This window comes from Geomonas sp. Red276 (assembly GCF_054784495.1).
Genome location: NZ_BLXW01000009.1, coordinates 1 through 57,671, shown reverse-complemented (window position 1 = coordinate 57,671; position 57,671 = coordinate 1). Strand labels below are relative to the sequence as shown.

Below are 57,671 nucleotides of genomic sequence, written 5' to 3'. Positions count from 1 at the left end.
TTCTCACGCCCGCCGACTTCGGCCTCAAGCCCGCCCCCTCCAGGGCTCCCCAACCCCCGCTGAATGCTGACAACCCCTTCCTGGCGGTCTTCGGGAAGTTTCCCACCGTGCTTCAGGCGGAGGAGTATCTGATCGCCGAGGCTATGAAGCTCACCAACGGCAACCAGACCATGGCGGCGGAACTGCTCGGTCTCACCCGTCCCACCCTGAACAAAAGGCTCAAGCAGGAAAAGCAGTAACTGCGCCGGCGGCTAGATGCAGTAGTCGACGGCCTGGGTGGGAGTGGGGAGGGGAGCTTCTCTACGCTGGATCCGGGGGACGGCCATGAGGACCATCTGCTCCAGGGCCGCATCGTAGAAAGCCCGACGGCAGTCGAGCGTGGAGATTGGCTTGTCGTTGAGCAAGTTGAGGAAACGGCAGCCACCGAAACAAATGGGGAGATAAGGACAGTCTAGGCACTCATCGTTTTGCCAGTTTCCGATCCCATGCGATTGCTTGTAGTCGGAGATGCCCTCCGCGATGTTCCCCACGCTGAATCCGTCGTACCCCATGAAAGCTGGGCACTTGTAGAGGGTCCCGTCATAGTTGACGACGATGTTGTGGTCAAACTCCACCACGCAGGCGGATGCCTTCAGTTTGGGGACCGGGAATCCGCGGGAGATGGTTTCCTGGCGCAGGAGGGGGAGCGCTTCCACCAGCCACGGTTCGCTTGAGGACGCGCATTCCGAGCCGTGCTCGGTGCAGCCCGCCTTGGCGGTGACCGGGGTGAACAGGACCCGGTGGAGCTTCTCGGGCCGTAGCCCGGCTTCCACGAGGTAATCGAGCAGGCGGGGAAACTCCCGGTAGTTGTCCTCCCGGCAGTTGCCACCCAGCATGACCTGGATGATGTCGTACACCTCCAGGAGATTCCCTACGATACAGTCGAAGCTCCCCGCTCCTGAGCTGAATGGCCGCTGCCGGTCATGGATCTCCCGCGGACCGTCCAGGGTGAACTTCGCGCCGCGCAGCCCGTAGGGGATGAGCCTCAGCGCGGTCTCCCGGTTGAGGAGCGTTCCGTTGGTGACCAAGTCGAAGGTGTAGGTGACTCCATGGGCCTGGGCGGCTTCCATCAGCGGCTGCGAGATCGCGCAGATAAGATCCTCCGACAGCAGGGCCTCGCCGCCGTAAAAGGTGAGCGTGACGTTCATCCCCTTCTCGAGCTGGTTTCTCTTGAGTGTTTCCACCAACTGAGCCGCCGTTTCTTTCGACATGTACTGCTCGTGGCGAAATCCCCCCTCATAGCAGTAGACGCAATCGAGGTTGCAGTCCAGGTTGAGCACCACCACCCCCCTGAAGTTTCGCAGGTTGCTGTTGGCACGGTCGATGACGGAACGGACCAGTTCCCGCTCGACGCTCGGGTGGTCGACCAGCATGCCGAGCTTTCTCAGGGTCTCCCCTTCGGGGCCCAACGTCGACCCGCTCAGCACGGCGCTGAGGGTGGTGCCGGAAACGAGGGCGGTGGAACTGCGAAGGGTGGAGAAGAGGAGAAAATAGCCGGCTTTGTCTTTGGAGGGATAGATTTTGAGATAACGGGATAGATGCATGTCGGGAAACCTTCGGTAACTCTTTCTCGCTGTTTAAAGGGAACCGTTCTCGGGCAGGGAACAGGTAGATGCCCCGGGGAGACCGGGGCATCTTGGGATCGTGCTTGTTAGATGAAAAGGAAAGAGCACAAGCAACAGGCAATACTTTCCTCGAGTTCCGGGTCCTGCCCGGCCTCGATTACGACGAGGGGTTCTTCAAACTGGCCCATGGGTATCACCTCCGTTTTTTTTTGATTGAAAGCTAGACTCGACGTCCAACATATGTTAGATTAGCACAGTCTTATGAGTTGGGCAATAAAAATTTAAAAATATTTATTATATTTTTCCAGTGAGGGGGGTGTTTTGACGAGGAGGCGAGGGCACATACTGGGCGTTTTCAGGTGGACGTGGCCATACTCCTTGGCCCTGCTCTGCCTGCTGCTTCTGGTCTCCGCCGCCGATGCGGAGGAGGACGAGCTGCGCTCCCTCGAACTGTACAACGGCTCCCAGAGCGAAACCGTCTCCGTTGGCCGATCGCCCCGTCCCGCCTCCCAGACCGCAGAAAACATCACCGTCGTCACCGCAAAGGACATAGAGGCCCTCAACGCCCACACGCTAGTAGATGTGCTCAATCTGGTGGCCGGGGTCCAGATCGACTACAGCCGCACCCCCGGTTCGGCCACCTTCGTGGAACTGCAGGGGTCAAACTTCAACCATATCCTGGTCCTCATCGACAACGTTCCCATCAACAATTTGGCCGACAACTTCCCCGACATCTCCATCCCGGTCCAGATGATCGAACGGGTGGAGGTCGTCAAGGGGGCAGCGTCCTCCTCCTGGGGCAACGCCCTGGGCGGGGTGATCAACGTGATCACCAAGTCTCCCCAACTGGACAGGGGGGTGGGGGGGACGGTTTCCGCTTCGGTCGGTAAGGCATCCACCGTCGACGGCCGCGGTGAACTCACCGGCACGACCGGCGGATTCGGCTACTACCTGACCGGCGGCAAGCTTCGCTCGGACGGTTTGCTCCCCAACAACATGGTCAGTCTCGACCATTTCTACGGCAAGCTCCGCTACGATCTCCCCGGCCAGGGTTCACTCAGCCTGACCTCAGCCTACAGCGATGTTAACCGCGGTGAACTGCAGGTCGCCGAGATGGACCTGAACCGGCAAAACGACCTGGATCAGCTGATCGCCACCTTTTCGGCCCAATATCCCTTCACCGACCGGATCAGCCTGGATGCCATGTACCGCACCAGGCGGATGAATTCCGACCTCCTGTACTACCGCCTCTCCACCGGAGACCTGCTGAGGGATGTCAGGGACGAGGAGGTCAGCAACGGCGGGGTTGTCAAATTGACCTACCTCGACAATCTCCAGCGCGTGGTGGTGGGGGTCGACTATGACCACCTTAAGGCCCACCTGAGCCAGCCGCAGACCCGGGCCGACTTCCTGGTCAGCAGAGACGATCGGGTAGGGGTCTATCTCAACGATACCTTCACCCTCGACCGCTTTGCCGTCACTCCCAGCGTCCGCTACGACCATAGCTTGATCAGCGGCGATCTCTTCAGCCCCAGCTTCGGCATCACCTATGCCTTGACCGAAAACACCGTGCTGCGTGGGTACACAGCCAAGGGCTACAGCATCACCTCCCTCAACCGGGCCAACTCGCTGGAAAAGGTCTGGACCTCCCAGGTCGGGATCGAATCGGCCGACATCAGCTACCTCTGGCTCAAGGGCACCCTCTTCCGCAACGAGACCTGGGACATCTCGGTCCAAAACCCCGACGGCAGCCAGAGCATGCAGCGGCAGCTCAAGCGAGGCGTCGAGGTCGAGGCGAGAACCCTTCCGGTCTTCTTTACCTCGCTCTCGGTCGGATATACCTATGTGGACGCCGAGGTAGACGACACCGGCGCCGCGGTGACTGGCATCGCCCGCCATACCCTGAATGTAGGCGCCAAGTACGAGGACAGCCACAACTTCCGGGCCGAGCTTACCGGTCATTACATAGACTGGGTCTCCGACGCCGAAAACCAGGCCAAGACCGAAATGATCTGGGACCTACACCTCGCCAAGAAGGTGATCTATACCGACCAGGTGGCGGTTGAATTCTACGGATCCCTGCGGAACATCTTCAATGGCGACCAGTACAGCCATTACTTCTACAAGAATCCCGGACGGTGGGGTGAGGTGGGGATCAGATGCCAGTTCTGAGAGCCGCCCTAATAGCGGTCTTGTTCCTGCTGCCTCTTCCGGCCCTGGCCTACGATATCCTCGTCCTGCAATCGTTGCACGAGAAGGGGTACGATGAAGCCGTTCGCGGCGCGCGCCGCGGTTCGAACGCCACCATGCGTACCCTCGTCCTCTCCGACTACGTCGAGACCGACATCACCCGTATCATCCGCGAGGAACATCCCCGCGTCATCATCGCCGTGGGGGAACGTGCGCTAGCGGTGGCCGAGAAGGCCCGCAACGTCCCGGTCCTGTACATGATGGCGCTCAATCCCAAGGTCCGCCAAGGGGTGACCGGGGTGGCCATGTTGCTCGATCCCTCCCGCTACCTGTCGGTCTTCAACTCGATGGGCGTTCAGAAGGTAGGGGTGATCTACGATCCCAACCGCTCGGGTGCCTACCTGCGCAGGGCCCATTTCGCGGCACGGCGGGCCGGCATCGAACTCATCACCCGCGAGGTGCGGGTCCCCAAGGAGACCCCGGCCGTGTTGGAATCCCTCAGGGGGAAGGTGGAGGCCCTATGGATGATCCCTGACGTCACGGCGGTATCCCCAGCTTCCACCGAGGCATACTTCCTATTTTCCCAATCCCAGGGGGTCCCGGTGGTCACCTTTGCCGACGTCTACCTCTCCATGGGGGGGGCCGTATCCCTCGGCATCGACCGCTACGACATCGGCAAGCAGGTGGGGGAGATGGCCCAAAGCCTCCTCTCCGGTACCCCCATCGACGAACTTCCGCCCCAGTCTCCCCGCAAGGCGCTCACCAGAACCAATGACGGCGTCCTGCGCAGGCTGAAGATCAGCGGCACGGGGGGCTAGTGAAAAAGTCCTCCCGCATCTCCTCCTACCTCAAGAGCTTCAGCTTCAGGCTCTACCTCATCTTTTCGGCGACCATCGCGCTTTTGACCGCGGCCTTTGCCTTGGTCTACGTCATCACCGAAAGCCACGGCTACCGGACCACGTTGGAACGGGAAGGGAAGCTGATGGCCACCATCCTGGCCCAAAATGCCCGCCTCCCGCTGTTCGCCGAGAACCGTGACGCCCTCTCGCTGATGGCGGCCGACACCGTCCGCCACTCCTCGGTCATCGAGGTGTCGATCAAGAGCGCCGAGGGGCAGCTTTTGACCGAGGCGAGGAGCCGGAAGGAGAAGGTGGGTGAGACCATCGACATGGAGGTGCCGATCACCTCTCCCGGCCAGATGCTCTCCCCAGAAGCGGCACTCCTGGGCCGTCCCCCCGGTGGAGAGAACCGGGTCATCGGCCAGGTCCACCTCCGGCTCGATACCTCCGGCGTCCGGGACCAGCTGAACAACCTGCTGATCGCTTCGCTCGCCATCGGCACCCTTTTCTGGATCATGGTCTCCTTGCTTTGCTACCAGATCCTCAAGCGGGCCACCGGCTCTTTCAAACTCCTCTTGGCCGGCATCGAGGAGATCGGCTCCGGCCACCTCTCCACTCGTGTCGATCTCCCCGGCGATGATGAACTGGCCCGTTCGGCGAACGCCATCAACGCCATGGCCGCCTCCCTCGAGCTCAGGGAACTGGAGAATCTCTCCCTTCAGGAAGAGCTACTCAAGGCGATGAAGCTCGAGGTGCAGGAGGAGAAGAAGCGGGTCATGGCCCGCCTGATCCAGACCAACAAGATGACCTCGCTGGGGCTTTTGCTTTCCTCCATGGCCCACGAGATCAATAATCCCAACGCTTCCATCCGCTTTTCCGGGCATATGATCTCCAAGATCTGGGCCGACGTAGTGCCGCTTCTTGACCGGGTGCGGGAGGAGGAGGGGGACTTCTACCTCGGGGGGGTCCCGTTTCAGACCGCGCGCACCGCGCTTTCCGAGAATGCCGCCAAGATCGTTGAGAACTCCGAGCGGATCGCCCGGGTCGTGCAGGGGCTTCGCGAGTACGGTGTCGGGGACGGTTCGCGGCTGCGCCCCAATCTCAACGTCAACGACGCGGTGACTGCCGCTCTTTCGGTGCTCGCCTGCCAGATGAAGCAGAACATCCAGCTCAAGACCTCGCTCGGCACCGACCTTCCCGTCATCGTCGGAAGCCAGCAGCAGATCGAGCAGGTGCTCATCAACCTCATCATGAACGCCATGCAGGCGCTTCCCAACGCCTGCGGCGAGGTGGCCGTGATGACTCGTTTCGACCAGAGATCCAACGAGGTGGTAGTGGAGGTTCAAGACAGCGGCACCGGCATCGGTGCCGAGACCATGGAGAGACTCTTTGAACCGTTCTTTTCAACCAAATTGGACAGGGGGGGGAGCGGCCTGGGGCTCTATATCTCCCAGTTTATCGTGGCCGAGCATGGGGGGAGGTTGCTGCTGGTCTCCGAGCCTGGCCAGGGGACCCTGGCCAGGGTTCTCATTCCCGCCAAAGGAGCGGATGCCTCACTGGGTGAGGTGGTCGCCGCCGAGGACCATCAGCATGTCGCCGATGCGGTCCATGAGGCTCGTTAAGGCCTCGCCTTCGTAGTTCCCGCCGCAGATTCTCCTCATCTGGGAAAGCAATCCCTCGAACTTGTCCTCGCTGCAGACGCCGCTCTCCGCTTCCTTCGGGATCGCCTCGTTGAGAAGAAGCCTCTTCATCTGGATCAGCTGTATCTCAACCCGAAGCTTCTTGATGGTCGGCATGTCGCTCTGCTTGAGAAGTTGGAGGCACTGGTTGATGATGCTGTATTGGTAGTCCATGGACACCCTCCATTACCGATGTAACCACATAACTCCTTGCTGGTTCCAATAACCGTGCCAAAGTGCACGGCCTGAAAACCCCCGTTATTAGCGGGAGGCAAGGAGGGGAGGGGCGGCGCGCGGTGTGAATTTTTTTACAACCCGGGGTGCATTTTTGGATAAAACGCTGGAAAAACAGCAACCTGAACACTATTGTAAAATTTTTCACAGTTCGTTTTTTTACAGTTGGAGCGAAGAGGAGAGGAGAGGCGCCCTCATCGAACCCTTGCGGGTCGATGAAGGCGCACTCCCCTAGCGGGAGGCGAGGCAGGAGCGGACCTTGCCGACGACCTGCGCCGGAGAGAACGGCTTGAGGATGTAGCCGTCGGCGCCGGCTTCCCGGACCAGTTCGCGCATCTCCTCGTCGCTTTTGGAGGATAGGAGCAGGATGGGGATGTCCCGGCTCAGCTCGTTGTCCTTGAGGATCTTGGCCTTCTTGTTGCCGTCCAGCATGGGCATCATGATGTCCATGATGATCAGGTCCGGTTTCTGACGGGAGAAAATGAAGCGGTTGGCCTCGATGCCGTTGGTGGCGGTTTCCACCCGGTAGCCGGCGTCCTCGAGAGCGTCCCTGGCCATGGCGAGGACCAGGTCGCTGTCATCGATGATGAGTATCGTTTGGTTCAAGTCTTTTATCTCCTTTATGATTTCAGCCGCCCCCGGTGGTGACCGGGCGGCAACCGGCTTCGGCTAGGCGAGCGCGAAGAGGCGCGAGATGGCCGACGGCATCCGGTCCAGGGGGAGTACCTGGTCGGCGGCCCTCAGTCCGATGGCGGCTTTGGGCATCCCGAACACCGCGCAGCTCCCCTCGTCCTGCACCAGGGTGGTTCCCCCCTGTTCCCTGATCCTGAGAAGCCCCTGGGCTCCGTCCTTTCCCATCCCGCTCAGAAGCAGGCTCACCACCTGGTTGCATTTCTGCTCGGCAAGCGAGTTGAAAAAGACGTCGATGGAAGGGCGGCAGCAATTTACCGGCTCCCCCTGCACGAGTTTGATCTTTCCGTCGCTGACCGTCATGTGGCAGCCGTCGGGGGCCACCAGCGCCAACCCCGGTAGGAAACGGTCGCCGTCTTCGGCGACCCTGACCGGCAGGGCGCATTCGCGGTCGAGCCAGGTGGCGAACCCCGCCGCGAAGCCGTGGGCTATGTGCTGGACCACGAAGACCGAGGCCGGGAAGTTGGCGGGGAGCTCTCTCAAAAGGGTCATCACCGCCCGCGGACCGCCGGTGGAGGCCCCGATGGCCAGGATCTTCGGGGGAACCGACGGCTGCTGCCGGGTCTCCTCCTGGCGCGGCGGGGAAGGCTTGCGGCGCGGGTGCCTGGTGACCTTGATCCCCCCCAGCACCTTCACCTTTTCGATGAGCCGCTGGGAGAAGACCCTGAGTGCACCCGGTGCCCCCAGGTCAGGCTTGAGCATCACGTCCAGGGCCCCGCGGCGGATGGCGTTGCCGGGCTGGTCCCCCTCGCATCCCTCCAGCGCCGCGGAGAGAACGAGCACGGGCGTGGGGGTGTTGGCCATGATCTTCTCGATCCCCTCCATCCCGTCCACCCCCGGCATCACGAGGTCCATGATGACCAGGTCCGGTTTGAGCCCGACGGTGCGCTCGGCAGCCTCCTTGCCGTTGCAGGCGTAGCCGATCACTGCGATCTCCTCCCCGCTTTCTTCCAGGATATCGGTCAGCACCTGGCGAACCAGGAGGGAGTCGTCTGCAATTAGTACTCGAATCATCATCCCGCCCGGTATCCATTAAGCCAGCAGGATTTCGACACCCACTGCTGCTTCATGATCTGTTACTGGTTGCTGGTTTTCGTGAGGTGCCGACTCTCGCTACCCGATCAGCATCTGCACGGTCTCAAGGAGCATCCCCTGGTCGAAGGAGCCCTTGACGATGTAGGCCTGGGCTCCCGCCTCCATGGCCTGGCGCTTGTCTTCGTCACGGGAGAGGGAGGAGACGATGATCACCGGGGTTTCCCGGTGGCGGTCGGTGGCTCTCAACTGGCGGGTGAGCTGGAATCCGTTGATGCCGGGCATCTCGACGTCCGAGATCACCAGGTCGAAATCCCGGACGGCCGCCTTCTCCAGGGCGTCTTCCCCGCAGACCGCGGTCTCCACGAGATAGCCGTTGGCGGTGAGAATGCTCTGCTCCATTGTACGCGTGGTGATCGAATCGTCAACCACCAGCACCCGCTGCTGTACCTTGACCTCCCAGCTCTTCTGCAGTCCGGGGCGGTTCTTTTCGGCCACCGCGCTGTAGAGATCGGGGACGTTGAGGATGAGGGCGGGGTTGCCGTCCCCCAGGATGGTCGCCCCGAACAGGAAGGTAACGTTTCTGAACTGCTTGCCGAGCCCCTTGACCACCACCTCCGAGTTCCCAAGGTGGGCGTCCACGGTGAAGGCTATCCGCTGGTCGCACAGTTTCAGCACCAGGGCGGTCATCCGCGCGCCGGGGAGGAGCTGCCGGCGGGGGAGCTCCAGTACGTCGGAGAGGCTGTAGACCGGGGTGGTGGTGCCGCGGACCTTGATGACCTCGGTTCCTCCCATGGTGGTGATCTCGTTTTCCCCGACCCTGAGGATCTCCTGCACGTAGTTGATGGGGATGGCGAAGGTCTCCCCGCCGCTGGCGACGATCAGGGCGTCGAGCACCGAGAGGGAGAGAGGGAGCTGAAGGGAGATCTCGGTGTGGCTCCCCACCTGGCTCGTCATGGTGAGGTTCCCCTTGATCCGCTCCACGTTCTTCTTGACCACGTCCATGCCGACCCCGCGGCCGGCCACGTCGGTGACCACCTCCGCGGTGGAGAAGCCGGGGCGCAGCGTCAGGTAGAGCGCCTCCTCGTCCCGCATCGCCTCGGCGTCCCGCTGGTCGATGAGCCCACGAGCGACCGCCGCCGCCTTGATCCTCAGCGGATCCATCCCCTTGCCGTCGTCGCGCACCTCGACCACCACCGAACTCCCCTCGTGGCGGGCGGTGATGCGCACCGAGCCCTGGCGGCTTTTCCCTTTGCTCTCCCGCTGGTCGGGGGTCTCGATCCCGTGGCAGACCGCGTTGGTCAAAAGGTGGATCAGCATCGGCTTGAGCCCCTCCAAAAGGACCCGGTCCATCTCGATGTTGGCACCCACCGTCTCCAGGCGGACTTCCTTCCCCTGTGCCTGGGCGAGGTCCCTGACCATCCGTTCGAAACCGTCGCAGATGCTCTTCAGGGGGAACATCCGAAGCGCCATGGCCTTTTGGTGGAGCTCGGCGATCAGGTAGTCGAGGTAGAGGATGTCCTCCTCGAGGTCGCGCCGGAAGGGGGCCAAGAGCTCCGCGGCGGCGCCGGTGGCCTCCCGCTCGATCCCGCGCAGGCGGGTAAGCTTCGCCTCCAGGCGCTTCTTGTTGATGATCATCTCCCCGATCAGGTTGACCAGGGCGTCCAGCGTCTTCACGTTGGCCCGCACCGTCTCGCTCAACTGGTCGGGGATCACCTCCTGTGGCTCCGCCGTGGCGAAGGAGCGTCCCACCTCGCCGCGCTCGTAATCGGCGACGAAGGCCTCCACGTCGAGCGGCGGGGGCTCACCCTTGGAGAGGGCCGAGGTGATGATGGCCACCGCGTCGGCCCCCTTCAAAAGGAGGTCGATGGCCGGGGCGTCCACCGGCCGGCTTCCCTGCTCCATCCCCTTCAGCTGCTCTTCCATGGTGTGGGTGATGGCGCTGATGTCGGAAAGCCCGACCATGCGCGCCGACCCCTTGAGCGTGTGGGCGTTTCGCAAGAGCTCGTGCAGCAGGCTCATCCGGGTCGGGTGCTTCTCCAGCACCAGGAGGCCGCTCTGCAGGGAGGCGAGGTGCTCCTCGGCCTCCCTGCAGAAGATCTCGATGTACCTTTTTCCCATCTAGGCCTCTTTCTCGGTCAGGTCCCTGAGTCTTCCCGCCAGTTCCAGGATCTCGGCGATGGCTTTCTCGGTCTCGTTGGCGCTCATGGCCACCTGCTGGGCCACGTCCCGCACCTCAGACATGGTCTCCGCCATCTGCTCGCAGGCCGAGGTCTGCTGCTGGGTGGAGAGGGAGATCTCCTTGGCGGTCCGGGAGGTCTCCTGGGCGGTGCCGACGATGGAGGCGAAGGAGAACTGGACCTTGTCCACCATCTGCGAGGCGGCGTCGACCGCCTTGGTCCCTTCCTCGGTCACCATGATGGTGTTGTTGGTGGCCCGCTGGATCTCGCCGATCAGGCCGTGGATCTGGCGGGTGGCCTCCACGGTGCGGTCGGCGAGCCTTTTCACCTCCTGGGCGACGATGGCGAAACGCTTGCCCGCCTCGCCGGCGCCGGCCGCCTCGATGGCGGCGTTGAGGGCGAGGAGGTTGGTCTGGTCGCTGATCTCGTCGATGATCTCGATGATCCCGCCGATCTTCTGGCTGTTCTCCCCGAGTTCCAGCATGGAGCGGGCGATGCTCTGCACCTGGTTTCTCACGAGATCCATTCCCATGATGGCGTTGGAGACGTCCTCGCGCCCGGCGTTGCAGTTCTTGGCGGTGTCGTCGGCCACCGATTCCACCGACTTGGCGTTGGAGGTGATCATCTTGGCGGTGATGGCGATCTCTTCGGAGGTGGTGGTCACCTCCTGAACCGCGCTCGCCTGCTGGGTGGCGCCGGAGGCCTGCTGGGCGCTGATGGCCATCATCTCGTTGGAGGCGCTGGAGAGCTGGATGACCGCCTCCTTCACCGAGCGGATCAGCCGCTCGCTCTTGGCGATCTCCTCCTTGAGATCCTTCACGATGACGGTGATCATCACGTTGAAGGCCTGGGCGAGCTCCCCGATCTCGTCCCTGCTCTCCACCGGTACGGTCTCGTCGAGGTTACCCTTGGAGATCCTCAAGGCCGCGTCGGTCAGGTTCAAAAGCGGCTTCACCGCCCGGCTCACCACGAAGAGGATGAAGGTACTGGAGACGATCAGCATGATGATCATGCTCCCGACCACCTGGTTTCTCAGCGCGGCCGCCTTCTGCTCGATCTTCTGCATGGAGAATCCGATGCGGAAGGTTCCCCAGTGTTTCCCCTGCACCTGGACGGGCACCGAGAGATCCCACATCATTTCGCCGGTGTCCCGGGGGTAGACCTGCTTAAGGAAAGGCTGCTGGTTCTTGGCCGCCGCGAGCCCCGCCGTGTCGTTGAAGATCCGCTTGGTGCGGTTGCCCGCCTTGTCCTTCTCCTTGTCGCCGGTCAAGGCCGCCGAATACTTGGAGTTGTGGGTCGGGATGTAGCCGTTGCGGTCTTCGAGCACCGCGAACACCACCTGGTCGTCCTGGAGGAACTCGTCCTCCAGGGCCTGGATGGCGCCGTCGGTGAACCTGTCGAACTGGGTGTGGTACTTCTGGGGATCGGTCCCCGGTATCGGGACGTACCTGTCGTCAAACAGCTGGTCCAGGGTGAGCTGGCCGGTGGCGACCGCCTCGCTCAGCACCCGTTCCATCGATTTGCCGCCGGTCTGGGCCAGGATCTTCCCCTTGGCCAAGAGTTCATCTTCCATGGCGGCCCGGCGGGAGCGGACGAAATAGACCGAGAAGGCGGTCATGATGACGACCTGGACCAGGATGAGGGCGAAGACGATCTTGAAGGATAGTTTGTTTGACATGGTAACCCCTGTCTGCTGCCGTAGCGTTAAGTGATCATTGCATCTGGATTAATCGGCCCCGACCATGATTTCCGGCGAGGCGAGGAGTGCTTCGAGGTCGAGAAGAATGGTGGCGCCGTCATCGGTGTTGAAATGTCCGCGGACCAGCCGCCGCCGATCCAGCGAACTCCCAGGGTGGGAGGGCTCGAACTGCTCCAGGGGGAGCCCCTGCACGCCGAGGGCCGCCTCGGCCAGGATCCCGGTGGCGAACTGTTCCGACTTCACCACGATGATCCTCCCGGTGGGGCCCAGTTCCGGCTGGGGAAGCCCCAACAGCGGGCGCACGTCCATGGCGGCGGTGATCTCGCCGCGCAGGTTGAAGACCCCCTTGATGAGATCCTGGACCGCCGGTACCTTGACCAGCCGGGGAACCCGGATCACCTCGCAGGCGTGGCGGGTCTCGAAGGCGTGACGCTCCCCCCCCAGCGTGAAGACGAGGCAGTCCATGAGCTCTTCCGCGCCGGTTTCCTGCTCGGCCAGGCCGTGCCAGTACTCGTCGCGCATCTTGGCCAGTACCGTCTGGATGTCGTAGCTTTCTTCTTGGTCAAGTGGCATGGTGCCGCTCCTTCGGGAGCCTGGGGGTTACCCCCGGCTTGTTCGCCTAGGCGACCTTGTTGAGGACGCTTTGCAGCTGCTCGAGGCAGCGCGCGCGTGAGAGCCCCCCGGAGTAGGGGACGGTCTCATCCCCCCGACTGCGGGTGAGGATGGTGATGCTGTTGCGGATTTCGCGGGCCGCTTCCGGGACCTTGCCGAGCTTGAGGTGCAGCTGCCCGAGGTGGTAGCGCGGCATGATGAAATCGTGGTTCAAAAGGAGCGCCTTGCGGTATTCGTTGGCCGCTTCGGCCAAAAGCCCGAAGCCGTCGAGCACCACCCCCCTCAGGAAGTAGGCGTCGGGGAAGAGGTCGTCCACGGTGATGGCACGGATGCAGAGTTCCAGGGCGGCGTCGAGCTCGCCTCTGCCTGCCAGGATGAACCCCTTGAGGACCAGGGCCGGTGCGCAGGCGGGAGTACCCTCCAGGATGGTCTCCAGTGCCGCCAGTGCCTCCTCGTAGCGCTCGCTGTCGTAGAGGAGCCTGGCCTTCTCCATAGGCTCCTGCCGCGGCTCCTCTACCGCCGTACACAGGGCGGGGAGTTCCGGCGGCGGCGCGGGGGGCGAGTCGGCGACCGGCTCAAGGGGTGGTTCCGCGGGGGGAGAGGTGGGCGACAGTTCGGCCGCCTTTGGCGATGCCCCTTTCACGTAGTAGAAGCTCCCCTCCAAAAGCCGGGAAGCGAGCCCGGCCTGCTGCTGCAAGAGGGACTCGGCGTGGCCAAGGAAGAGGAGCCCCTTTGGGCGTAGCGTCTGGCTGATGCTCGCGACGATGCCGGGGGCCGCCTCGGGAGAGAAGTAGATCAGCACGTTGCGGCAAAATACCGCGTCGAGATCCTTGAGCTCCGCGCAGAACTTCCCCTGGCAGGGGGTATTGAGGTTCAGGTGGAAGAATTCCACCAGCGCCTTGACCTCCTCCTTCAGCGCGAAGTGGTCTCCCTCCTTCGTGAAGTAGCGCCCCCTGATCGCCTCGTCGGTGGCCCTGAGCGACCACGCTGTATAGACCGCGCGCCGCGCCTTGGCCAACGAAACGTGGTTGATGTCGGTGGCGATGATCCTGATGTCCCGCGTCCTCCAGTCCGGGAGCGCCTCCATGAGGGCGATGGCGATCGAGTACGGCTCCTCTCCGGTGGAGCAGCCGGCCGACCAGATCCGTACCGGCTCGCCGAGGCGGCGGCGCTGGAGGGCGGCGGTGAGCGCCCGGAAGTGGGCCGGGTAGCGGAAGAAGTACGTTTCCCCGACGGTCAGAAACTGCAGGAGCTTCTGCATCTCCTGGCGGTCCTGGGCGTGCCGCTTGAGGTAGTCGAGGTATTCGGAGCAGCTGTGCATCCTAAGCGACGACATCCTCCTCCTGACCCCGCGCTCGAGCGCGGAGCGGTTGCGCACCTCGAAGTGCAGCCCGGCGGTGACCAGGAGCTGGTCGGCCAGTTCCTGGTACTGGAGGTCGGTGAGGGCGGCCTCGTATCCCGGCATGGAGGGGCGCTGGGCGATGGCGGCCACGCTGTCGAGGAGCCTGACGAGGTCGGGAGGAGAGGGGATGAAGTCGTAGACGTTCATCAGCTCAGCCTCCAGCGAGCGGCGGTCGGAGATGACGATGACCGGAATGAGATGGGGGCCTTCCGGGGTGTGGAGACGGTGGTCGCCAGCCCAGTCGGCGGCCCGGGCCCCTTCGAGGTAGACGATGAGCAGGTCCGGTTTCCGCTGGCGGAGCGCCTTGATGGGATCGGCCGCCGAGCTGATCTCGGCAATAGTGTACCCTGCCGCGGTAAGGGCACGGCAGACCGGTGCGGCTCCCTGGCTATCGTCAGTGATCAGGAGGATCTTCAGTGGCAAAGCGGTCCTTTTTCGTCCTGGAAATGTAGAGGGAGGTGACGGTGTCAGCTACGGTGCCGGGCCCCTTCCACGTCTGCCCCGGAAGGGATAAACCTATAACAGCGGCCCATTTCGGGCTGGACCAGCCTGATTGGAGGATACTATGGCTTTGCTCGGCGCTGGTCAACTAAAATATGTTTAATATAGAATGCTGTTTTGCGATAGATCGGGAGGGGATGCCGGCGCCGGTTTCGAGACGGCTTCGGCGCGATGGAAAGGGGACGGCGGGGAGTGTCGCGGGGGGCGCTACGCTACCTGAATTCGCGGTGCTGCGGATGGGTGCAGAGGTAGCCGTCGCCGAACAGGAAGGCATAGACGCAGCCGTAGCGGTTGCCCTCGGCAAGGCAGCTGGAGAACTGCTCGTTGATCTGCTTGGTCCGGCACATGGCGGTGATGGCCGGTTCCTGGAGATTTTCCGTTGCTTGGGCGAGCATGACACCCTCCTTACATTAATGGTCACCGCAGACGGCTGCTAATGATAATGCCGTTTACGTATTCCAATTATACAAAACCAATTAGTAATGCAAGGAGGGGGCGATAATTTTTTTCAGGAAGCAGGGCTCCGCGGGAGGAGCGGGTCAGGAAGTCAGCTCACGCCAGGTTTCCGCGGCCTTGGCGAGTACCGGCTCGGGGACCGCGTCGACCGTGTTGGGGCCGATCCCGCAGGCGCGGACGAGCCGCACCTCGGTGAAGTTCTGCCACTTGAGGAAGTACTGGTAGCGGGGGAAGATGTCGGCGAAGCTCGCCTCGTCCGGGTGTCCCTGACTCTGCACGAAGATGAGCTTCTTCGGGGAGAGCCGGCTGGGCTGCTGGGCGGTCGCATAGCCGGGGACCAGGTACGAGAAGGTGCGGTCCATGAAGGCCTTGAGCTGGCTGCTGAGGTCGCCGTAGTAGACCGGGGTGGCGAGCACCACCAGGTCGGCCTCCCTGACCGCGGCCAGCACCTCGGTCATGTCGTCGCGCACCACGCAGTCGTCGCGCCCCTGCTTGCACGCGTAGCAACCCTGGCACCCGCGGTAGGTGAGCCGGTTGAGTTCGAAGGTGCGGCTGGTCCAGCCGTCGGCCTCGGCGGCCTGGATGATGCGGCGGGCGATGGTGCTGCTGTTGCCCTGGCTGCGGGGACTGCCCAGGAGCGTCACTATGTTCATGATCTACCTCGCTGTACTGTTTTGATCGGGTAATAGTAACCGGATCGCAGGCAATGGGGAAGAATTTTTGCTTCCAGGCCGGAGGAGGTTGTCAAAGGGGCAATTATAGATTCATTCTCGATGGTTCGCCACCGTCGGCAATGACATTGCCTCGGAAAGATGAGGAAGACCGAGTGGCCAAGGAGTGCCCGGTGGCGGAGGCCGGGGATCCCTTGTACTCCTGCCGCCGGAGGCTATCATTGTCCTAATTAACGATCAGTCAAAAGGAGTCCCGTCATGACCAGTAGCGATCTCAACGAGCGGATCGTCTCCCGCGGCAGGGAGTTTTTTTCGCGTATCGCCGGAGAGAAGCCCTCCCTTTTCAACAAGGGGGCCTGGATGGGGAAGGTGATGGACTGGAGCATGAAGAACGAGGCCTTCAAGGTCCAGATGTTCCGCTTCGTCGACGTCTTCCCCTCGCTGACTACGACCAAGCTTTTGACCGGCCACATCGAGGAGTACTTCGGCCACGAGAAGGAGCTTCCCCCGGTCCTAGCCGCCGGCGCCAAGGTGGCCGGGATGCTCGGCACCCTCGGCGGTTCCATGCTCGGCAAGGTCCTCTCCTCCAACATCCACGACATGGCCCGCCAGTTCATAGTGGGCGAGAACAGCGCCGAGGCCATCACGAACATGGAGGCGCTCAGAAAAGACGGCTTCGCCTTCGTGGTCGACGTCCTGGGGGAGGCCACCCTCTCCGACGAGGAGGCCGAGCGCTACGTCCAGAGCTACCTCGAGCTGATGGCGGCCCTCGAGGAACAATCCCGCGAGTGGAAGCCGCTCCCTGGCCAAGGGGGAAATCCCGGGCTGGACTGGGGGCACGCGCCCAAGGTGAATGTTGCCGTCAAGCCGAGCGCCCTCTTTTGCCTGGCGAATCCCCAGGATTTCGCGGGATCGGTGGCCGCCATCCTGGAGCGCCTGCGTCGTATCGCCGACCAGGCGGTGGCGATGAACGCCTTTCTCTGCATCGACATGGAGAGCTACCGCCACAAGGAGATCACCCTCGAGGTCTACCGCCGGCTGAGGATGGAGTACCGGGACTACCCGCACCTCGGTGTGGTGCTGCAAGCCTACCTGAAGGATACCGACGGCGACCTGGCGAAACTTTTGGCCTGGGCGCGGGATGAGCGGGTGGGGATCTCGGTGCGGCTCGTGAAGGGCGCCTACTGGGACTTCGAGACGGTGCGGGCCGCCCAGAACGGGTGGGAGGTCCCGGTCTGGACGATCAAGGCCGAGACCGATGCCGCCTTCGAAAGGCAAGCGCGCGAGATCTTGAAGAACCACGATATCTGCCATTTCGCCTGCGCCTCCCACAACATCCGCACCATCTCGGCGGTGATGGAGATGGCCGCCGACCTCAAGGTCCCCGAGGAGCGCTACGAGTTCCAGGTCCTCTACGGCATGGCCGAACCGGTGAGAAAGGGGATACTCCGGGTGGCGGGGCGGATCCGCCTCTACTGTCCCTACGGGGACCTGGTCCCCGGGATGGGGTACCTGGTGCGCCGGCTGCTGGAAAACACCGCCAACGAATCCTTCCTGCGGCAGAGTTTCGCGGAGGAAGCCGAGATCGACCGCTTGCTGGAGGACCCGGCCCTGAAGGCCGAACGTGAACGGTCGCGGCAGGCGGGGAGGGGAGGGCCCCCGGACCAAAAAGGGGAGCCCGCTCCCTTCGCCAACCAACCGGCGGCCGATTTCACCCTGGAGGAGTTGCGGGAGGCGTTTCCCCGGCAGATCGCGCGCAACCGCGGGCGGCTGGGCAGGAGCTATCCCCTCTTCATAAACGGGCGGGAAGTGACCACCGCCGATACCATCCCTTCGGTGAATCCCGCCGCCCCCAGTGAAGTGATCGGCGTCGCCTGCCAGGCCGGAGTGGGCGAAATCGGCGAGGCGATCGCCGCGGCCAGGGAGGCCTTCCCCGCCTGGCGGGACACCCCTCCCGCGGAGCGTGCCGGCTTCCTCAGGAAGGCCGCCTCCCTGGCCCGCTCCCGCATCGTCGAGCTGGCGAGCTGGCAGGTGCTGGAAATCGGCAAGCAGTGGGACCAGGCCTACGCGGACGTGACCGAGGCGATCGACTTCCTGGAATACTACGCGAGCGAGATGGTGAGGCTCGGGGTGCCGCAAAGAGTGGGGAGTGTCCCGGGAGAGGTCAACCATTACTTTTACGAGCCGCGGGGAATCGCCGCCGTCATCTCCCCCTGGAACTTCCCCCTCGCCATCAGCATGGGGATGGTGTCCGCCGCGCTCGTGACCGGTAACTGCGTGGTGTTCAAGCCGTCGGGGCTCACCCCGGTGGTGGGGTGGCAGGTCATGGAGCTCTTCCGGGAGGCGGGGCTTCCCCCGGGTGTCCTGCATTACACGCCCGGGCGGGGCTCGGTCATGGGGGATTTTCTCGTGGACAGCCCGGAGATCAGCCTGATCGCCTTCACCGGTTCCATGGAGGTCGGCCTGCGGATCATCGAGCGGGCCGCCAAGGTCAACCCCGGGCAGGCCAACGTGAAGAGGGTGGTCTGCGAGATGGGGGGGAAGAACGCCATCATCATCGACGCCGCCGCCGACCTCGACGAGGCGGTCCCTCACGTGATCTACTCCGCCTTCGCCTTCCAGGGGCAGAAGTGTTCCGCCTGCTCGCGGGTCATCGTCCTCGATGCGGTCTACGACCGCTTCGTCTCCCGCCTGGTGGAGATGGCCAGGGCGCTGAAGATCGGCCCCGCCGAGGACCCCGGCAACTATCTCGGCGCGGTGGCCGACGGGCAGGCGATGAGAAGCATCACGGAATACATCGAGATCGCCAGAAGGGAAGGGGAGCTGCTCTACCAGAGCCGGGTACCCCACGGTGACGGCTACTTCGTCCCGCTAACCATCGTGGGAGGGATCGGGCCGGAGCACCGGATCGCCCAGGAGGAGGTCTTCGGGCCGGTGCTCGCCGTCATGCGCGCGAAGAACTTCGACGATGCCATCGAGCAGGCGAACTCCACCAGGTTCGCCCTGACGGGCGGGCTCTTCTCCCGCAGCCCCAAGCACCTAGAAAAGGCCCGGCGGGAGTTCCGGGTGGGGAACCTCTACCTAAACCGCAACAACACCGGGGCCCTGGTCGGGCGCCAGCCCTTCGGAGGCTCCCGTATGTCCGGTGTCGGCACCAAGGCGGGCGGTCCGGACTACCTCCTTCACTTCATGGATCCGCGGGTGGTAACCGAGAACACCATGCGGCGGGGATTCGCTCCCGACGAGGAGTAAAAGCGGCTCTTTCAAGGCACCAGGGATTCAGTCGGGGTGGGCAAAGCCGACTGCTCATCCCTGGTGCCTCCGGCATTGCCATGGCGGCCGGTGTCATTGTCGCAGGGCGACATGACAGTATCCCTCTGTATCATCCCGACATCCTCTCATATAACCTCTGTAACACCGGAATATCACCGTCAGCGGTACTCTCAGTGGCTCTCTCCTCTGTTAACCGCTTTTCTTTATCCAATCTTCGTCATCCATTTTTCTTGCTTTTTCCCTTGATTTATCACGACATTTGACATAATCTACGGCGCCGTAAGATAATTTTAATTTAATGTTGGAGGATTGCGATGATTAAACAAGCCGGTACCTCGAAATTCCAGATCGATCTGCGTCGTCACCTGCGTAGCCAGAACATTTGCGACAACCTCGTGCACCTTATGTGCGAGATCGCCGAGGCGAGCAAGTACGTCATCAACGCGGTCCGGACGGGTGATCTCGGCGTCGCCGGTACCTCCAACCTCTACGGCGAGGAACAGCTCGCCCTCGACGTGCTCTCCGACAGGATCATGCGCAAGAGGCTGATCCACTCCGGCGTGGTCTGCAACATCGCCTCCGAGGAGATGGACGAGATCTACCAGTGCCAGGCCAACGCCGACGGGCTCTACTCGGTCGCCTACGATCCCCTCGACGGCTCCTCCCTGGTCGACGTGAACCTCGCCGTCGGCACCATCGTCTCCATCTATGCCGGCTCCGAGCTGCTCCAGCCGGGGCGTAACCAGGTCGCCGCCATGTACATCCTCTACGGGCCGAGGGTCTCCCTGGTCTACACCGTGGGCGACGGCGTGCACGAGTTCACCATGAACAACCTCATGGAGTACACGCTCACCCGCGAGAACATCAGGATGAAGCCGGAAGGGGACATCTACGCCCCGGGCGGCCTGCGCAACAAGTACACCGAGGGGAACGAGAAGTTCATCCGTCACCTCGAGGACAAGGGGTGCAAGCTCCGTTACTCCGGCGGCTTCGTCCCCGACATCAACCAGGTGCTGATGAAGGGGAAAGGGCTCTTCATGTACCCGGCGCTCCAGGGCTCCCCCAACGGCAAGCTCCGCGTGCTGTTCGAGCTCAACCCGATGGCCTTCATCGTCGAGCACGCCGGCGGCGCCGCCAGCACCGGGACCATCCCGATCCTCGACCTGCAACCCGAGTCTCTCGACCAGCGGGCACCGGTCTATATCGGCTGCGCGGAGGATGTCAAAACGGCCGTAGCGTTTGTCAATGGGAAGTGAAATGTAGTAGAATGCGGTGCGTAAGTACACCCATTCCTTTTTGCTAAAGTTCTCCTCACCTGCGTCGATACATGTAAAAAAGGTGGAGAACAACGAGGTACCGATGGAAAACCAGCAGCCACCCCGCCGCCTTTGCAGCGAGATACAGCTCTTTGATCTTTGCGACCTTGATGAGTGTTCCAAGAAGGACGGCCGTTACTGCACCGATCCGAAAACCCTTGAGCGGTTCGAGGCCATAAAGGAAGAGGATGAGCGCTCACAGTATCTCCCCGAGGAGATGGAGGAGGAAGAGGGGGAAGATGATGACTTCGGCGGCGATGAGTACGAAGATGACGAGTACTAACCACCACCCCCTATAGTTTGTCTGCAAAAGAACCGCTTCCACCCAGGCGGTTCTTTTGTTATGGAGTGACGTCTTAGCATACTCTGCTACACTGATACATCGTTACAGGCGGTCTTACGCGCCTCACGGCCTGCCGCTTTACTCTGCCTGCCAAAACCCTGAACTGCATATCGGCCGGTAACCACTGGCTCCGGCCTGCCACTTGAATTACGCCCACGAGGGGAACGAAGATGACCGCGAAACTGCTGATCCTTGATGACGACCACGATATTCTGCTTATGCTGAAGAGTATCTTCGCCGGTGAGGAGTACGAACTCCTGCTGGAGAGCGACAGCGAATCGGCCCTGAGGAGGGTGATCGCCGACCGCCCCAACGTCGCCATCATGGACATCAGCCTCCCGCAGAAATCCGGCCTCGAGGTGCTCAAGGAGGCGAAGAAGATCGACCCGGGGCTGGCGGTCATCATGGCCACCGGTTACAAGACCACCCAGAACGCCATCGAGGCGATGAAATACGGGGCCTTCGACTACGTCACCAAGCCGTTCGACATGAACAAGCTGAAGGCGACGGTCAAGAAGGCGATCGACTGCAACCTGTTAAGCCGCAAGGTCCGTTACACCAAGGAGCGCCCGCAGGTCGAGGAGGACCTCACCGAGGACCTGATGATCGGCTCCTCCCCGGAGATGATCGAGATCTGGAAGATGGTCGGCACGGTCGCCGATTCCGACGCCACCGTGCTCATCCAGGGTGAGTCGGGGACCGGCAAGGAGCTCCTCGCCCGCGCCATCTACAACAACTCCCGCCGCAAGAACCGCCCCTTCCTGGCCGTCAACTGCGCGGCCATCCCGGAAGCGCTGCTCGAGTCCGAGCTCTTCGGCCATGAGAAGGGCGCCTTCACCGATGCCCATTCCCGCCGGATCGGGAAGTTCGAGCAGTGCAACGGCGGCACCATCTTTCTCGACGAGATCGGCGAGATGAGCATGGCGAACCAGGGGAAACTCTTGCGCGTGCTGGAGAACCAGGAGTTCGAGCGGGTAGGGGGGAACGAGACCATCAAGGTCGACGTCAGGGTCGTCGCCGCTACCAACCGGAGCCTCCTCACCTGCGTGAAGGAGAAGAGCTTCAGGATGGACCTCTTCTACCGCCTCCGGGTGGTGAACTTCTTCCTCCCGCCGCTCAGGGACCGGGCGGAGGACATCCCGCTGCTGGTCGACCTCTTCGTGAAGAAGTTCTCCAGGAAGTACGGGAAGAACATCAAGGGGGTCGCTCCCGAGGCCATGTCCATGCTGACCACCTGCAACTTCGACGGCAACATCCGTGAGCTGAAGAACGTCATCAACTCCGCCACCGTCTTTTGCCGCGGCGATATCCTGATACCGGGCGACTTCGAGTCCTTCCTCAAGGCGAAGACTCCCGCCATCAAGGAAGTCGACCTGGAGGCGGCCGGCGACGACTACTACGAGGTCTTCTGGAGCATGCTGGAACCGGTCTTCGACGGCATCTGCCAGAAGAACAAAGGGGCCATCTACGAGAGCGTCAACATGGGGCTCGAGAAGGCGCTCATCCACATGGCGATGGAGAAGAGCAACAACAACCAGGTCTTCGCCGCCAAGCTGCTGGGCATCAGCCGCAACACCCTGCGCGACCGGCTGGAGCGTTACCGGATCGGTACGGCCGACGCCTGACCCCATCCTCATCCCGCCCCTCCGCTGGAAAGGGAGGGAGCGTTTCTTCAACTGCCGATACTAGTATGAGAAAAGCAAAAGCCCCTCTCCCGATGGAGAAGGGCTTTTGCTTTTTGCTCAATGACCGTGGACCTGCCGGGAAAACTTTCCTTCGCTATTGACTAGCGGACATTTCTGTCCGATAATTCCACGATGAATGGAGCGGAATTCGTCAAACGAGCCAAAGCGGCAGCAAAGAGGAAGGGGCTATCCTGTACCCTCGATTCTTCGCGTGGCAAGGGGAGTCATGCAACACTTTACCTCGGTGACAAATTCACCATCATCAAAGACCGCAAGAAAGAGATTGGGCCCGGCCTTTTGGCTTCCATGCTCGCGGATTTGGGCCTGACCAAGGAGGATTTACGATGAGTACGTTTCGGTACTCCTGTACCATCACCTGTGACGAAAGCGGGTTTTTCCTTGTTAGGTTTCCGGACCTTTCTGGAGCGGCCACCGACGCAAAGACGCGGGATGAAGCCCTTGCCGAAGCCGAAGATTGCCTCGCCGAAGCTGTAGCAGGCTACCTTGTGCGCCGTGAGCGGGTGCCTGAGCCGGCTTTTAGCGGTAGTAACGCCTCAGTTGTCCTCGATCCTCTTCTTGCCGCGAAAGCGGCATTGAACAACGCCATGCTGGACGCCGGACTATCACGCACTGAGCTTGCCGCCCGTCTCGGTGTGGATGAAAAAGTAGTCCGCCGGTTGCTCGATCCCAAGCACCAAAGCCATATTCGGGCCGTGCTGCGCGCCGCTGCATTGCTTGGACTCAAGGCAGAGGTACGTTTCGAGCGGGCCGCCTAGCATCCCCCTCATGTTCCCCTGTCACTGCAGCCTGGTCAGCTCGCGGTCCTTGGGATACTCGATCACGATTTCGTAGGTGATCTTTTTCTTTTCGCCGGGCGCGATATCCAGCTTCCAGACGAGGGTGCCGTCGCCCTTGGTCTCGGTCGGCTTCATGCTCGGCTCCTCCAGGTTCACCTTGATCTCGGCGTTGCCGGCGATCGGCAACTGGTCGAGAACCGACACCGTCACCGGACGCTTCTTGTAGTTCTGCATCTCCACCGCGATATGGTAGCTCACGCTGCTGCTTCCCAAAAGCCCCCCTTTTTTCTTCACCTTGGTGACGTCCCGCTTGACCTTGATCTGGTCGTCGGCCCCCAGGAAGAGATCGAACTTCTCCCCGGGAGCGATGCTCTTGAGATTGGTCTTGCCGGTGAAGACCGCATCGTTGAAGATGCTGGCCTCGCCGGGGAGCAGGGGATAGGCGGTGTCGTTCACCACCTCCGATTTCAGGTACACCTTGGGCATGAGCTTCGGGACGGTCACGTACTCAGCCGCCACCGGCACCCGGTTGACCGCGATGACGGTCCCGGCGCGGGAGCCGTCGGTGGGGACATCCACCGGGCGGGCGATGGCGAAGAGGACCGAGGTCTGCCCCTCCTGGACCCGGGCGGGCATCGGCGCCGCCTTGGCCATGGGAACCGGAGCCGGAGCCGCCATCGCGCCGCTCATCGCTTTGGCGGGAGCCTCCTCCATGTATCGCTGGCTGGCCTCAGCCCGGCGCATCTCATCCTCGTAGGCAATGATGCGTGGCGGCTCGTAGAAGGCGACGTTCCAGGGAGTAAGCTCCGGCGGCGCCCCTCCCACCTCCGGGTTGGCGGTCGAAAGCGCCAGTTTCACCCCCGGCCAGTCCTCCCCGCTGGTCTGCCAGACCTGGGCCCGGTAGGTGATCTCCGCCTCCTTCCCGTCCGGCGCAAGCCGCAGGTCATAGTCGGGCTCCCACCCGGTGCCGGTCACCAGATAGCTCAGGTCCATGGCGAAGGACATGTCCCGGTCCGCGTCGATCGCCACCTGGACCGTGTTGGCCTCCTTCATCCCTTCGCCCCGGGTCTGGTCGAGCTCCCTCTTGAGCGCCTCTATCTTTTCCAGGAGCGGTTTCTTGGACGCCTCGGCCTGGTACAACTGATCCTGGACCTTGCCGACCCCCTCGCCGACGAACCTGGAGGCCTCCCCGAGTTCCGCCGTGGAGGGTTTGCCGGCCCCCAGCTCCTTGGAGATCCGCTCGCCCCAGCCGACCTTCACCGAGAGAAGAAACGCCTCCTGGGCGGCGAGCCCTTTCTTGCGCGCGTCGATCGCCTGCACCTGGGCGTTCAGCCGGGTGATCTCGTCCTCCAGCGTGTGAATCCTCTGCTCCTGGGCCCTCTCGAGGAAGACCCTCTTGACGGAGATCCCTTCCAGCCGGGTCGTTCCCGGTCCCTCCCCTTCCACCCTGACCGATTTCTCCAGCATGGTCTGGGGAAGCCCGTCGATGGTGACCAGGTTCCCCCCCGCCTTCAACGCCACCGTGGCGTGCCGGGTGACCTGGGCCCGGTCGAGATAGACGGTGACCGAGGTGATGCGCGACGATGCCTTGACCGCATGATCGGCCGCCACCGCCGTGAAGGGGAGGGTGAGAACCAGCAACAGCGAAACGAATCCCATGCCACTTTTCATAGTCAGCCTCGTTGTGTGTGTGAGCTACTTCTTGGACGCATAGGTGTAGTACTTCAGCTTGATGTTTTCCCAGAGGATCAGACGGCCCTCGACCTTGGTGATGACCCTGACCTCGCCGTCCTGCGAGATGACGAACCCGATGCTGCCGGGATGCTGGAAACAGTAGCGCATCATCGAGCGATGGCGGGTCCCGAAATGGTTGTAGCTGACCGGTTTCAACTTGGAAGGGGTGGCCATCCGGTCGGTGGCGAGGTAGAGGTTGGCCGGCTCCTGCGGCGTCATGATCTCCACCCCGTACCCCTTCACGTCGAGGCTGCGGTCCATGACCACCAGCCCGTCCACCCGGGTGAGGATGGCGACGAACCAGATGACGCCGTCGATCTCGTTCTTGTTGGCCCGGAGATCCTTCTCGAACTTTCTCAACTGGAGAACCTTCTGCAGCGGGATCTCTCTCTCCTTCGCCTCTGCACCCCCGAGCACGCTCTTCTCCAGGAAATCCGACTTTATCTTGGTGATCGCGCTGGTGGTGAGGGCGGTGCGGAGCCGGTCGTAGTTGATCCGGTACTTTATGTTGAGATCGGGCGTGTCGATGTTGGGGGTGATGAGTATGGCGCCCCCTTTCTTGATCTTCTGGATCCTCAGGAGGATGCGGCAAAGAACGGAGAGCCACTGCTGGGTATGGAATTCGTCCAGGTGGGGACCTGCGTACATGTCGTCCGCGATGTGCGCCCGTACCGAGGCGAGGTAACTCTCGATGCCGGGGTTGAGCAGGCTTCTGACCGGGCTCTCCCGGAAGATGTCGAGGGCGTTACGGATGAGCTCGTTGATCCTAAGCTCGGCGACCTTCTCGTAGCGGATGTAGACCACGACCACGCCGGTTCCCTCGACGCTCGCCTGGAAGAGCCCGGGGCGGTCCGGCTGGATCTCGGCGCTGCGGTTGAGGAACTTGTGGAAGAGGTTCTGCTGGTCCACCAGCCCCCAGATGAGGAGCTTCCCCTCCCTGTCGGGCCACACCACGAACGAGGAGGTGCGGAGTTCGGAGGACTTGGCGATCTTGACCAGGTTGGAGACCTCGAAGGTGATCGGTTCCTCGAACGGCACGTAGCACCACCGGTCCTTCATCGGGTTGCGCGGCGGCTTGGGGTCCGGAACGCCGGGATCGAGGAAGACCATGTGGAACTTGACCGGTTCGGACTCCTCGGTCCTCAGGCTGGAGAAATACATGGTCTCGAAGAGGTCGATGATGATCCGCTCGTCGGGGAAGGAGAGGTGGCGCTTGCGAAGCTCGGCGCAGACCGATTCGGCCAGGTGTCGCGGGGTCTTGTTGCGGCCGCTCATGGTTCTGGGTACTCGGCCAATTCCAGCAGGATGCCGTCTGGCCCGTACAGGTAAACCAGCTTCTTCCCGGTCTTTTCCCAGATCCTTATGTCACTCAGAAAGGAGACGCCATGCTCTTTGAGTCTGACAACCTCCGACTCCAGATCGGTGACCGCGAAGGCGAGATGTCTGAAGCCTATCCGATCGGCCAGACCGATGTCGGCCGCAGGCTTTGAGTCGCCCTCGAACTGTAACAGCTCGATCGAGAGGTTCGAACCCGGATGATGGAGCGCGACGAATTTGCCGCGCGCGCCGGAGATCCCGGTGAGGCTGGCAAGAAACACGGTATCGAGCTCGGAGCTTATGCCTTCGGTGAAACCAAAGAGAGAGAAGAAATGGCGGGCGGCATCAAGGTCGGTGACCACGATGTTCAGATGATCCATCCGTTTGATCATTGTAAGCCTTTCGGAGACAGTCAGTGATTCGCTCTTCCTGAAATTCTACCGGGAATAGGCGATGGCACAATAGCATATCAGCGGGAGATTATTCAATTTTTACTCTGCCCGAGCGTTACCTCCTCGCCCTTCAAACCTCCCTTACCTCCTGCCCCTCTCCCGGAGGGAGTGAAAAGTATCCCCTCGCCCCTTCAGGGGAGAGGGTGGCCGAAGGCCGGGTGAGGGAGGTGTGAACCGAAGCCCGGGTAAGAAAGAAGGGATGGCGGAGTAGATGGCCGAAGCCCGGGTAAGGGGGCGCTGAGCCGGAGGCAGCGTAAGTGCGGAGACAGTGGCCGGAAGCCGGGCGAGGCGTGTTACCGTCCGTCGCTTCTCAAAAGCGCCAGAAGCTCGTCCGCCGTCATCTTCCCGCTGATATCGCTCTCCTCCAGGAGGCTGTCCGCCAGGCCGCGCTTTTGCTGGTGGAGGCCGACGATCTTCTCCTCGATGGTCCCCTTGGCGACCAGCCGGTAGATGGTCACCGGCCGCTGCTGCCCGATCCGGTGGGCCCGGTCCGAGGCCTGGTCCTCGACCGCCGGGTTCCACCAGGGATCCATGTGGATGACGTAGTCCGCGGCGGTGAGATTCAAGCCGACCCCGCCGGCCTTGAGGCTGATCAGGAAGAGGTCCCCTTCGCCCGCCTGGAAGGCGTCCATGCTCCTCTTGCGCTCGGCGGGGGGGGTGCTCCCGTCGAGGTACTGGTAGGAGATCCCGCACCGCTCGACGAACTCCCGGATGATCGCCAGGTGCCCGACGAACTGGCTGAAGACCAGCGCCTTGTGGCGGTTCTCCCTGAGCTCCTCCAGGATCTCCCCGAAGGCGGCCAGCTTGGCACTCGGGATGGGAGTCTCGGGGAGCACCAGCCGGGGATTGCAGCAGGCCCGGCGCAGCCGCATGATCTCCGCCAGGATCTTCATATGCAGCTCGCCCTTCCCCTCCACCTTTCCGATCCCCGCCAGGTTGTCCAAAGCACTTCTGCGCATCGCCTCGTAGAGGGCGGCCTCTTCCTTCCCCATCTCCACCCGGACGGTGATCTCCGTACGCGACGGAAGCTCCTCCAGCACCTGGTTCTTGGTCCGGCGCAGGATGAACGGCTGGATCAGTTTTTTGAGCCGCTGGCGCGCCTTCTTGTCCTCGCTCTTTTCTATGGGGGAGGCGAACTTGACGTTGAACTGCTTGAGCGATCCCAGAAGGCCGGGATTGATGAACCTGAAGACGTTCCACAGTTCGCCGAGGTGGTTCTCGATCGGGGTCCCGGTGGCCACCATCTTGAACTCGCCCTTGAGCTCCATCGCCGCCTGGCTCCTCTTGGTGGCCATGTTCTTGATCGCCTGGGCCTCGTCCAGCACGATGGCCTGCCAGGGGACCGCCGCCAGCAGTTCCCCGTCCTGCTGGAGGAGACCGTAGCTGCAGACCACCAGGTCGAACGGCTTGAGCCCCTTCAGGCTCTCCGCCCTCTTGCCGCCGCCGAACATAACCACGTTGAGGGTGGGGGCGAACTTCCTCGTCTCGCTCTCCCAGTTGAGGCAGACCGAGGTCGGTGCCACCACCAGGGACGGGCCGTTGGCGGCCATGGTGAGGATCTGGGCCAGCGCCTGGACCGTCTTGCCAAGCCCCATGTCGTCGGCGAGGCAGGCGCCCACCCCCCAGTGGGAGAGCCGGTTCAGCCAGGCGAACCCTTCCTCCTGGTATCCCCGGAGCTCCGCCTGGAGGGTAGGGGGAAGCTGCGGGGTGAACGATCGTGCCTCCCTAAGCCGCCGCAGATGTTCCTTCCATTTCCTGTCGGTGGAAAGATCCCCCACCTCGTCCGCGAACTCCTCGAACAGGGAGGCGGAAAGCGGATGGAAGCGGAAGGCGTTTCCCTGCAGGTCGGCGAAGGCGGCGATCTCCTCCAGTCGTTTGCGCAACTGGGCGGAGAGCGCCAGGAACTCGCCGTCCCCCAGCGGCACGAAGCGGCCGTGGGCATCGCGCGCCATATCGACCAGTTGCCTGAGGTTCAGGGTCAGCCCCTCGTCGAGTTTCAGCTCCCCCTCCAGCTCGAAGTAATCCTTCGCCTGCCTGATGGAGGCCTTGCAGTGCCCGGGGGAGGCTTCCATCTTCACCCTGAATTTCGCCCCCTCCGGCCAGGCCACCCGCACCGAGTCGCCCAGCGACTGGAGCTGGAAAACCACCTCCAGCGCCCGGTCCGGGGAAGGGACCAGCCACTCGTTGTCGCTCTCTTCGCTTTCGGGGAGCTCGGTGAGTGCCGCCACCGCGTCGGCCGCCCTGCGGACCTCGAGCCGGAGGTCCCGTTTCGCCTGGAGCCTGTTCCCCTCGATCTCGGCCAGGATGGTCTCCCCGCCCCCTCCGGGACGGAAGTAGGGGCCGGCCTGGGAGAACGGGCGCACCAGCAGCTCCAGCTTGATCCCGGCGCTGTAGGGGAGGAGGTGGAAGCAGGGAGTGGGATCCCCCTCCACCTGCTGGGCCGCCGCATCGCCGATGTCGGAGTGGACGGTGAGCAAAGAGGAGAGCGAGTTGATCGCCTCCAGCGCCTTGTGCTGTGCCTTGGCCGGGAGGGTGAGCCCCTTGCCGAGCACCGCGGCGATCTTGTGATGCTCCTCACGTGCCTCGAATATCTTCAGCCGGGTAGGGCTCTCCTTCTGGATGTAGATCTTCTGATCCGGCTCGAAAGGGGGGAAGATGCTTAGCTGGTAGCGCTTTCCCTCGGCGGTGAACTGGAGCTCAGGTTCGCCTCGCACGAGCTCCAGCCGGACGGTCCCGGCGGCATCCAGGTAGGTGTGGGGGTGGGCAACCAAAAGCGGGAGTGCCTGGTCGAGGTCCAGGCGGTAGACCTCCCGGCCGTAACCGTAGTAGCCGCCGAATTCCCGCTGCTTCTTGATGCAGCTGCAGACCTTCAGGTCCTGATCGGTCAGGTATCCGAGCCTCTCCGGCTCCTCGGCGAGCCTTTTCAGCGAAACGTTCTTGCCGGAGCTCCATTTGCCGGAAGCGCCCTGCTTTTGCTCCCGCGGGGTGACCTCGAGGTGGCGCCCCTCATTGTCGCAGTGCCAGATGAGGCGCATGGTGCCGGCGGCAGTGTCCGGCGCGCTCTTCTCGGCGGCGGTCAGTTTCATCAAGGCGGCCAGGGCGTTCTCCCAGAACTCGATCTTCTCCACCGCGTCGCAAAGGGGGACGAGCTGGCAGTCGAGGTACCGTTGCCGGGCCTGGGCGGCCGGTTCGGATTCCACCCCGCACGCGGAGGCGGCGAGAGTGAATTCGTCGGCCAGCCACTGGTACCCCGCCACCTGCGCCTGCGAGGAAAGCTTCGGCAGATGCTCGGCCGCCACCTTGGCCTCATTCGAATCGCACCAGTGCAGCGCGAGCGACATGAAAAGCGCCACCTGGGGCGAGTACGCCGCCTGGTATATGCTGTTTTCCAGCGCCTTCTTCCCCCCCCGCTCGCCCCTCAGCTCCTTGATGACCTCCTCAAGCACCAGGTAGACGGTCTGGTACGGCCACTCCTTTCTCTTGGTCACGAAGGAGCAGTAATCGGCGCAGCGTTTAAGGAGCGCTTCGTCGCCCGATCCCAGCAGGGCCACCAGGTAGATGGGGCCGGTGAGGTCGTCGAAAAAGACCTTCCTCTTCCCGGTCTCCTTCTTGAGCAGGGTGATGGCCGCTTCGAAGAGCTCGATGGACTCCTGGCGCCCGCCCCGGGCGAGGGCAAGCGCGCCGGCGACCGCCGCCTGCAAGGAGGTGGCGAGCGGCTGGCACGCCTCGATGGCATCGGCCAGCCGTCCCCTGAGAAACAGCTCCATGCAATAGAGGTCGCGATACGCCTCCGGCAGGGCATTTTGCTCCACCAATTCGTGGAGGATCTGGAACTGTTCCCGGGACGGCTTCAGGGAGGACTGCGCCTGGCAGAGAATGCCTTTCAGCGAGGCGGCCTGGATCGGCAGCGGCAAGGTGCGGAACCAGGCGCCGTCGAAAGGCGAGTTGCAGATGGTCTCGAAGACCGGGGTGACTGAGGCTTCGTAGGGGTACTGCCGCTGGAAACGTTCGAGGGCCTGGATGGCGGCATCGACGTCCTTGCGGTGGATGGCAATGCGGATGTCACGGACGGCTTGAAGTGGCGTCCGGTAGTAATATCCCCCCCATTCGGAGACCATGGGGATCTCCCGCTGCGCCGTGGTGGCCATCGGCTCGAACGTCTGGTCCGCCTGTGCGCTCAGCGTCGCGTGGTGCATGAGGGAGGGATCGCAGCGGAACCCGTCGTGGCTGGAGCGGACGAGCTTCAGGCGCTTGAGATGGTCCAGCAGCTCGGAAAGGGTGACCCCGTTCAACGCCTTTTCTCCCTGGGTGCGGAGAATCGGATGGCGGAGGATGTTCAGCAGGGTGGTCTTGGGGACCGGGGCGTAGACGATAGAGAGCAGCTGCACCACGCTCCGCTGGAGGGGCGTGCAGCGTGCGAAGGCTTCGAGGAGTTTTTTGTCGGGGGCGGGGACAGGCGGCAAGGGAGCTCCTTAGCCACCCTCCCCAGCCAACCTCCCCCGACGGGAGGGGCTGGTTGAGGAGGGCGTGGGTTGCTAATCGCGGTATCTCTTGACGAGATCTCCGTAGTAATCGATGCGGCGGTCGCGGAGGAAGGGCCAGATCCTCCGGACCTCTTCGCTGCGGCGGCGGTCGATCTCGACGAGGAGCAGTTCCTCCTCCTCCCCGCCGCGGGCCAGGAACTCACCCTGCGGTCCCGCCACGAAGCTGTTCCCCCAGAACTGGATGCCGGCGCCCTGGCCGCTCGGGTCGCTCTCCAGCCCGGCCCGGTTGGCAACCAGGACCGGGATGCCGTTGGCAACGGCGTGCCCGCGCTGGACGGTCACCCAGGCGTCAAGCTGGCGCTGCTGCTCTTCGGCTTCGTCGCGCGGGTCCCAGCCGATGGCGGTCGGGTAGATGAGGAGCTCGGCCCCGGCCAGCGCCATCAGCCGTGCCGCCTCGGGGTACCACTGGTCCCAGCAGACCAGCACGCCGAGCGATCCCACCGAGGTCCTGATCGGCTCGAACCCCAGGTCGCCGGGGGTGAAGTAGAACTTCTCGTAGAAGGCGGGATCGTCCGGGATGTGCATCTTGCGGTACTTCCCGGCGATGCTGCCGTCCGCCTCCAGCACTACGGCGGTGTTGTGGTAGAGCCCGGGTGCCCGCCGCTCGAACAGCGAGGTGACGATCACCACCCCGAGCTCCTTGGCGAGCTTTCCGAAGTACTCGGTGGAGGGGCCCGGAATGGCTTCGGCCATGTCGAAAAAGCCGGTCTCCTCGGTCTGGCAGAAGTATCTCCCGGTATGGAGCTCCTGGAGCACCACCAGCCGCGCCCCTTCGCGGGCGGCCTGGCGGATGCCGGCGGCGCTTGCCTCCATGTTCTGTTCGCGGTCCTGGCGAAGCCCCTGCTGGACCAGGGCGACCTTAAGGTTTTCCATGGTTTCTCCCTCAGATTTTCAGCGTTCCTTCAGGCAGCTGCATGGTGACGCAGTGCAGCGACCCGTGCTGGAGGATGAGCGGCAGGCAGTCGATCCCGACGATCTCGTGCTCCGGGAAGGCCCGGCCGATCGCCTCCAGCGCGGCGGCATCCTTTTTGTCCTCGTAGGTGGGGACCAGCACCGCACCGTTCACCACCAGGAAGTTGGCGTAGGTGGCGGGGAGCCGGGTCCCTTCCTCGTCGAAGCGGGCCTGGGGCCAGGGGAGGGGGATCAGCCGGTAGGGCTTGCCCTTCTTGGTGGTGAAGCCCCTGAGCTCCTCCTCCATGGCCGCGAGCGCGTTGAAGTGCTCGTCCTCCGGGTCGTCGCACGTTACGTAGGCGATGGTGTCGTGCGGGCAGAGGCGGGCCAGGGTGTCGACGTGCGAGTCGGTATCGTCGCCGGCCAGGTAGCCGTTGGCAAGCCAGAGGAAGCGGTCGGTCCCGAAGAGGCCGTGCAGCTCCTGCTCCAGTTCGTCGCGGGTCAAGTGCGGGTTGCGGTTGTCGTTGAGGAGGCACTCCTCGGTGGTGAGGATGGTCCCCTCGCCGTCGCTCTCGATGCTCCCCCCCTCGAGGATCAGCCCGACCGTTTCCAGCGGGGCCTTCCAGATCCCGTGCCCCTGGAGCTTGCGGTTGATCCGGTTGTCGAGGTCGGAGGGGAACTTGAGCCCCCAGCCGTTGAAGCCGAAGTTGAGCAGGCGGGGAACGCCGTCGTCCTGGACGGTGATGGGGCCGAAGTCGCGGGCCCAGGTGTCGTTGGTCTCGACCTGGTAGACCCTGACCCGTAAGAGGTCGGCGCCGCAGCGGGAAAGCCGGGAGACGACGTACGCGGGATCCGGTGCCGCGATGACGACCGGCTCGAACCGGCTGATCTCCGCCGCGATCCGGTCGAACACCGGTTCCACGCGATCCAGGTACGGGTGCCAGTCGCTCTCTTCATGGGGCCAGGCCAAAAGCACCCCATCCTGGGGCTCCCATTCGGCCGGAAGTCTTCTGATGCTCACGTCACATCCTCTTTTTCGTGTAAATGGCTGAACGAGAATGATTAGCATACGCCCTTTGTGTTATGCAAGCCAAAAGGGGGAGGGGAGAGGCTGCGTATACGCGAGGCGAAAGGGTTGCGTCCGGGCGCCGATGCTCGTATTATGCCGGGGCTGGGCATTCTAACCCGAGGAGTGAGCAATGGCCTTTCCCGAGACCGTCAACCTTCCCTTTAACGGCGAAATCATCCGCTCCCGTTTCGTGCAGAGAAAACCGGGCGAACTGGAGACGGCGGAGGAGGGGTACTGGGCCCTCGTGCAGGGGGACTCCCTGGTGCTCGCCGATGGCGACCTCTACGCCGGCCTCCTTCCCGCCGAGCTGGCCACAGCCGGCGAACCGATCATCTTCGGCGAGTGGGACGGCAGGCCGATCCGGGTTGCCGTCGTCTCCCGCGAGGCCGCCCTCCCCGAAGGTTTCGCGGCTGTTGCGTGGACCGAGCTTCCCGACGACCTCGCCACCCTTTATGGGCTGGCCCGCCAGATCCTTTACTGGGAGCGCCTGAGCTCGAAATGCTCCCGCTGCGGCGGCGCCATGGCGCGGATCCCGCTCTCCTGGGGGAAGAAGTGCGGCGGATGCGGCCACGAACACTTCCCCCACATCCATCCCTGCGTGATCGTGCTCGTCAAGCGCGGCGAGGAGTTCCTGCTGGCCAGAAAGCCCGAATGGGCGGAGGGGCGCTACAGCCTGGTGGCCGGTTTCGTGGACTTCGGGGAATCGCTTGAGGAGTGCGTCGAGCGCGAGGTACTCGAAGAGACTGGAATTACTGTAAAGAACGCCCGCTACGTCGGGAGCCAGAACTGGCCCTTCCCGAGCCAGCTCATGGCCGGTTTCGTCGCCGATTACGAATCGGGGGAGATCGTCATCGACGGCCAGGAGCTGGAGGATGCCCGCTGGTTCACCCGCGAGAGCATGCCCCCGGCGCTCCCTCCCCGCCGCAGCATCGCCCGCTGGATCATCGACAACCACGCCCTCGGTATCGCTAAGTAACGTCGACTTATCAGCATTCCCTCCCACCTGCAACCTGTGAAGTCTTCCACCCAACATTTATTGGGATCTGAAGACGATATTCCAAGAGCAGCGGTACCGGGACGAAAATCTGTGACGTACGACAAGGCGGCGGCACGCGGCCTCCGCTAACCTCCGCCGGTGCGCCGCCACGTCGTTGGCCGAGAAGCAAAAGTAAGCAAGTAGGCCGCGATAAAGGAATGCATTCAAACCTGCTTGAGCGGGTGCTCCTTCAACCATTCTCGCAGAGCATCATTCATTCGAGTCTGCCATCCCTTCGCGCCTGACACCGACCACAGCATCACGAAGCTAACCTTCCCCCCCACCCCGAAAAAATTCCTAAAGTAATGAGAACGGGACCCGATAGGTATTCATGAACCTAGGAGTTCAGAGTTTCTCCAGGGTCTCCTTTTCCGGGACGGGTAACACCGTCCCATTTTTTTTGCCCCGCGTCTCAGCCTCCTCGGCCCCCACCCTCCGTAATTACTTCGACATCCCCCCGCCCTGTAGGTCGTGTTGAGGAACGAAACGCGACATAGGTGCCGCAGCCAGCGGTGGCAATGTCGCGTTTCACGATGAAACCGTTCAACGCGACCTACACGACTCCGGTTACCGTGTTTCCAGAAAAGCCAGTGTTAAGCTAGTTTGGACTACTTCTGTAGTCGGAAATTCCACATTAGTCTCCCTTGATGGCCACCCAGGTGAAAGTGATGGGATCAGGAGCAGTTGGGGGATTGTTGCCGCCCATGAGTTGCCGTCTGATTCCCGTTTATTGGAGGCATTTTTCGAGTTATATTGGAAATTGCCGTGTGATTTCGTTGACTTACTCTGAAATCTTCGGAATTCGAATAAAGGGCCTTGCCCCCTCCGTTACCGAGCGCTGAATTCAGCCCGTCCAATTGCGTCCGCGTCCCCCATCCCTCCGTAATTACTTCGACATCCCCCAGGCTGTGCTGTTGTATTGGGACATGCTTTCTGGTAGCATGGACCGTTCGTTCGGGAACCTTCAGGGGGAGTTCAGGGAAGATGGACAATAGGGGCAACCCGCTGCTGAGGCATCTTCTCGAGATGCCCCCGGCGGCGATCTACAGGCTGGCGGACAAGATCCACCTCTTCAACGGCTTCGAGCTGTGCAAGAGGACCCCTGTCTCCGCGCTTGCCTGGAGCGACGACGGTTCCGTGCTCACCGTCCGCATCAAGGACGCCGTCACCGTCGACGTTTCGCTCACCCTTTCCCAGGGCGAGCTCTCCACCTCCTGCGATTGCGGCGTCTGGAGCCCCCGGGGGCGCTGTCCCCACCTCGTAGCGGCGCTGGCCACCGTCAAGAAAGTCCTTTCCCCCCCCTCGTTCCCCATGCTGCACCTCCCCGCCGACTACCTGCGATCCCTTTCCGGCCAGCTCTGGGCGGTTGCCTCCGTCCCGCAGGCGGCCCCGGTCGCGGTGATGACCGAGGAGCCCGCCTACTCGCTGGTGGTCGAGCTCGGCGAGGATGGCGGGCGTCTGCGTTTTTGCCGCAGCGGGGTGCCGCTGGTGCCGTGGGAGCCGGACCTCATCCCTTCCATCCGTGAATTCCTCCGCCTCCTGTACAACCCCCTCATGAAGGGGCGGGCGGTCGAGGAGTTCCTCACCCGCTTCGGCGCCCGCTATCCCATCCTCTTCGCCTCCCCCGAAGGACCGCTCCCGCTTGCCTACGATGCCGCGGTCGAACGCTCGCTGATCCTTCGCCTGGACCTGCAAGGGGACCAGGTGGCGGTCACCAAGACCCTCGACGACGGCCACGGGCTCGGGAACGACCGCTTCATCTGCGCAGGATACCTGGTCGACCTCGCCCTGCGCCGCATCCAGAAGATCGACGAGCAGAGCGCCAACGGCCATCTCACCCGGCTTTTGGCCTCCCTGCAGCTGGTCCCGGAGCCCTGCGTGGAACGGGACGAGGAGGGGATCAGTATCCCGGTCGCCTGCTTCAACCAGAGCCAGTACACGGTGGGGGAGGAGGGGCGCTTCTTCGACAAGGGGGCCCTCTTCGTGGAGGGGAGGCCGAGCGTTGCCGCCGAGATGCCCGTTCGCTACCGGCTGAACATCCTGGAGCTGGCCGAGAACGTACACCTGGTCGCCGAGGGGGTGGCCGGGGAGACCCCCTTCCAGCTGTCGCGGGACACCTTCTGGTTTTTCCCCTCCGCCAGCCGTGCCCGCCTTCCCCAGCCGCTGAAGGCGAAGAAGCGGGTCGCTTCCATCCTGGAGGCCTGCTTCGCCACCTTGGCCGGCGGCAACCGCACCGACAAGGAGAGGATCGTTCGCCTGGCCCTCGACGGCCCCGACTTCTGCAAGCGCAACGTCAAGGCCGAGGCCCGCCGCATGGTGACCTCCTTCTGGCAGTCCCTGACCCAGCCGCGCACCCTCTTGCAGGTGGTGGACGGCCAGTGGGTCCGGGTGCCGGTGGATGCCGAGACCCAGGCGAGGCTCCTCCGGATCCCCTTCGATCTGCTGGGGGCCGAGATCTTCACCGGCACCGAGATCCCCGGAGAGATGGCGGTGGAGCGCAAGCTCTTCATGAAGAACATCGGAGCGCTCAGGAGCGAGCTTTCCGCCGCCGGCTTCTTCTTCGCCATGGCGGGGGAAGAGCTGGAGACCGTCTCCTGGTCCTTCACCCTGGACGCCACCCGCTCCACCATCGACTGGTTCGAGCTCCGCCCGGAGATCCGCTGCGAAGGGGAACTGGTCGACGAGAGCGAACTGATGGAGGCGATCAAGAGCGGCGGCGTCTTCCGAAGGGGGGGCGCCATGGTGCTCCTCGACGAGGAGAGCGCCCGGGCGCTCGCGTTATTCTCCGCCCACCCCAAGCGCGAGGTGGTCAGGGTGCCGCGCCTGCAGATCCTGGACTGGCTCATCCTCAGGCGCAGCGGGGTGCGGGTCCTCCTCTCGCCGGAGGACGAGCGGATCATCGAAAGCCTCACGAGCTTCGAGAGGATCCCTCCCCGCCCGGTCCCTGCCAAGCTGAAGGCGGTGCTCAGGAACTACCAGCGGGAGGGGTACAGCTGGCTCGCCTTTCTCTACGAGCACCGCTTCGGCGCCTGCCTGGCCGACGACATGGGGCTTGGCAAGACCGTGCAGGCGATCGCGCTGATCGCCGGTCTCCAGGAAGGGGTGATCGAGTCGGAGCTCCCGGAGGGGGTCCCCCACCTGGTGGTGGTCCCCCCCAGCCTGATCTTCAACTGGGAGAGCGAGATCGGCCGGTTCTATCCCTCGCTCAAGGTGGGGGTCTACCGGGGGCAGGGGCGCCGCGCCGAGTTCGGCGGGCTCGACCTGGTGCTGACCAGCTACGGCGTCATCCAGCGGGACATAGAGCACCTCTCCCTCCTGTCGTTCAACGTGATCGTCTTCGACGAGGCCCAGGCCATCAAGAACATCCACGCCGAGACCACCGGGGCGGTGAGGAGGCTCAAGGGGCGCTTCAAGCTCACCCTCACCGGGACCCCGGTGGAGAACCACCTAGGCGAGTACTTCTCGGTGATGGACCTGGCGCTTCCCGGTCTCCTTGGCCCCTACGAGCAGTTCCGCAAGCAGATGGGGCGCGACGGGGAAGGTTTCATGGAGACCCTTTCCCGCAGGACCCACCCGTTCATCCTGCGCCGGGCCAAGGACATGATCAAGTCGGAGCTCCCTCCCAAGGTGGAGACCGACATCTATCTCGAGATGAGCCCGCGCCAGAAGGCCCTCTACGTGAGGACGGTGGCCGAGGTCAAGGCCACGGTGGCGGAGGCCTACCGCTCCAATGCTCCCGGCCAGGCCCGTATCATCGCGCTGACCGCCATCCTGAAGCTTCGCCAGATCTGCCTCTCCTCGAGGCTGTTGCTCCCGAGATCGCCGGACCGCGCCCCCAAGATCGACTTTCTCATCGACCAGTTGGAGGAGCTCTTCGCCGAGGGGCACAGCGTGCTGGTCTTCTCCCAGTTCACCTCCTTCCTCGACCTCGTGGAGGAGGGGCTTTCCCAGCAGGGGATCGCCTCCTCCCGCCTCGACGGCTCCACCCCCATCTCGCGGCGCAAGGAGCTGGTCGAGAGTTTCCAGGGATCCGAGGAGCCCGGCGTCTTCCTCCTCTCCCTCAAGGCGGGAGGGAAGGGCCTCAACCTCACCAAGGCCTCTTACGTCTTCCACCTCGACCCCTGGTGGAACCCGGCGGTCGAGAGCCAGGCCTCCGACCGGGCCCACCGGATCGGCCAGCTGCGCCAGGTCACCATCACCCGGCTGTTGATGCGCCACAGCATCGAGGAAAAGATGATGGAGCTCAAGAAACGGAAGCTGAAGCTCTACCGTGCGCTCCTCGATGATGCCGAGCATGAGGGGACCGGCGCCATTGGCAAAGAAGACTTCGAATTCCTCCTCGGCTGACTTAGCCCCTGGTCCCGCTGCCATAGCGGCCCCTTCCCGTTGTCCTTCACACAACCTGATCAGCGACCATCTTCCGCTACAGAGCCGATCTCCCTCTCCTTCAAGGCCCCGCATCCTCATCATGACCTTTCCCTCGAAGGGGAAGGGACGCTAGCGGAAGATCGGCCCAATCGGCTTACTCTCAAATCAGCCCGCTTGTGAGATAATAAAGCTACGCATTGAGTACCGTCAGTCAATGGAACCGGTCGCGCCACCATGGGCATGACATGCTCTCTCTTTCGGGATCTCCCTTTGACCGTGGGACCGGCCGGGGAGGACCGGTATGTTCAACTGTTGACCAGCTGGCCGTTTTTGTTGAACGGGGACCCGAAACCGCTCCCCTGGCCGATTCACGGGAAAAAGCTGTTCAGATCCTGCACACTTTCGCTTGCGCTCATGATCTGCCAGTGGCGTGAAAACAGCTAGTTAGCTTCGGTACGACTCTCGCTCGAAAAGGGCAGGGAGGATGGCCGTGAGAAAGGCTACTGTTGCCATATTGAGCGTTTTAGCTCTCCTGCTGGTCACCCCGGCCGCCTGGGGGGGGACGGCCGCCACCACGCTGCGGGTCGGAGCCGCCGTGCTTCCCTACGTGAGCCTGGACGCCAGGCAGCAGATGACGACTTATTACGTGGCCGACGAGGACGTCGCCCGAGGCTATATAGATCTGAGCGGTGCGGTCACCGTATCCTTCAGGACCAACCTCGAGAGAGGAGTGCCGGTCGGCGTCGAGAACCTGGGAGAGGGGAGGGTGCTGGTCAGCGAAGCGGGTAAAGGGAACTTCGTCTCGAGCGCCTTCACCCTGGATCCCGCCGGTTACCGGATCGGCGCCCGGGTGGAGAGAAAGCTCGACGCCCGCATCGTGCTTTCCCCCGATACCCCGAGAGGGGTCCATCAACTCGCCCTCGGCATCACTCCGATCATCTGATGAAAAGCGAAGCGACCAAAAGCGTCATCGCCCGGTGACGTTTTTTGGCGTGAGTTCCCGTGATATGGCGACTTTTGGCGCCCCCCGCGCGTTTTTCCAGCTCTCTCCGGATTTTTTTTCACTCCCTCCTCCGGCAATCCCGACAAAACCTGACCTTGGAAGTACAACCCTCCTGCTTCACTTCAGCAAATTCCGCTCTCTAGCTGTCTTTCCGCCTCCCGGCAAGGTGCTGTAATTTCGCGGAGATTGCGTTTGATCTCCCAGTAATACAAATGCTGCCGTCGGTATCTCTCTGTTTCGGCACGGTTCCTGCTCCTAATGAAAACTGTTGACACTATTTCGCCAATACTTTAGGTTGTTACGCCAATCCACCTCTCTCTTTGAGCGAGGGGTTGGATGACTCCTCCCAACATATCTCTAGACAAAGGCAAAGCTGGAGCAATCCAGTGACGCAAAGCCACGGGTCCGTTTCCTCATAGCAAGGGAGCGGATAGCCGGGTTGCCAAGGAGCCTGTGAAGTCGTGCAGCCTTTTGGCAGCAGTGCGCCCGAAGAGTGAGTAGCCCGACTTCCATGGAAGCCGGGCTTTGCTGTTTTTATTCGTGCTATCTGTTACCTTGCCGGCGTTTCTTCAAGTCGTGGGTGAGGGGATAGACATTCGTCGAGGCCGATAACCATTTACTGTTCACCTGCAATCATTTGAGAAAAGGAGATTGACCGATGAAAAAACTGATTTCCGTTGTCACCGCCGCAGCCCTGGTCGCCATCGCAGGTTCCGCCTTCGCCGCTTCCACCACCGCCACCGTCAGCGTGAGCGCCACCGTGGCCGCTTCCTGCACCGCCTCCACCAACACCAACATCAATTTCGGCACCCTCGACCCGATCCTCGACGGCGCCACCACCACCGCCAGCAGCAAGTCCGGCGCCGGCCAGATCCTCGTTCAGTGCACCCAGGGCACCAACTACACCTTCACCGCTCCGGGTTCCGTGAACATGCTCAACGGCACCAACACCATCGCCTTCACCCCGGTGCTGCCGACCGTTCCCGCCAATGACGGCGCCGTGGCCGGCAAGACCTACACCATCGACGCCTCGGTGGCCAAGACCGCCTATGCCACCGCTCCGGCCGGCGCTTACACCGGCAACCTGATCGTCACCATCAACTACTAATCTTTTCCGGCTCGCTGTTTGACCGAGTCGAGGGGGAGGGGGATTTCCCCTCCCTCTTTTTTTCCCATCTCCGGGAGCGACGCTAACTATGGGTTTCGGGACAAGGATATCGCTGGCGGCCGCCGTCCTCATGTCGGCCATGCTGCTCGGCGCCCCGGGTAACGCCGGCGCTGCCACCTCCGCGGCCCAGCTGCAGGCCTCGGCGGTGATCGCCGCCACGAACGGGACCTGTACCTTCGATACCGGAGGCCCCTACGCGATCGCCTTTCCCACCATCAATCCCCTTGCCGCCACCCAGCTGACCGCGACGGTGACCTTCACCGTTACCTGCACGGGGCTCACCGGTTCCGGCGGCAAGACCGTCATCGTCGAGGCCGCCACCAACAACCAGCTCTATCTCACCAACGGGAGCAACCAGATCCCCTACAGCCTGAGCCTCCCATCCAGCAAGGCGGCCACCAACAAGAAGCCCACTTCCTTTACCGTCACCGCCACCATCGCCGCCTCCGCCTACGCAACCGCTCCGGCGGGCGCCTACAGCGACTCCGTGCTCATCGACATACTCCCTTGAAAACGTTCGCAAATCGGCAGGTGACTGTTGCATTTTCCCCTCTTTGCGGCTAGAGTGCGGCAGCCGCAGAGAACGTGCTTGGCCCGAATCGGTTCCGTGGCCGGAGGCTTTCCATGCATCACTTTTTTCCCCGTGTACGGCGTCTGTCCACCTGGCTGCTGACCACCCCTTTCCTCTTCATCCTGTCCCTGCCGGTGTTTTTGCCGGATGCCCCGGCCTTTGCCGGTGAGTGGCGGGTAACGCCGATCCGGGTCTTCTTCGAGCGGGGAGCCCGCAGCGGGATCGTCAACGTGGAAAACGACGGCGACACCCCGCTGGTCCTGCAGGTGAAGGCGGTCGAATGGACCCAGGATGCCTCCGGGGCCGATCGCTACGTGGACAGCAACGACCTCATCTTCTTCCCCAAGCAGCTGACCGTACCTCCCAAGGACCAGCGGCTGATCCGGCTGGGGCTCAAGGGGGGCGCCGCCCTGCGTGAGCGGACCTTCCGGCTTTACGTCGAGGAGGTTCCCAAGCCGCAGTCCCCCGAGGACAAAAAGGCCGCCATGGGGGCCACCGTTTCGGTCAACATCCGCTTCGCCATCCCGATCTTCATCACCCCCGCCAAGGAGGTCAACGCCGCCGCCATCTCCAGGGCCGAGCTCAAGGGGGGGGCGGTGACCGTCGCGGTGACCAACAACGGCAACCAGCACTTCCGGGTGAACTCGCTGGAAGTGACCGGCAAGGGTGCTTCGGGCGTCACCACCTTCAGCAGGAAGACCGATGGCTGGTATGTCCTCAACGGCGCCACCCGCAGCTTCAGTATTCCGGTTCCGGAAGAGGGATGCCGTGCCAGCGAGACCATCGTCGTGACCGGTGATGCGGACCGCGCCGGGGTACCCCTGAAGAGCGAGTTCAAGGTCGACCGCCACAATTGCCGGCCGTGATGCCGATTCAGGAGTGATCCCGGATGTTTGCCTCGGGATGTGACACCAAGCAGGCAGGATCGCCACCGGGCCCCGCAGTTGCCGTGAGAAGGCGCCGTCGCCCGTGGTTGCCGGTCCTTCTCATCCTGCTCCTCGCGCTCTCCGCCTCTATAGCCTCCGCCGAACAGATGGTGCTGCAGCTCTTTCTCAACGGAGAGGACAAGGGGGAGGTCTTCGTCCATCGCACCGGAGAGGGCGATTTCCTCGTGCACCCGCAGGACCTCGCGGCCGCGGGGCTCCAGGTTTCCGCAAAAGGGAGCGTCACCATCGAGGGGGAGAGCTACCTCTCTCTCAAGTCGCTCTCCGGAGTCACCTTTTCCCTCGACGAAAGGACCCTGACCCTTAACCTCACCGCGAAGCCATCCCTGCTTCCCAATAAGGTGATCGAGTACACCTCCCCTCCGGCGCGTAAAACGGTCTTCACCCGGGACGCGAGCCTTTTCCTCAACTACGGCGCGCAGGTAAACAGCGCTCCCGGGGTCACCTTCCAGAACTTCAGCCTGGCCAACGAGCTGGGGGCGAGGTACGGCGACTATCTCTTCCTGACCGATACCCTTTTCAACGACGATCCGCACGGCGAACACTTTCTCCGGCTGCACACCTCCGTCACCAGGGACGAACGACCGCTCCTCAGGCGGACCGTCTTCGGCGATTTCTTCGCCAACTCGGGAACGCTCGGGGGGGGCGTCAACATGGGAGGGATCAGCGTCTCCAAGGTGCTCAGCATGGATCCCTATTTCGTCACCTACCCGAGCTTCGATTTCCGCGGCCAGGCGGGGCTTCCCTCCGACGTCGATGTCTACGTGAACGGGAGCAAGGTGCGCACCGAGCACGTCGCGCCGGGAGAGTTCCAGCTCCAGAACTTCACCTCCTACGGCGGGGCGGGACTGGTGGAGCTCGTGGTGCGCGACCAGTTCGGCCGGGAGGAGCGTTACCGCTACCCCTACTACGCGGCGGACGCGCTCTTGCTGAGACCGGGGCTGCACGACTACAGCTACAACCTCGGTTTTCTGCGCCAGTCCTTCGGCTCGGAAAGCAACGATTACGGGAGTCTCGCCGCGGTGGTCTCCCACCGCTACGGTTTCCGCGACTACCTCACCATCGGGTACCGGGGGGAGGCCGGCAGGGGGGTGGCAGATTTCGGCCCCCAGGCCTCGGTCAGGCTCCGGAGCGCCGGGGTGCTGAGCGCGGCACTGTCCGGGAGCTTCGGCGGGCGCCCCGGAACCGGGGGGGAGTTCTCCTACCAGTACCTGAACCCCCGGTTCAATACCCGGCTTTTTTACCAGTACTTCTCCCCGTCCTTCCGGATGCTGGGGGCGAGCTCGGCGCCGCAGGTGCGGCATACCACCGGGCTCTCCCTCGGCTATACCTACCCGACGGTGGGATCGTTCTCCTTCGACCTGCAGGAGCAGTCCCTTTACCAGGGGAGCCCCCAGCGGAGCGCGGCACTGGGCTATTCCAAGGACTTTCCGGGGAACCTCAACTTCAACCTCTCGCTGCGGCGGATCTTCGAGTCGGAGACCGGCAGCGGCTACCAGCTCTTCGCCGCGCTCAACTGGGCGCCCCGGAGCGACATGAGCGTCACCGCCCGGGTGCAGGAAGGGGAGGGGAGCCGCAACGAGACCCTCCAGCTCCAGAAGAATCCCCCCCTGGGAGAAGGGGTAGGGTACCGGGTCCAGGTGGAAAGGGACCACGGTCCGGGAACCACCGGGGAGAGCCTCAATCCGATGTTCCAGTACAACGGCCGCTACGGGATCGTGCGGGCCGAGGGGACCGGCGTCGCGCGCGACGGGCGCTGGAGCGACCAGTACCAGCTGGCCCTCTCCGGGGCGCTCGTCAAGCTGGACGGAGTCTCCGCCTTCACCAGGCCGGTCACCGACAGCTTCGCCGCGGTCAAGGTCGGGGAGGTCGAGGGCGTCTCGGTCCGCTACGGCGCCCAGGAGATGGGGAAAACCGATGCCTCCGGCTTGGTGATCCTCCCCACCCTGAGCTCCTACAACGACAACAGCATCTCCTTCAAGGACACCGACATCCCGGTCACCTACTACTTCCCCCAGTCGACCCGGGTGATCTCTCCTCCCTTACGGAGCGGATCCTGCGTGCATTTCGTGGTGGTGCCGGCCCAGTCCTTCACCGGGACCCTCTCGGGGATCGTGGATGGGAAGGTACAGCCGCTCGATGCGGCGGAGGTGGTCCTGCCGGTTGGGGAGGGGAACGTCCGCTTCGAGACCACGCCGTCCGGTGAGTTCTTCCTCGACGTGACCCAGCTTCCCGAGTTCAAGGAGGTGGTGCGCGGCCGGGAAGGCGACTGCTCCTCCGGAAGCGGCGCCTCGCACGCGCTCCTTCCTCCCGGGACCTATCGCGGTACGGTGAGGTATCAGGGCGTCGGTCTCCCGGTCACCCTGACCATCCCCGCTTCGCCGGATCCCATCGTCGATCTCGGGGCGATCACGGTGGGGGATTTCTCCCCGGGTCTTCGGGAACGACAGGGGATAAGGTGAGGACGGCGGTCGGACGCTGGGCCGGATGGTAGCCGGGAAGATCGTGGTAGGGTAGGGGGGCTACGAGTAGGGTGGGCACTCCGTGCCCACGCGGGTCCGACCAGAAAGGTGGGCAGAGCCGACCTGGAAAGGTGGGCAGAGCCGACCTGGAAAGGTGGGGCAGAGGGCATGGCAGCCGATGGATGCCGACCGGGAGCCGTCGTAAGCCGGCGATCGGGAGGGCACCTGTGGGAAAGACGTTGCAGGGCGGCGGAAAAAAGAGGGGGCTACTTCGGTGAGGAGGAAAGCTATGAAGAAGTGGGGGATTATACCGATGGCGGTCCTGTTGCTCGGCCTGACGGTCCGGGGAGCCTCCGCCTTCAGTTGCGGCGTGACCACGACGCCCGTCGGTTTCGGCAGCTACGACGTCTTCTCGGGATCTCCCCTGGACGGGCAGGGGGCGGTCGCGCTCAACTGCAACAATCCCGACCGCAAGCCCATCCTGGTCACGGTGGCCATCAGCAGCGGCCAGGGGGGCTCCTTCAACCCGCGCCAGATGATCCGCAGCGGGGGGAGCGAGCGGCTTAACTACTACCTCTTTCTCGACCCCGCCAAGACCACCATATGGGGGGACGGCACCGGGGGGAGCTCGGTGATAACCCAGACGGTCAGCCGGAGCCTTTCGCTCAATGCCGGCATCTACGGGAGAATTCCGGAGCGGCAGGACGCCTGGGTGGGTTCCTACAGCGACACGCTGACGGTCACCGTTTCCTGGTGAGGGTCAGGCCTGGGGCTGCCGGAAGTAGCGGCAGAAGGCGAGGGTGTTGCGGCCGTTTTCGGAGCGGTAGCTGACCTCGTCCATCAGGGTCTCGATAATGAAAAGCCCCATGCCGTTTTCCGGGATGGAGCCGATCACTTCGGGGTCGAACTCGAGGGTGCGGGGGGCGAAATCCTCGATGGCGCGCCCCGAGTCGGAGATCTCGAAGGAGATCCGGTCGTGATGGAGGGTGACCGCGGTCTCCACGAGGTTTCCCGACTGGTTCTTGTAGGCGTGGGAGATGGCGTTGTTGACCGCCTCGACCACGCAGACTTCCATCTCTCCGTAGGTCTCCTCGGCCAGGGGGGAGCAGGCGCAGACCCCGCGGACTGCGTGTCCGATCAGCGCCACGTCGCTCAACTTGCTTTCAATGCTGAGATGCAGGGTCTTGCTCACCATGGTGTACCCGTCTTTCTGTATTCTGCTCCCCCTGTTCGCTCCATGACTGGGCCAGGGCGAGGTGCTTCAAAAACTCGGCGGCGAAGAGGAACTCCCCGGCAGGAGCGGGGACGTTGATCGCCTCCTCGCCCCGTTGAATCGAAAAGGCGAATCCCTTCTTGCCGTTTCTCTCGTACCCTTCCACGCTCAGCTTGGTGACCGTTTCCCCCTCGCCCGCATCGAACTTATGGGTCAAGGACTCCTTCCCGGCGGCCGCATGCACCGCGGCGACCTTCCGGCTGAGCTCGAAGGCTTCCCACGGCTCGGCCAAAAACCGTATCTGGTGCGACCCGCTGGCCAGCCGGAAGAACCGCAGCGATACCCTTCCTTCCGCGGGTTTTCCCTGCTGCCTCTTTTCGGCGGCCGCTATTTCGACCCCTGTTTCGCGCGAGTAGATGGTGAACCGGGGAATTCTCATCCGCTATCTCCTTTGAACGGTTAAACTTTAGCGTTCGAACGGTTTTTGTCAAACCGGCGGAGGCGGGCCTAGAGCGCGATGGGGAGCCGTTGGTCCAGGAAAATCTCGTTGGGGGTCACCCGCGCGCGGTAGGCGAGAAGTTCCACCCCCGCCTTGGCGGCAACCCTCAACTGGGCCCCGTAGGCGGGGTCGATGGCGTCGGCAGGCCGCACCCGCTCGCCGTCCCCCCGCTGCACCACGAAGAAGTTCACCGCGCGGTGCCCCTGGCGCACCATCTCCATCAGCTCCTTCAGGTGCTTCAGCCCGCGGGCGCTCACCGCGTCCGGGAAGAGGGCGCTTCCTTCCTCGACCAGCGTCACGTTCTTCACCTCCACGTAGCAGTTTCCCTGGGGGCCGGAAAGGAGGAGGTCGATGCGGCTGCCGGTCCCGTAGGGGACCTCTCCCCTGATGGCAGGGTAGCCGGAGAGCTCCCGGACCGTCCCGTTTTCCACCCCCTCCCTCACCAGCCGGTTGGGGTACATGGTGTTGATCCCGACCCAGTGGCCGGCGGCGTGGACCAGTTCCCAGCAGTGCGGGTACTTCCTGGTCGGGTTGGGGCTTTTGGAGAGGATCACCCGGCTCCCCGGGATGGCGCACCCCATCATGCTCCCGGTGTTGGGGGTGTGGGCGGTGACCATGCTGCCGTCGTCCAGCTCCACGTCGGCCAGGAAGCGGTGGTAGCGGCGGAGCAGGGTGCCGTGGAAGAGGGGTTCGATCAATTTCACGCGGTGGGACTCCTTCGCCGGTCGGTGCCGTCCGGCGGGCTGGTACTTTCGTCCCGGTCCAAGGGCGGGACGCTCGGAATTTACTACCGGCCGGGAGCTCTGTCTACCTAAAAGAACAGGGTGACAGGCGGTTGTGGTTTGATGGCTGAATCGGCGCCTGAACCAAATGGCGGAGGGAACAAAAACCCCCCGCCGAGGCGGGGGCTCTTTTGTCAGGAAGCGTACGTGGTCGGATCAGGACTTTTTGCCTGACCCTTTGCACAAGGAGCAGGGTACCTCGATCTGCTCGTACCCGGTCTGGCGGGACGAGGTGAAGACCTTTCCTTTTCCTTTGCATTTGGGGCACATGCTGGTGTTCATGGATACCTCCTCGATGCTGTCCGTGCCGGTAACAGGTGCTTATGCATCTATGACAATTTTAGCAACACGGTACTGAAAAAGCTATGACTGTGTCCGCCGCCGCTGAGACAGTCCCGACCGCCTGCGCACTTCGCCAGGAACGTAGGGGGGGCGCCACGTGCCCACGCGGGTCCGACCGATGGTGGGCAGAGGACTGCCCACCCTACGATCCGGCCTGCAACGGCCGCCGCACTTCCGCCGCCAGGTCTCCCGGCCCGAAAGTCGTTGATTCCTTTTGCCATTCTGCTAGACTGGCCGCTGAATTATTCATGAGGAGGGTGCGCTATGGCCAAGGGGAGTCAACTCAACAAGGAGCATCTCGAGGCGGTCAACGCCTTGGGCAAGTCCATCAGCAAGCGGGCCGGCTTCCGCTGCGAATGGTGCGGCGGCGACGAGGGGCTCAGGCTGTGGGAGTACCACCCGGACCAGGAGCCGGCCCCGGAGATCCTCGCGCTTCTCTGCTCCGGTTGCCGCGACCTGGTCGACAAGCGGAGCCCCGACCCCCGGGAGCTCCGTCCCCTGCGTAACGCCCTCTGGAGCGATATCCCCGCCGTCGCCGAGGGGGCCGCCCAGGTCCTTGTCCGCTGCAAGGAGCCGTGGGTCCGTGAGGCGATCGAGGAGAGCCTGATCGACGAGGCGATCAAGGAGAAACTTCTTTGCTAGCGCGCCGTTTACGGTTTTAAGTGTTTGACGGCGACAGCTTTCATGTGATAGAAAAAGTGGTTTGTTAATGTGAATTTTTGCCCCGCCTCGGGGGTAGAGGGAGCGTTATGGTGAAAGGTATCAAGAAGGGGATCGTGCTCGCCGGTGGCGCCGGGAGCCGGCTGTATCCGCTGACCCTGGTGGCCAGCAAGCAGCTGCAGCCGGTGTACGACAAGCCGATGATCTACTACCCGCTGGCCACCCTGATGACGGCCGGCATCTCCGACATCCTGATCATTTCCACCCCCCATGATACTCCCCGTTTCCAGGCCCTTTTGGGCGACGGCTCCCGCTGGGGGATCAAGCTGACCTACGCGGTGCAGGCCGAGCCCAAGGGGATCGCCCAAGCCTTCCTGGTCGGTGAAGAGTTCATCAATAACGAGCCGGTCTGCCTGATCCTGGGCGACAACATCTTCTACGGCAAGATCGGGCTGGATCGCCTGATCGCCGATTTCGACGGCGGCGCCAAGATCTTCGGTTACTACGTCCAGGATCCGGAACGCTACGGGGTGGTCGACTTCGCCCCGGACGGGACCGTGCTGAGCATCGAGGAGAAGCCGGCCAAGCCTAAGTCCAACTACGCGGTCCCCGGCCTCTACCTCTACGACGGGAAGGTGGTCGAGATCGCCAAGAACATGAAGCCTTCCGCCCGTGGCGAGCTCGAGATCACCGACGTGAACCTTGCCTACCTCAAGGCGGGGCAACTCTCCGTGGAGCGGCTCGGGCGCGGCATCGCCTGGCTCGACACCGGCACCCACCAGAGCCTTCTCGAGGCCTCCCACTTCATCGGGACCCTCGAGGCGCGGCAGGGGCTCAAGATCGCCTGCCTCGAGGAAATCGCCCTGCGGAGGGGATTCCTCGACTGCCAGAGAATGCGGGAGGTGATCGACAGCACCCCCAAGTCCTCCTACCGCGAATATCTGGAGCGGGTCTACAACGAGACCACCCTCTGCGGCGGGGATAGGAAGTAGCCGCACCATTTTTTCGATCTGCTGGTGGAATGTACAACGATAGGGGGCCGGGTGCCCCCTATACCATTTCTTGGAACCGATGAGAAACTTCATTATCCGCCATAAGCGATTCCTGATCACCGCATCCCTGTTGCTGGCGGCCTTTTTTATCTACGCCCTCAACCTGAGGAACAAGGAGCACGCCAACACCCTTGAGCGTGCGGTGATGGGGGCCACGGCACCCCTGGCCCGGGGCGGGGCTGCCGTCAACGGCACCGTCAGCACCCTCTGGAACGATTACATCGACCTTCTGGACGTGCGGCGGGAGAACAAGCAGCTCAGGCAGAGTGTCAAGCGGCTCAACGAGCGGATCGTCGCCAACAACGAGGCGATCCTCGCCAACGAGAGGCTGAAGGCGCTCCTCGACCTCAAGGGGACCATCAACTCCCCCTCCATCGCGGTCTCCGTGATCGGGGAGGACAGCTCGGCCTGGTTCAAGACCCTGGTCGTCGACCGCGGGAGCATGGACGGCCTGGCCGAAGGGATGCCGGTGGTGGCGGCCGGAGGGGTGGTAGGGAGGCTCGTGAAGGTTGCCCCCCACAGCTCGCGGGTGCTCCTTTTGACCGACCACGCGAGCGCCATGGCCGCCATCATCCAGCGCTCGCGCGCCCGGGGGGTCGTCCGCGGCGCCGGCGGCGGGCGCTGCTCGATGGAGTTCACCGTCAAGGAAGAGGATGTCAAGGTCGGCGACACCGTGATCACCTCCGGCATCGGCGGCGTCTTCCCGAAGGGACTTCCTATCGGGGAGGTAACCATGGTAAAAAAGGGACAGTACGGGGTGTTTCAGACCATCGAGGTGCGCCCCGCCGTCAACATCGGCAAGCTCGAAGAGATGCTGGTGCTGATCCGGCAGATGCCGGAGTAGCTAATCCATGAAACGGTACTTCAAAATAGCGGGTCTGGTGGCAGCGGCCCTGCTTCTCCAGATGACCATCCTCCCCAAGTATCTCCAGGACCCCTTTCAGCCCAACCTGTTGATCATCCTGGTCGTGTACCTCGGGCTCAAATGGCCGTCCCGGCTGGCGGCTTTGGGGGCCTTCCTGATCGGGCTCGTGCAGGACAGCTTCAGCGGCATCTACCTCGGCCTCAACGCCTTCTCCTACCTCTGCATCTTCACCGTCTTGTCGGGTCTTGCCGACCGGCTCTACACGGACAACCGGGCTCTCCTGGTGCTGGTAGCCTTCCTGGCCACCATCGCCAACGCCTTCCTGATCGTGCTGATGCTGGCCGTCTTCTCGGTCTCCTACGGCGTCTACGCCTCGGTGCTCCCGGCCCTGATCCCCCAATCCCTCGTCAACGCGCTGGTGGCCTCCATCTTCTTCACCTTCAGGCTTCCCACCAGTGAGGAGGCGCGATGAAACCGCAGCAGAACATCCTTCCCGACGACGACGGTTCCCGCCGGCTGATCGGGATTTCCATCGGCGCCTGCGTCATGTTCTTCCTGATCCTGACCAGGCTTTGGTACCTGCAGATCATCGACACCGAAAATCTGATGGACCAGTCGGAGAGTAACCGCCTCCGTTTCGTCCCGGTGGCCGCCCCGCGCGGTGCCATCGTGGACCGTAACGGCAAGGTGCTGGTCTCCAACACCCCTTCCTTCTCGGTCGCGGTCATCCCGCAGGACGTGAAGAACAAGGAGGAGCTGGTCGACAACCTGGCGCGCTACCTGAAGCTCGACCGCCAGGAGATCATCGACAAATGGACCAAGGGGCAGGGGAGGGCCAAGTACTACCCCCTGGTGGTCGCCTCGGGCATCACCCGCGACCAGATGGAGTTCCTCGAGGAGAACCGCCTCTCCCTCTCCGGGGTCAACATCGAGATGAAGCCGATCCGCGCCTACGCCAACGGGGAGCTGGCCGCCCACCTCCTGGGCTACCTGGGGGAGGTCTCCGAGGACGAGCTCGGCACCGAGCGCTACAAGGATTACAACGCCGGTGATTACACCGGCAAGAGCGGGATCGAACGGAGCTGGGAGAACTACCTGCACGGCACCGACGGCGGCCGCCAGATCGAGGTGGATGCCCGGGGGCGGTTCCTGAGGACCGTGGAGGAGACCAACTCCATGGTGGGAAACACGGTCATGCTCACCATCGACATGGAGATGCAGAAGGCGGCCGAAGAAGCCCTGGCGGGTAGGGCGGGGGCCGCGGTGGCCATGGACGTCAATACCGGAGAGATCCTCGCCTTCGCCAGCAGCCCCAACTTCGACCCTGCCCTCTTCACCGGCCGCATCCCGGCCGACAAGTGGAAAGGTTACCTGGAGGACGAAAAGCGTCCCCTGGAGAACAAGGCGCTCAGGGGGATGTATCCTCCCGGTTCGACCTTCAAGATCGTGACCGCCATCGCGGGGCTCGAGGAGGGGCTGATCGACGAGCACACGGCGATCGATTGCCCCGGCTACTACAAGTTCGGCAACGCCACCTTCCGCTGCTGGGACAAGAAGGGGCACGGCCACGTGGAGCTGAGAAAGGCGCTCCGGGAGTCCTGCGACGTCTACTTCTACAAGCTTGCCGAACGGCTCGGCGTCGACCGCATCGCCGCCTACGCGAAGAAGCTCGGGCTCGGTGCCCCGCTCGGGGTGGGGCTCGACAACGAGAAGGGCGGGGTGATCCCGACCCAGGCCTGGAAGCTGAAGCGGTTCGGGAAGAAATGGTACTCGGGCGAGACCCTCTCGGTCGGCATCGGGCAGGGGTACGTGCTGACCACCCCGATCCAGCTCGCCTCCATGATCTCGACGGTGGCCAACGAGGGGACCGTGTACCAGCCGCACCTGGTCAAGAAGGTGGTCGACTCGGACGGCAGGGTCATCAAGGAGTTCCAGCCCCAGGTGCTGGAGAAGGCCAACCTCAAGCCGCAGACCTACAAGCTGGTCAAGGACGGGCTCTTCGCGGTCGTCAACGAGCCGCACGGTACCGGCGGGATGGCGCGCCTCTCCGAGGTCAAGGTGGCCGGCAAGACCGGCTCCTCCCAGGTCGTCAAGCTCCGCACCGGCAAGGGGGACATCCCCTACAAGTACCGCGACCACGCCCTTTTCGTCGCCTTCGCCCCCTACGAGAAGCCCGAGATCGCGGTGGCGGTCATCGTCGAACACGGTGAGCACGGCGGTTCCGCCGCGGCCCCGGTGGCCGGCCGGGTGCTGAGGGCCTACTTCGAGCAGAAGGGGGTCATCAAGAGGCCGGTACCGAAGAAGGCGGACACGGCAGGGGAAGGGGAGGGGAGCGATTCGGGAGTCCCGGCGCCGGCCCCCGGCTCCCCCGCGGCACCGGCGGGGGGCGCCCCGGCCGCCACCCTTCCGGCTCCCCCCGCGGCCAGGCCGGCCGACCGCCCTCAGGGGCACTGAGGTTACCTAATTCTTGGCTCTCCCGACCATTCCCTCTCCCGGAGGAGAGGGGGAGCACAAGGGGAATCAGGCCCCTATTTCCTGTTTTCAACAAGAGGATTCCTAGATGTTTGACCGTCGGCTCTTCACTAACTTCGACTGGACGCTCCTGGCGGTGGTGATTCTCATCTCCGCCGTCGGCGTGGTCAACATATACAGCGCCGCCTCGTCCTACCGCGAGGTGGGGCACCCCTACTTCCTGAAGCAGATCTACTGGATCGTGGCCGGGGTGACCCTCTGCCTCACCGTCTGCAGCCTCGACTATCACATGCTCGAGGATTTCGCCTACTGGCTCTACGGCGGGGTTCTCTTCCTGCTGGTGCTGGTCCTGGTCGCCGGCAAGACCTCCATGGGGGCCACCCGCTGGATCCATCTTGGTTTCTTCACCGTCCAGCCGTCCGAGCCGATGAAGATCGTCATCATCATCACCTTCGCCCGCTTCTTCAGCCGCTACCCCGTCTTCAAGGGGCTTACCCTGCGGGACCTCCTCTATCCCCTGATGCTCTTGGGCGCCCCGGTCCTTCTCATCATGAAGCAGCCGGACCTCGGGACCGCCATCCTGGTGGCCCTGATCGCCTGGACCATCCTCTTCTTCGTCGGCGTCCGCTGGTCGGCCCTGGCGACCATCTTCGCCGCGGCGATCCCGCTCGTCTACGGAGGGTGGAGGTTCGTCCTCCACGACTACCAGAAAAAGCGCATCTACAACTTTCTCAACCCCGACCTCGACCCGCAGGGGAGCGGATACCACATCATACAGAGCAAGATCGCGGTAGGCTCCGGGGGGACCTTCGGCAAGGGATTCCTGCACGGGACCCAGTCCCAGCTTCGCTTTCTCCCGGAGCAGCACACCGACTTCGCCTTCTCGGTTTTCGGCGAGGAGTGGGGCTTCCTCGGCTGCCTGGTCATGCTCGTCCTGTACCTGTTCCTGATCCTGTGGGGGCTGGGTATCGCCAAGCGCTGCAACGACCGCTTCGGCGCGCTGCTCGCGGTCGGTGTCTGCGCCATGCTCTTTTGGCACATCGTCATCAACATGGGGATGGTCATCGGGCTCTTCCCGGTGGTGGGGGTGCCGCTTCCCTTCTTCTCCTACGGGGGTACCTCCATGGTCACCTCGATGATCGGCGTCGGCATCCTGCTCAACATCAGCATGCGGCGCTTCATGTTCTAGGAGGAGGCCGGTTTGCGCATCACCCTCGTCGAACCGTACTGTACCGGCTCGCACGCCGCCTGGGCGCACGAGTACGCCTCCCACAGTCGTCACCAGGTCGACCTTTTGACCCTCCCGGGACGGAACTGGAAATGGCGCATGCACGGCGGCGCCGTCACCCTCGCGGCTCGTTTCCTCGAGGCCGGCGTCACCCCCGACCTGATCCTGGCCACCGACATGCTCGACCTGGCGGTCTTCCTCGGGCTCACCCGGAAGCTCTCCAGCGGCTGCCGGACCGCCATCTACTTCCACGAAAACCAGCTCACCTATCCCTGGTCCCCCGGAGACGTCGACCCAGGCATCCAGCGCGATCTCCACTACTCCTTCATCAACTTCACCTCCGCCCTGGCGGCCGACGCGGTGCTGTTCAACTCCCGGTACCACCAGGACTCCTTCCTGGGCGCGCTCCCCGGCTTCCTCAGGAAGTTCCCGGACCCCGCCGATCCCGGTGCCGTGCCGGCTATCGCCGCCAAGAGCCGGGTACTCCCCCTGGGGCTCGATCTGAAGAAACTGGACCGCTACCGCCCCGAGGAGCCGGACGCCTCGGAGCCTCCCCTGGTGCTTTGGAACCACCGGTGGGAGTATGACAAGGCTCCCGAGGAATTCTTCGCGGCACTGTACCATCTGGCGGAGCAAGGGGTGGATTTCCGGCTTGCGGTGCTGGGAGAGAGTTTCAGCCGGTCGCCGGCCGTCTTCAAGGAGGCGCGCGAGAGGCTGTCGTCACGGATCGTGAGCTGGGGGTACCAGGAAAAGTTTGCCGACTATGCCTGTTGGCTCTGGAAGGCGGACGTGTTGCCGGTCACCTCGCGCCAGGAGTTCTTCGGAGCGAGCACCGTCCAGGCCCTTTACTGCGGATGCCAAGCGCTTTTGCCCGAGCGGCTCGCCTACCCCGAGCATGTGCCGGGCGAAGCTAGCTCCCGTGTGCTCTACCGCGAGAAAGACAACTTGATCGACCGCTTGATCCCGCTTCTTCAAGGGAAGGAGGAGGGCCCCCTCCTTGCCGGCTTCGTCAGCCGTTACGACTGGAGCCACCTCGCCCCCGTCTATGACGACTTCCTCGAACAACTCGCCGCCACCAACCAGGTCCCCTCCGTCACTATCCCAGCCACCACCAGCTGACCCTTGTTGTCTTCCCCGCGTATGGGGGAGGTGACTGGCTCCGTCAGGTCCCTGTCCCCTTTTCCGGCTGATGGGGGATGAGACCTGCCGCCCTTGGAACAGCTTTCGTTCAAGCCTTGACCTTCCTGCTCGTTACTAGAAATCTTCGTAATTTCATGCATATCCCTGAACTCATCCTACGGGGCTGTGCAGGTAAAGTACAAATGGTGGCGGAATTAAATGTCGGCGGCAGCAAGGGGTAAAAGTAAAAAACAATAATTAAATAGACATTATACAAGCTCTTGGCGGCACTCCTGCGGTGTTGGCATTTTTGTTGAAGTTACTCAAGGTAAAAACCCCGTGAGCAACAACAAGGAGGTACGCCATGGATGAGCTCAAGTTTAATGGAACCGGCACGGACGCCTCGTATCTGGCCAATGTAAACACCTTCTTTACAGCCTTGTTCGCCCTCGCCATCTTCCAGCAAGGCTGGCCGGAGGAGAAACTCGGATCGCAGAGCGTGCTTCAGAAGTGCTCCGACTGGTTCCGGGAGATGTTCGAAGGCGGACGGACCGGTAATCGCCTTCACATCGCTGCGCGCAAGACAGCGCGGAAGGATCTTGACTTACGGATCCAGAAGATACTCCATTACGTGGCGGTGATGGCGGAGGAAAGAGATATCGACATGCTGCTGAATACCAGCGTCGTCAGGAGAAAGACCAAGAAAAGAATCCGCAGGAGTGTGAAGCAGGTGACCGCAAACTAGGCACGGTATCTCTCAGCCTCCGACCTCCCCCTCTCGACGGCGGCGCTATGCCTCCCGTCCCCCAACGATCCCGGCGGACCCAGTTCTTTTCATCAGGACTGCCGCCGGGATTTTTCATACCTTCCACCAAACCAGCGATAAGCATGTCAACCGCCAAGGTTATTTGCCACCCCCGTCGCCAACGTTATTTTCCAGTTTAACGGTCAGCGGGAGTTCCTGAGTTAAGTCGTCGTGGTCTTCTGAGGGCGGCCTCTTCTTCGGTATGACTCCCCCTTGAGGGGGAGGTGATGGGCCTTGTGGGCCAGCCGATCCATGAGCGAGTTCGCCAGCACCTGGTCGGGGAAGAGACCCAGCCAATCACCGGGCGGGCGGTTCGAGGTAACGATGATGCTCCCGGTGTGGTGCCGCTCGGCGACGATCTCATAGAACGACTCGGCCTGCTCGTGGTTGAATCCGGTAAGCCCCAAATCGTCGATAATGAGCAGGTGCGGCTTGAGAAACGACCGGATAGTCTCCTCATAGGCCCCTTCGTGGCGTGCGACGGCGAGCCGCCTGAATAGCTTGGCCGCGGTGATGAACAGTACCGAATACTCGCTGCGGCAGGCCCGGTTGCCGAGAGCCTGGGCCAAATGGGTCTTGCCGGTGCCGGGCGGACCGTAGAGGAGCACATGCTCGTGGCGCTCGATGAACAGACAGGTGGCNCGATGATGCTCCCGGTGTGGTGCCGCTCGGCGACGATCTCATAGAACGACTCGGCCTGCTCGTGGTTGAATCCGGTAAGCCCCAAATCGTCGATAATGAGCAGGTGCGGCTTGAGAAACGACCGGATAGTCTCCTCATAGGCCCCTTCGTGGCGTGCGACGGCGAGTCGCCTGAACAGCTTGGCCGCAGTGATGAAGAGCACTGAGTACTCGCTACGGCAGGCCCGGTTGCCAAGAGCCTGGGCCAAGTGGGTCTTGCCGGTGCCGGGAGGGCCGTAAAGGAGCACATGCTCGTGGCGCTCGATGAATAGGCAGGTAGCGAGATCCTTGATCTCCTTAGGGTTGATCCCGAGCGGGATCGCGAAGTCGAACTCTTCGAGCCCCTTCTGTTCCTGGAAGTCGGCCTGTTTGAGCCGGAGCTGGACGCGGCGGGCGTGCCGCCTCTCCACTTCATCCTGCAGGATGATCTGCAGAAATTCCTGGTAGCCGAGGGTCTCCTGCCGAGCCTGGTCCAGGCGAGCCTCCAGAGATTCCGCGATGCCGGACAACCGTAGCGTCTTGAGGATCGAGAGCAGGTTGGGGGTCGGTTTCATAGCGACACCTCCCCGAAACTTGCTGCCGGATGCAGGAGCTTGGAGCCTTCTTCGGAGATCGGCGGCGGTACCGCGGCTTCGACGGCATTTGGCAGTCCCTTCTCAAGGAGACGCTTTACGCTGACATGGCTGTTGGAGCCGTGCTCCAGGAGGTAACGGCAGACCTCATCGAGCCTCTGCGCTCCGTACTTTTCTCCGAGACGCAGTATCGCCTGGGCCTTGCGCAGGTGCACCAGGGCGTGCGGCGACAGGATCTCGTGGACCATCTGTCCCACGTACTCTCCCAACCGGCTCGCCTCCTTCCTGCAATGGGCCGGCTGGAACTGGAGAAACAGCTTCTTGCCCTCGGGATAGTCGTCGAGATCGGTGCGCCAGGTGCCGGGACGGTGGGCCGTGGGATGGGTCTTGATCAAGAGATCCTTGCAGTAGATGTCCACCACCTTGAAACCTCCGCGCACCCAGACTTTTTTCCCGACGAAGCGAGTCGGTACGGAGTAGTAGCTCTTCTCGAAGACCACGTGGTGGTCGGGGTGGACGGTGCACTCCTTCCAGGTCGGCAGGTCGAAGCGCGATTGCGGAAGCGGCTGAAGCGCCTGCAACTCGTCCCTCTCGAAACGTACCAGCGGCGCCTCGTGCGT

48 protein-coding genes, 2 pseudogenes and 1 riboswitch (1 of these 51 running past the window's edge) are annotated in these 57,671 nt (G+C 63.0%); of the genes and pseudogenes, 26 read left to right on the top strand and 24 right to left on the bottom strand.

Going from position 1 to position 57,671, the window contains the following annotated elements; genetic code table 11:
* On the top strand, positions 1-239 hold the 3' portion of the coding sequence (locus ACYVL5_RS08355) for a sigma-54-dependent transcriptional regulator (RefSeq protein WP_460595101.1). It extends 1,165 nt beyond the left edge of the window; 239 of the gene's 1,404 nt are visible here — the last part of the coding sequence; its start codon lies beyond the left edge, outside the window; its stop codon occupies positions 237-239.
* Between the two features lie 12 nt (positions 240-251).
* Here ACYVL5_RS08355 and gptM read toward each other — a convergent pair whose 3' ends face one another.
* A complete protein-coding gene (gene gptM, locus ACYVL5_RS08350; RefSeq protein WP_460595100.1) occupies positions 252-1,583 on the bottom strand; it encodes a geopeptide radical SAM maturase in 1,332 nt (443 codons plus the stop codon).
* Positions 1,584-1,982: 399 nt separating this feature from the next.
* On the opposite strand from gptM, the gene ACYVL5_RS08345 reads away from it, so the two are divergent.
* From ACYVL5_RS08345 to ACYVL5_RS08335, 3 genes are read left to right on the top strand one after another with little or no spacing between them, the layout of a single operon-like run.
* A complete protein-coding gene (locus ACYVL5_RS08345) occupies positions 1,983-3,776 on the top strand; it encodes a TonB-dependent receptor plug domain-containing protein (RefSeq protein WP_460595099.1) in 1,794 nt (597 codons plus the stop codon).
* Positions 3,764-4,612 carry an ABC transporter substrate-binding protein gene (locus tag ACYVL5_RS08340; protein ID WP_460595098.1) on the top strand — a complete coding sequence of 283 codons (849 nt, stop codon included), beginning with the start codon at positions 3,764-3,766 and terminating at the stop codon, positions 4,610-4,612. The genes ACYVL5_RS08345 and ACYVL5_RS08340 overlap by 13 nt, the downstream gene beginning before the upstream one ends.
* The gene (locus ACYVL5_RS08335) at positions 4,612-6,255 is read left to right on the top strand and encodes a sensor histidine kinase (protein ID WP_460595097.1); all 1,644 of its coding nucleotides are present in this window, start codon (positions 4,612-4,614) and stop codon (positions 6,253-6,255) included. Before ACYVL5_RS08340 ends, ACYVL5_RS08335 begins: the two co-directional genes overlap by 1 nt.
* On the opposite strand, the gene ACYVL5_RS08330 is transcribed toward ACYVL5_RS08335, so the two are convergent.
* From ACYVL5_RS08330 to ACYVL5_RS08290, 9 genes are all read right to left on the bottom strand, one after another.
* Entirely contained in the window at positions 6,187-6,486 is a 300-nt protein-coding gene (locus tag ACYVL5_RS08330; protein WP_460595096.1) for a hypothetical protein, read from the bottom strand. The genes ACYVL5_RS08335 and ACYVL5_RS08330 overlap by 69 nt on opposite strands.
* A 291-nt stretch (positions 6,487-6,777) precedes the next feature.
* Complete coding sequence (locus tag ACYVL5_RS08325) at positions 6,778-7,152, bottom strand: response regulator (protein WP_460595095.1); 375 nt, start codon at positions 7,150-7,152, stop codon at positions 6,778-6,780.
* 63 nt (positions 7,153-7,215) lie between these two features.
* A complete protein-coding gene (cheB, locus tag ACYVL5_RS08320) occupies positions 7,216-8,250 on the bottom strand; it encodes a chemotaxis-specific protein-glutamate methyltransferase CheB (protein ID WP_460595094.1) in 1,035 nt (344 codons plus the stop codon).
* 99 nt (positions 8,251-8,349) lie between these two features.
* A complete protein-coding gene (locus tag ACYVL5_RS08315; protein ID WP_460595093.1) occupies positions 8,350-10,389 on the bottom strand; it encodes a hybrid sensor histidine kinase/response regulator in 2,040 nt (679 codons plus the stop codon).
* On the bottom strand, positions 10,390-12,126 hold the full coding sequence (locus ACYVL5_RS08310; protein ID WP_460595092.1) for a methyl-accepting chemotaxis protein: 1,737 nt from the start codon (positions 12,124-12,126) through the stop codon (positions 10,390-10,392). It abuts the gene before it with no gap.
* Positions 12,127-12,174: 48 nt separating this feature from the next.
* Positions 12,175-12,720 carry a chemotaxis protein CheW gene (locus tag ACYVL5_RS08305; protein ID WP_460595091.1) on the bottom strand — a complete coding sequence of 182 codons (546 nt, stop codon included), beginning with the start codon at positions 12,718-12,720 and terminating at the stop codon, positions 12,175-12,177.
* Positions 12,721-12,766: 46 nt separating this feature from the next.
* Complete coding sequence (locus ACYVL5_RS08300) at positions 12,767-14,584, bottom strand: CheR family methyltransferase (protein ID WP_460595090.1); 1,818 nt, start codon at positions 14,582-14,584, stop codon at positions 12,767-12,769.
* 290 nt (positions 14,585-14,874) lie between these two features.
* Positions 14,875-15,057: a hypothetical protein gene (locus tag ACYVL5_RS08295; protein WP_250678247.1), complete on the bottom strand. Its 183-nt coding sequence runs from the start codon at positions 15,055-15,057 to the stop codon at positions 14,875-14,877.
* Between the two features lie 144 nt (positions 15,058-15,201).
* On the bottom strand, positions 15,202-15,771 hold the full coding sequence (locus ACYVL5_RS08290) for a flavodoxin family protein (protein ID WP_460595089.1): 570 nt from the start codon (positions 15,769-15,771) through the stop codon (positions 15,202-15,204).
* A gap of 276 nt (positions 15,772-16,047) precedes the next feature.
* Between ACYVL5_RS08290 and pruA the strand changes: the two genes are divergently transcribed.
* The 6 genes from pruA to ACYVL5_RS08260 all read left to right on the top strand — a co-directional run bounded on the left by pruA (position 16,048) and on the right by ACYVL5_RS08260 (position 23,182).
* Positions 16,048-19,041 carry an L-glutamate gamma-semialdehyde dehydrogenase gene (pruA, locus tag ACYVL5_RS08285; RefSeq protein WP_460595088.1) on the top strand — a complete coding sequence of 998 codons (2,994 nt, stop codon included), beginning with the start codon at positions 16,048-16,050 and terminating at the stop codon, positions 19,039-19,041.
* Between the two features lie 335 nt (positions 19,042-19,376).
* Positions 19,377-20,318, top strand: a complete 942-nt coding sequence (locus ACYVL5_RS08280; protein ID WP_460595087.1) for a class 1 fructose-bisphosphatase — start codon at positions 19,377-19,379, stop codon at positions 20,316-20,318.
* 103 nt (positions 20,319-20,421) lie between these two features.
* Positions 20,422-20,661: a hypothetical protein gene (locus tag ACYVL5_RS08275; protein ID WP_460595086.1), complete on the top strand. Its 240-nt coding sequence runs from the start codon at positions 20,422-20,424 to the stop codon at positions 20,659-20,661.
* A 230-nt stretch (positions 20,662-20,891) separates the two neighbouring features.
* Entirely contained in the window at positions 20,892-22,346 is a 1,455-nt protein-coding gene (locus ACYVL5_RS08270; protein WP_460595085.1) for a sigma-54-dependent transcriptional regulator, read from the top strand.
* Between the two features lie 192 nt (positions 22,347-22,538).
* Positions 22,539-22,754 carry a type II toxin-antitoxin system HicA family toxin gene (locus tag ACYVL5_RS08265; protein ID WP_460595084.1) on the top strand — a complete coding sequence of 72 codons (216 nt, stop codon included), beginning with the start codon at positions 22,539-22,541 and terminating at the stop codon, positions 22,752-22,754.
* The gene (locus ACYVL5_RS08260) at positions 22,751-23,182 is read left to right on the top strand and encodes a hypothetical protein (protein WP_460595083.1); all 432 of its coding nucleotides are present in this window, start codon (positions 22,751-22,753) and stop codon (positions 23,180-23,182) included. The genes ACYVL5_RS08265 and ACYVL5_RS08260 overlap by 4 nt, the downstream gene beginning before the upstream one ends.
* 21 nt (positions 23,183-23,203) lie before the next feature.
* Here the strand turns inward: ACYVL5_RS08260 and ACYVL5_RS08255 are convergent, their stop codons facing one another.
* The 6 genes from ACYVL5_RS08255 to ACYVL5_RS08230 all read right to left on the bottom strand — a co-directional run bounded on the left by ACYVL5_RS08255 (position 23,204) and on the right by ACYVL5_RS08230 (position 33,156).
* The gene (locus ACYVL5_RS08255) at positions 23,204-24,874 is read right to left on the bottom strand and encodes a mucoidy inhibitor MuiA family protein (RefSeq protein ID WP_460595082.1); all 1,671 of its coding nucleotides are present in this window, start codon (positions 24,872-24,874) and stop codon (positions 23,204-23,206) included.
* Positions 24,875-24,898: 24 nt separating this feature from the next.
* Positions 24,899-26,212, bottom strand: a complete 1,314-nt coding sequence (locus ACYVL5_RS08250; RefSeq protein WP_460595081.1) for a putative sensor domain DACNV-containing protein — start codon at positions 26,210-26,212, stop codon at positions 24,899-24,901.
* The gene (locus ACYVL5_RS08245) at positions 26,209-26,646 is read right to left on the bottom strand and encodes a VOC family protein (RefSeq protein WP_460595080.1); all 438 of its coding nucleotides are present in this window, start codon (positions 26,644-26,646) and stop codon (positions 26,209-26,211) included. Before ACYVL5_RS08245 ends, ACYVL5_RS08250 begins: the two co-directional genes overlap by 4 nt.
* A 353-nt stretch (positions 26,647-26,999) precedes the next feature.
* On the bottom strand, positions 27,000-31,169 hold the full coding sequence (locus ACYVL5_RS08240; RefSeq protein WP_460595079.1) for a DEAD/DEAH box helicase: 4,170 nt from the start codon (positions 31,167-31,169) through the stop codon (positions 27,000-27,002).
* A gap of 72 nt (positions 31,170-31,241) precedes the next feature.
* Positions 31,242-32,123: a carbon-nitrogen hydrolase gene (locus tag ACYVL5_RS08235; protein WP_460595078.1), complete on the bottom strand. Its 882-nt coding sequence runs from the start codon at positions 32,121-32,123 to the stop codon at positions 31,242-31,244.
* 10 nt (positions 32,124-32,133) lie between these two features.
* Positions 32,134-33,156, bottom strand: coding sequence for an agmatine deiminase family protein (locus tag ACYVL5_RS08230; protein ID WP_460595190.1), 1,023 nt, complete (start codon positions 33,154-33,156; stop codon positions 32,134-32,136).
* A 184-nt stretch (positions 33,157-33,340) separates the two neighbouring features.
* Here ACYVL5_RS08230 and nudC point away from each other — a divergent pair, with 184 nt between their 5' ends.
* Entirely contained in the window at positions 33,341-34,186 is an 846-nt protein-coding gene (gene nudC / locus ACYVL5_RS08225; protein WP_460595077.1) for an NAD(+) diphosphatase, read from the top strand.
* Between the two features lie 224 nt (positions 34,187-34,410).
* On the opposite strand, the gene ACYVL5_RS08220 is transcribed toward nudC, so the two are convergent.
* Positions 34,411-34,506: a BrnA antitoxin family protein gene (locus ACYVL5_RS08220; RefSeq protein WP_460595189.1), complete on the bottom strand. Its 96-nt coding sequence runs from the start codon at positions 34,504-34,506 to the stop codon at positions 34,411-34,413.
* A gap of 724 nt (positions 34,507-35,230) precedes the next feature.
* Here ACYVL5_RS08220 and ACYVL5_RS08215 point away from each other — a divergent pair.
* The 7 genes from ACYVL5_RS08215 (at position 35,231) to ACYVL5_RS08185 (ending at position 45,519) form a co-directional block, all read left to right on the top strand.
* Complete coding sequence (locus tag ACYVL5_RS08215) at positions 35,231-38,593, top strand: DEAD/DEAH box helicase (protein WP_460595076.1); 3,363 nt, start codon at positions 35,231-35,233, stop codon at positions 38,591-38,593.
* A gap of 511 nt (positions 38,594-39,104) precedes the next feature.
* Positions 39,105-39,557, top strand: coding sequence for a hypothetical protein (locus ACYVL5_RS08210; RefSeq protein WP_460595075.1), 453 nt, complete (start codon positions 39,105-39,107; stop codon positions 39,555-39,557).
* Between the two features lie 416 nt (positions 39,558-39,973).
* Positions 39,974-40,064, top strand: a riboswitch (cyclic di-GMP riboswitch).
* Positions 40,065-40,275: 211 nt separating this feature from the next.
* Positions 40,276-40,725, top strand: a complete 450-nt coding sequence (locus tag ACYVL5_RS08205; RefSeq protein WP_460595074.1) for a Csu type fimbrial protein — start codon at positions 40,276-40,278, stop codon at positions 40,723-40,725.
* A gap of 88 nt (positions 40,726-40,813) precedes the next feature.
* Complete coding sequence (locus ACYVL5_RS08200; RefSeq protein ID WP_460595073.1) at positions 40,814-41,296, top strand: Csu type fimbrial protein; 483 nt, start codon at positions 40,814-40,816, stop codon at positions 41,294-41,296.
* A gap of 113 nt (positions 41,297-41,409) precedes the next feature.
* Positions 41,410-42,222, top strand: a complete 813-nt coding sequence (locus ACYVL5_RS08195) for a fimbrial biogenesis chaperone (RefSeq protein WP_460595072.1) — start codon at positions 41,410-41,412, stop codon at positions 42,220-42,222.
* Positions 42,223-42,245: 23 nt separating this feature from the next.
* Positions 42,246-44,762 carry a fimbria/pilus outer membrane usher protein gene (locus ACYVL5_RS08190; RefSeq protein WP_460595071.1) on the top strand — a complete coding sequence of 839 codons (2,517 nt, stop codon included), beginning with the start codon at positions 42,246-42,248 and terminating at the stop codon, positions 44,760-44,762.
* A gap of 289 nt (positions 44,763-45,051) precedes the next feature.
* On the top strand, positions 45,052-45,519 hold the full coding sequence (locus ACYVL5_RS08185; protein ID WP_460595070.1) for a Csu type fimbrial protein: 468 nt from the start codon (positions 45,052-45,054) through the stop codon (positions 45,517-45,519).
* Positions 45,520-45,522: 3 nt separating this feature from the next.
* On the opposite strand, the gene ACYVL5_RS08180 is transcribed toward ACYVL5_RS08185, so the two are convergent.
* The 4 genes from ACYVL5_RS08180 to ACYVL5_RS08165 form a co-directional block, all read right to left on the bottom strand.
* Entirely contained in the window at positions 45,523-45,957 is a 435-nt protein-coding gene (locus tag ACYVL5_RS08180) for an ATP-binding protein (protein WP_460595069.1), read from the bottom strand.
* A complete protein-coding gene (locus tag ACYVL5_RS08175; RefSeq protein WP_460595068.1) occupies positions 45,926-46,414 on the bottom strand; it encodes a hypothetical protein in 489 nt (162 codons plus the stop codon). The genes ACYVL5_RS08180 and ACYVL5_RS08175 overlap by 32 nt, the downstream gene beginning before the upstream one ends.
* Before the next feature lie 68 nt (positions 46,415-46,482).
* Positions 46,483-47,178: a DNA/RNA nuclease SfsA gene (gene sfsA / locus ACYVL5_RS08170; protein WP_460595067.1), complete on the bottom strand. Its 696-nt coding sequence runs from the start codon at positions 47,176-47,178 to the stop codon at positions 46,483-46,485.
* Positions 47,179-47,412: 234 nt separating this feature from the next.
* Complete coding sequence (locus ACYVL5_RS08165) at positions 47,413-47,538, bottom strand: hypothetical protein (protein WP_460595066.1); 126 nt, start codon at positions 47,536-47,538, stop codon at positions 47,413-47,415.
* A 324-nt stretch (positions 47,539-47,862) separates the two neighbouring features.
* On the opposite strand from ACYVL5_RS08165, the gene ACYVL5_RS08160 reads away from it, so the two are divergent.
* The 8 genes from ACYVL5_RS08160 (at position 47,863) to ACYVL5_RS08125 (ending at position 55,739) form a co-directional block, all read left to right on the top strand.
* A complete protein-coding gene (locus ACYVL5_RS08160; protein WP_460595065.1) occupies positions 47,863-48,240 on the top strand; it encodes a hypothetical protein in 378 nt (125 codons plus the stop codon).
* A gap of 107 nt (positions 48,241-48,347) precedes the next feature.
* Complete coding sequence (gene rfbA, locus ACYVL5_RS08155) at positions 48,348-49,250, top strand: sugar nucleotidyltransferase (protein ID WP_460595064.1); 903 nt, start codon at positions 48,348-48,350, stop codon at positions 49,248-49,250.
* Between the two features lie 79 nt (positions 49,251-49,329).
* On the top strand, positions 49,330-50,154 hold the full coding sequence (gene mreC / locus ACYVL5_RS08150; RefSeq protein WP_460595063.1) for a rod shape-determining protein MreC: 825 nt from the start codon (positions 49,330-49,332) through the stop codon (positions 50,152-50,154).
* 7 nt (positions 50,155-50,161) lie between these two features.
* A complete protein-coding gene (mreD, locus tag ACYVL5_RS08145) occupies positions 50,162-50,647 on the top strand; it encodes a rod shape-determining protein MreD (RefSeq protein WP_460595062.1) in 486 nt (161 codons plus the stop codon).
* A complete protein-coding gene (gene mrdA / locus ACYVL5_RS08140; RefSeq protein WP_460595061.1) occupies positions 50,644-52,629 on the top strand; it encodes a penicillin-binding protein 2 in 1,986 nt (661 codons plus the stop codon). Before mreD ends, mrdA begins: the two co-directional genes overlap by 4 nt.
* Before the next feature lie 106 nt (positions 52,630-52,735).
* On the top strand, positions 52,736-53,836 hold the full coding sequence (gene rodA / locus ACYVL5_RS08135; RefSeq protein WP_460595060.1) for an FtsW/RodA/SpoVE family cell cycle protein: 1,101 nt from the start codon (positions 52,736-52,738) through the stop codon (positions 53,834-53,836).
* Positions 53,837-53,848: 12 nt separating this feature from the next.
* Positions 53,849-54,994: a tRNA-queuosine alpha-mannosyltransferase domain-containing protein gene (locus ACYVL5_RS08130; protein WP_460595059.1), complete on the top strand. Its 1,146-nt coding sequence runs from the start codon at positions 53,849-53,851 to the stop codon at positions 54,992-54,994.
* A gap of 364 nt (positions 54,995-55,358) precedes the next feature.
* On the top strand, positions 55,359-55,739 hold the full coding sequence (locus tag ACYVL5_RS08125; RefSeq protein WP_460595058.1) for a hypothetical protein: 381 nt from the start codon (positions 55,359-55,361) through the stop codon (positions 55,737-55,739).
* Between the two features lie 221 nt (positions 55,740-55,960).
* Here ACYVL5_RS08125 and ACYVL5_RS08120 read toward each other — a convergent pair.
* The 3 genes and pseudogenes from ACYVL5_RS08120 to ACYVL5_RS08110 all read right to left on the bottom strand — a co-directional run.
* Positions 55,961-56,434: pseudogene (locus tag ACYVL5_RS08120) on the bottom strand (ATP-binding protein); the annotation flags it as partial.
* Between the two features lie 35 nt (positions 56,435-56,469).
* Positions 56,470-57,033 (bottom strand): annotated as a pseudogene (locus tag ACYVL5_RS08115) (ATP-binding protein); the annotation flags it as partial.
* Positions 57,030-57,671: Mu transposase domain-containing protein (locus ACYVL5_RS08110; protein WP_460595057.1), on the bottom strand; the 642-nt coding region annotated here is incomplete at its 5' end. The pseudogene ACYVL5_RS08115 and the gene ACYVL5_RS08110, both read right to left, overlap by 4 nt.

Bases quoted from the DNA above. Each gene is read 5' to 3' on its own strand.
- ACYVL5_RS08270 (WP_460595085.1), top strand. From the start codon at position 20,892: ATGACCGCGAAACTGCTGATCCTTGATGACGACCACGATATTCTGCTT.
- rodA (WP_460595060.1), top strand. From the start codon at position 52,736: ATGTTTGACCGTCGGCTCTTCACTAACTTCGACTGGACGCTCCTGGCG.
- ACYVL5_RS08310 (WP_460595092.1), bottom strand. From the start codon at position 12,126: ATGTCAAACAAACTATCCTTCAAGATCGTCTTCGCCCTCATCCTGGTC.
- mreC (WP_460595063.1), top strand. From the start codon at position 49,330: ATGAGAAACTTCATTATCCGCCATAAGCGATTCCTGATCACCGCATCC.
- rfbA (WP_460595064.1), top strand. From the start codon at position 48,348: ATGGTGAAAGGTATCAAGAAGGGGATCGTGCTCGCCGGTGGCGCCGGG.
- ACYVL5_RS08195 (WP_460595072.1), top strand. From the start codon at position 41,410: ATGCATCACTTTTTTCCCCGTGTACGGCGTCTGTCCACCTGGCTGCTG.
- ACYVL5_RS08330 (WP_460595096.1), bottom strand. From the start codon at position 6,486: ATGGACTACCAATACAGCATCATCAACCAGTGCCTCCAACTTCTCAAG.
- cheB (WP_460595094.1), bottom strand. From the start codon at position 8,250: ATGATTCGAGTACTAATTGCAGACGACTCCCTCCTGGTTCGCCAGGTG.
- ACYVL5_RS08205 (WP_460595074.1), top strand. From the start codon at position 40,276: ATGAAAAAACTGATTTCCGTTGTCACCGCCGCAGCCCTGGTCGCCATC.
- ACYVL5_RS08295 (WP_250678247.1), bottom strand. From the start codon at position 15,057: ATGCTCGCCCAAGCAACGGAAAATCTCCAGGAACCGGCCATCACCGCC.
- ACYVL5_RS08220 (WP_460595189.1), bottom strand. From the start codon at position 34,506: ATGCTGTGGTCGGTGTCAGGCGCGAAGGGATGGCAGACTCGAATGAAT.
- ACYVL5_RS08275 (WP_460595086.1), top strand. From the start codon at position 20,422: ATGGAAAACCAGCAGCCACCCCGCCGCCTTTGCAGCGAGATACAGCTC.
- ACYVL5_RS08340 (WP_460595098.1), top strand. From the start codon at position 3,764: ATGCCAGTTCTGAGAGCCGCCCTAATAGCGGTCTTGTTCCTGCTGCCT.
- gptM (WP_460595100.1), bottom strand. From the start codon at position 1,583: ATGCATCTATCCCGTTATCTCAAAATCTATCCCTCCAAAGACAAAGCC.
- mrdA (WP_460595061.1), top strand. From the start codon at position 50,644: ATGAAACCGCAGCAGAACATCCTTCCCGACGACGACGGTTCCCGCCGG.
- mreD (WP_460595062.1), top strand. From the start codon at position 50,162: ATGAAACGGTACTTCAAAATAGCGGGTCTGGTGGCAGCGGCCCTGCTT.
- ACYVL5_RS08290 (WP_460595089.1), bottom strand. From the start codon at position 15,771: ATGAACATAGTGACGCTCCTGGGCAGTCCCCGCAGCCAGGGCAACAGC.
- ACYVL5_RS08180 (WP_460595069.1), bottom strand. From the start codon at position 45,957: ATGGTGAGCAAGACCCTGCATCTCAGCATTGAAAGCAAGTTGAGCGAC.
- ACYVL5_RS08200 (WP_460595073.1), top strand. From the start codon at position 40,814: ATGGGTTTCGGGACAAGGATATCGCTGGCGGCCGCCGTCCTCATGTCG.
- ACYVL5_RS08305 (WP_460595091.1), bottom strand. From the start codon at position 12,720: ATGCCACTTGACCAAGAAGAAAGCTACGACATCCAGACGGTACTGGCC.
- ACYVL5_RS08265 (WP_460595084.1), top strand. From the start codon at position 22,539: ATGAATGGAGCGGAATTCGTCAAACGAGCCAAAGCGGCAGCAAAGAGG.
- ACYVL5_RS08185 (WP_460595070.1), top strand. From the start codon at position 45,052: ATGAAGAAGTGGGGGATTATACCGATGGCGGTCCTGTTGCTCGGCCTG.
- ACYVL5_RS08235 (WP_460595078.1), bottom strand. From the start codon at position 32,123: ATGGAAAACCTTAAGGTCGCCCTGGTCCAGCAGGGGCTTCGCCAGGAC.
- ACYVL5_RS08260 (WP_460595083.1), top strand. From the start codon at position 22,751: ATGAGTACGTTTCGGTACTCCTGTACCATCACCTGTGACGAAAGCGGG.
- ACYVL5_RS08160 (WP_460595065.1), top strand. From the start codon at position 47,863: ATGGCCAAGGGGAGTCAACTCAACAAGGAGCATCTCGAGGCGGTCAAC.
- ACYVL5_RS08215 (WP_460595076.1), top strand. From the start codon at position 35,231: ATGGACAATAGGGGCAACCCGCTGCTGAGGCATCTTCTCGAGATGCCC.
- ACYVL5_RS08125 (WP_460595058.1), top strand. From the start codon at position 55,359: ATGGATGAGCTCAAGTTTAATGGAACCGGCACGGACGCCTCGTATCTG.
- ACYVL5_RS08175 (WP_460595068.1), bottom strand. From the start codon at position 46,414: ATGAGAATTCCCCGGTTCACCATCTACTCGCGCGAAACAGGGGTCGAA.
- ACYVL5_RS08245 (WP_460595080.1), bottom strand. From the start codon at position 26,646: ATGATCAAACGGATGGATCATCTGAACATCGTGGTCACCGACCTTGAT.
- nudC (WP_460595077.1), top strand. From the start codon at position 33,341: ATGGCCTTTCCCGAGACCGTCAACCTTCCCTTTAACGGCGAAATCATC.
- ACYVL5_RS08315 (WP_460595093.1), bottom strand. From the start codon at position 10,389: ATGGGAAAAAGGTACATCGAGATCTTCTGCAGGGAGGCCGAGGAGCAC.
- pruA (WP_460595088.1), top strand. From the start codon at position 16,048: ATGACCAGTAGCGATCTCAACGAGCGGATCGTCTCCCGCGGCAGGGAG.
- ACYVL5_RS08255 (WP_460595082.1), bottom strand. From the start codon at position 24,874: ATGAAAAGTGGCATGGGATTCGTTTCGCTGTTGCTGGTTCTCACCCTC.
- ACYVL5_RS08165 (WP_460595066.1), bottom strand. From the start codon at position 47,538: ATGAACACCAGCATGTGCCCCAAATGCAAAGGAAAAGGAAAGGTCTTC.
- ACYVL5_RS08250 (WP_460595081.1), bottom strand. From the start codon at position 26,212: ATGAGCGGCCGCAACAAGACCCCGCGACACCTGGCCGAATCGGTCTGC.
- ACYVL5_RS08280 (WP_460595087.1), top strand. From the start codon at position 19,377: ATGATTAAACAAGCCGGTACCTCGAAATTCCAGATCGATCTGCGTCGT.
- ACYVL5_RS08190 (WP_460595071.1), top strand. From the start codon at position 42,246: ATGTTTGCCTCGGGATGTGACACCAAGCAGGCAGGATCGCCACCGGGC.